Below are 57,116 nucleotides of genomic sequence, written 5' to 3'. Positions count from 1 at the left end.
GATGGCAGGCACTGCGCCGGCGTTTTTACAACAGCCGGCCTTACTGGCCAGCCAGCGCCACGACCGGGTCGAGTCCCGACGCCTTGCGCGCCGGCATGAAGCCAAACACCAGGCCCGTCACCACGGCGCAGGCAAATGCGCCGGCGATCGCGCTCAGGGAAAAAATCACCGGCACGTCCCATACCAGCAGCAAGCCGGCCACCGTCACGCCGACCACGATGCCAGCCACGCCGCCCACCACCGACACCAGCACGGCTTCGGTGAGGAACTGGCGCAGGATATCGCGCCGACGCGCGCCCGTCGCCATGCGGATGCCGATTTCGCGCGTGCGCTCGCGCACCGTCATCAGCATCACGTTCATGACGCCGATGCCGCCCACCACCAGCGAGACGGCGGCTATCAGGCTGAGCATCATGGTCATGTTGTCCTGCGTCTTGGCTTCGGCGGCGATCGAGGCGGCCGCGTTGCTGATGCCGTAGTCGCGGATGCGGTGGCGCTCGAACATGGTGGCGTCGACCGCCGCCTCCACCTCCGTCACGCGCTTGACGTCAGCCACCGCCATGACGGTGTACGTGGGCTCGCGCTGGCCGAAGACGCGGATGCCGGCCGTGGAAAACGGCAGCAGCAGCACGTCGTCTTCATCCTTCTCGCCCGTCAGCGCACCCTTCGCGCTCATCACCCCGATCACCTGGAAAGGCACATTGCCGATCAGGATATTCTGCCCCACGGGATTGGCCACGTCGGGCATCAGTTTTTCCGCCAGGTGCGCGCCCAGCACGGCCACGGTGGCCATCTCGCGCTCGTCTTCCTCGGTAAAGAAGCCGCCCTTGGCCACGGGCCAGGTCTGGATCTGCGGCAGGGCCGGCCCCGTGCCGCGCACATAGGTCTGCACGTCGAGGTTACCGTGGCGTATCACCTTGTTGCCCGTGACATTCGGCAGCACGTGGGTGATGCCCGGCACGTCCTTGAGCGCATCGAGGTCGGCCAGGGTGATGCTGCGTCCCGGAATGCGCGAGCTTTCGCCGCGCGACGCCATGTACAGCAAGTTTGAACCGAAGGCGCCCAATTGGGCCATCACCTGCTGGCGTGTGCCCAGGCCGATGGCCAGCATGACGATGACCGAGGCGACGCCGATGACGATGCCGAGCAAGGTCAAGCCTGTGCGGAAGCGGTTGATCCACAGCACACGCCATGCCGCGCGCGCCGCGTCGAGCAATTCCGTGCCCAGCGAGGCCCCCGTGTCATGCGCGACGCGCGACATGTCCAGCGGCGGCAAGGCCGTCGACGTGGCGGGAATGGCGATGGCGCCCGAGTCTTCGACGATTTCGCCATCACTGATCTCGATCACGCGGCGCGCCTGGGCCGCCACCTTGCGGTCATGCGTGATGAGGATGATGGTGTGGCCCGCGTCGGCCAGTTCGCCCAGCAGGGCCATGACTTCGGCGCCGCTGCTGCTATCTAACGCCCCCGTCGGTTCATCGGCGAGGATGATGCGCCCGCCATTCATCAGCGCGCGCGCGATCGACACGCGCTGCTGCTGCCCGCCCGACAACTGGTTCGGCCGGTGATCGAGCCGTTCTCCCAGTCCCAGGCGCTTGAGCAGCGCTGCGGAACGCGCATGGCGGGCGGCGGCCGGCATGCCCGCGTACAGGGCCGGCACTTCCACGTTTTCGCGCGCCGATTCCGTGGCGATCAGGTGATAACCCTGGAAGACGAAGCCGAACGCTTCGCGCCGCAGCCACGCCAGTTCATCGGGGTTCAGGCTGGCCACGTCCTGGCCGGCGAAGCGGTACGTGCCGTCGCTGGGACGGTCCAGGCATCCCAGCAAATGCATCAGGGTCGACTTGCCGGAACCGGACGCGCCGACGATGGCGACGAATTCGCCGGCGCCAATCGACAAGGTCAGGCCGCGCAGTACTTCCACGGCCGGCGCGCCGTCATGGCCGCCGTAGCGCTTGCGGATGCCGGCAAGTTCAATCAAAGGAACCGGCTGGCCAGCTTCTACGGCTTGCCCCAGCGACGCGGCCTCGCTCATCGCGCTCACAGCTGGAACCTGCTGCTGCCGCTGCCGGCCGGCTGTTCGCCCGTGACCAGCAATTCACCTTCGCGCAAGCCTTGCAGCACTTCCGCGCTGAGGCGGTTGCGCACGCCGACGGTGACGGCGCGCGTATCGACCTTGCCGTCCACATCCATCACGCGGGCCGTGAACTGCCCCGGCTTGGCGCCTTCTTCCGTCGATGGTTTCAGGGCCGGCAAGGGCACGGCCAGCACATTGTTCGCCGCCGCCGTGACGAATACCACTTGCGCCGTCATCTGCGGCATCAGTTCGCCATCGGCGTTATCGACGTCGAACAGTACTGTATACAAGATCACCTTGCTGGTCGACGGCGCCAGGGCCGTGCCGGCGGCGGAACCGCCTGGCACCGGCGGGGCCGGCAGCACTTGGCGCACCTTGCCGCTCCAGCGCCGCTGGTCGCCGCCCAGGGTGGTGAAATACACGGGCATGTCCGGGCGCACGCGGCGCACGTCCGCTTCCGACACTTCCGTCCACACCGTCATGGCCGACAGGTCGGCGATGCGCAGGATGTTCGGCGTCTGGTACGTGGCGTTCAGGGTTTGCCCCTCTTTTGCATCCAGGCCCACCACCTTGCCGGCCATGGGCGCGTAGATGCGCGTGTAACCGAGGCGCGCCTCGTCCGCCTTCAGGCTGGCCTGGGTCTGGGCTATCTGCGCCTTCAGGTGGTCGATCTTGGCGCCGGCCGAGGCCAGCGTGGCTTCGGCCGTTTCCAGGTCGGCCAAGGGCGTGGAGTCGAACTTGGCCATCTGCTTCTGGCGGCCATGCTGCTGGCCCGCCAGGCGGTGCTGCGCCTGCTGGTCGGCCAGCTGCGCGCGCAAGCCCGCCAGCGCGGCGCGGCCCGCGTCGACCGTGGCTTGCTGCACGCTGGGGTCGATCTCGGCCAGCAGCTGGCCTTTTTCCACGGCGCTGCCCGGCTGCACGTGCAAACGCGTGATCTGGCCCGACACTTGCGCGCCCACGTCGACATAGGTTTGCGGCTGCAGGGTGCCGATGGCCGTGACGCTGGCCTCAATGTTGCCCCGCTTGACGGGCGCCGTGTCGAACACGGTTTTCGGGCCGCGCGTGGCCCACAGTGCGCCGGCGCCGAACAGCGCCAGCAAGACCACGCCGCCCAGGATGCGGGCGCGGCGGGTAGGCAGGCGGGCCGCCATCAGGCAGCCGCTTTCAATACATTCAACACATCAATCGGTGTCGCCAGGCGTGAAAAGTGCATCAGTCTATCCTTGAAAATGGCGGTGAACATCACCGCAGGAACGTCACAAGACCTGCCAGCGCGGCGACGGCTGCCAGCAGGGAACTACGAAACAGCAAGCGGGGGGCATACGGCAACAGCAGGGCCACCAGCAGCGCGCCCGCCCCGATGAATCCCAGCCAGGCGACGACGCCGACGGTGGCGCTCCAGCCGGCCACGCAGGGCCAGATGGCCAGCGCCAGCAGGACGGTGCCGGCCAGTTGCAGCGCGCGCCGCACGTTTGGCGCCGCGTCCCGGCCCCAGACCTGGCCATGGTGGCGGTCCATCGCCAGCGACAGGCTGGCCATGCCCGCATACGACAGGCCCAGCGCGCACAGGATGGTATTGATCATGACTGTCCTTCCGTAGTGACGTGCAGGCTGGCCGTGGGCGCGGCGTTTTCCCTGGCCGCGGCCTTTTTAAGCGGTTTTTCCTTGCGCTTGTGGACTTTCCATGCGCCCCAGGCGGCCAGCAGGCCGAAGGCCATGCTGCCCAGCTCCACGCCGGCGCTTTCCCAGTCGCCGCGCGCGATTTGCGCCGCCAGGTTATCGCCCGTGCTCAGTACATTGAGCACCGGCAGCAGCAGGCACAGGGCGGCCAGCAAGCCCAGTTGCTCGATCCACGCGCGCTTTTCCGCACGCAGGCAGGCGTGCACCAGCATCACAAACCACACGCCGAAGAAGGCCCGCAATTCCCAGCCGGCGCGGTGCTCGATGCCGACGGGGATCAAACGGTTCGCCCACAGGAAACCCACGCAGGCGATGGACAGGCCGGCGATCGCCGCCACGTTCAGGCAGGCGATGACGCGGTACACGCGCTGTGTGTAGGCGCCGAACTCGCCGCCGGACTTCTGGCGACGCTTGACCATGAACAGGATGGCGCCCGTGCCCATCATGGCCGTGCCGGCCAGGCCGCAGAAGAAGTACAGCCAGCGCATCGGCGTGCCGCCAAAGCCCACCATGTGCAGGTTCGACATGACGGCGCGCGTCAGGCCCGCGCCGCCCGTATCCGACTCGCCCGGCAGGCGCAAGGCGACCTGCTCGCCCGTGGCCAGCGCATAGCAGGCCCGGCCCGTGTTGGCGCTGAGGCGTTCCATCGTGTCCGTATCTTCATTCCAGCCGTACATGCACACGCGCATGGACGCATCGTTCGGGTTGTCCAGCACCACGGCGCGGATTTCCTGGCCGATGGCCTGTTCGGCGCGCAGCGCGAACGATTCCAGCGCGGGAATGGCCAGCGGCTGGCCCGTTTTCACGGGTTTACCCACATCGTTCCAGTCGGCCAAAAAGGCTTTCTTGGCATTGTCCATGCCGTATTGCGCCACCACGGGGGCCGGCACATAGTCATCGCTGAAGAAGGCCAGGCCCGTGTAGGCGATCATGAACTGGAACGGCAAGGTCAGCACGGCCACCGCGTTGTGCGCGTCGAGCCACGAGCGCTGGCCCTTGGCCGGGCGAAAGGTGAAGAAATCCTTGAAGATGCGCTTGTGCGTGATGACGCCGCTCACCAGCGCCACCAGCATGATCATGGTGGTGATGGCGACGATCCATACGCCGATGCGCCCCGCGTGCAGCTCGTAGTGGAAATCGACGAAATGGTGGCCGCCGATGGTCGCGCGCGCATTTTCCTCGCGCGCATGTTCGATGACGGCGCCCGTCAGCGGATCGAGGTCCGCCGAGCCGTAGCCGCCGGCGGGCTGGAACCAGTAGGTGGACAAGCCGTGGCCGGGACGCTGCACGGGCCAGATTTCCCACATGTCCGCCTTCGGATGTTCCTTGGCCATGAAGTCGAGCGCCAGTTCCAGGCGGTGCCCACGGTCCGTGACCTTCGGCAGCGGCGGATCGTTCGCATGCGCCGCCTCTTCGAGCGCGTGTTCGGGCGTCATCCAGTGGCCGATCGGGTCGTCGAAGACGGCCAGGGTGCCGGTCAGGAAAATGGCGAACAGCAGCCAGGAAATCCACAGGCCGCTCCACGTATGCAGCCAGGCCATGGCCTGGCGCAAGCCGCCCTGCTGCGGCGTTTTCACCACTTTATCTACCTTGACGGCGTTCATGCGGCACCTCGCGACAGCAGCAGGCCAAGGCCGCCGCAGACGATGGCCGGCAGCAGCATGCCCAGCCAGGCGCGGCGCAGATCCTGCACGGCAAAGACCCAGATCACGGCGCAGGTGTAGACGACGAAGGCGCTCAGGGTGGCCGTCAGCACGGCTTCGGCGCGCGACAGCGGCAGCACGGCGGCCAGCAGCACGGCCACGCCGGACGTCAGTGCATAGCCGCCAAAGATGGCGGCCAGCACGCGCGAGAACAACATCATGTGGGCCGATTTCATCATCGCGGCGCTCCCTGCGGCATACGCTGGCGCGCGCCATCGCGGGCCAGATTCAACTGCACTTCCATAAGCCATGCATCCTTCATCAAGATAGATCATTCAAAAGCGATTATTTACAGTGTGTAGTTCAAGGTCAGCATCAGGTTGCGCGGCGTGCCCACCAGGTTGCCTACCACATCGGAGTAGATGCTCTGGTAGTAGCGCTTGTCGAGCGCATTGTTCACGTTCAGGCGCAGCTCGGCGCGGCTGTCGATCCGCCACGCCGCGTTCAGACCCACGATCGCGTAGCGGCCCTGGCGCAGATGGTAGGTGCCTTCCTTCGACTCGGTCGCGCCCTGCCCGTACACCGAAGCGCCGATGCGCCAGCCCTGCGCCGCGCCGGACAGGCGGTAGCTGGTGGCCAGCTTGAGCTGCTGGCGCGGATAGCGGCTGTTGAAATCCTTGCCGATATTGGCCGGATCGCTGTCGCGCGTAAATTGCGCCTTCACATAGGTAAAGCCGGCCGACAGCTGCCAGTCGGGCGTCAGCGCGCCCGCCACGTCCAGCTCCACGCCTTCGCTGCGCACTTCGCCCGACGCGCGCTGGCAATAGCCCCACGTGCTGCCGGGGCAGGGATCCGGGCCGGCCAGGTCGTCCACACCGCGGTTTTGCTGGCGGATCTGGAACACGGCCGCGCTGGCATTGAGGGCGCCGCCGAAGTATTCGCCTTTTACGCCCGCTTCATAGTTGGTGCCGCTGACCGGCTTCAATGGCTGCGCATTGGCGTCGGTGGCCGCTTGCGGCTGGAAGATTTCGGTCCAGCTGGCGTACACGGAATGCTGCTTATCGAGGTCATACACGACGCCGGCGTACGGTGTGAATTCGCGCGCCACCGAGTAGCCGGCATCGTCCTTGTACCAGCTCACGCGCCCGCCCAGCACCAGCGACAGCGGCTCGGCCAGGCGCATGCGCGTGCCCGCATACACGCCGCTTTGCTCGGTAATGCTGGCCGTGCCCCACTGCGCGTAATTGATGACGGGGCGCGCCACGCCGCCCGCATCCCAGTGGTAGGGGTCGATCACCGGCGCGCTCGCTTGCCGGGTGTACGCCGCCCAGCCGCCATAGCTGTTTTTCGACGAACGGCGGTGGCTGGCGCCGACCGTCAGCTCGTGCTCGCGGCCAAACAGGCTGTAGCTGCCGCTGGCATAGGCGTCGTAGCTGGTATTGGCCAGTTCGGCGCGGTAGCTTTGCGAATTGAAGCGCAGGGTGTCGCCGCGACGGTTGATGCCGGAAAACGTCGTGTCGATCTCGGGCGTCTTGCGCGTGGCGGCCAGCTTGGCCTTCCAGCCATTGCCGAAGCGGTGTTCAAGTTCCGCGAAGATGGTTTTATCCGTCTGGCGCCAGCCATCGAAGTCGGTGCCCAGGTAAGTCGAGCGGGGCAAATTCAAGAAGCTGCCGTCGGCGGCCGTCACCACGCCCGTCGCGACGCCGTCGTTATCCGTCTTGCGGTAATGCGCGCCCACGGTCAAGGTGGTGTCGGGGCGCAGATCCGCCTCGATGATGCCGTACAGCTGGTGATTGCGGCCATGCAGCACGTCGACAAAATCCTTCTTGTCCTGCACCGTCGCGACGATGCGCCCGCGCAGGGTCTTCGCTTCGTTGAGCGCGTTGGCCGCATCGGCTTCCAGGCGGTAGTTGCTCCAGCTACCCACGCTGGCCGAGAATGACGCTCGCGGCATGGCCGTCGGGCGCTTGCGCACCATGTTGATGGCCGCGCTGGGCGTGCCGCTGCCCGTCATCAAGCCCGTGGCGCCGCGCACCACCTCGATGCGGTCGTAGATGGCCAGATCGTCATTGTCGCCATTGAAGGTGCCGTTCGCGCCCAGGCTGGTAGGCAAGCCGTCGAACAGGATGTTCTCGACGGGGAAACCGCGCGCGCTGAAACTGCCCGAATCACCCGTAAAGTTGCCCTTTTGCATGACCAATCCCGTGATCGACTGTACCGCATCGTCCAGGGTCGTGATGCCCAGGTCATCGATCTGCTGGCGCGTCAGCACGCTGACCGACTGCGGCGTCTCGCGCAGCGACAGGTTCAGCTTGGTGGCCGTATTGCTCACGCCTGTCGTGTAGGAGCCGCTGCCTTCTGTTGTCGCATCGCGCCCTGCCGTGACGGACACGCCGAGCATGGTCTGTTCGGCAGCAGGGATGGCAGGCGTGGCCTGCTGCGCCAGCGCCGGCAGGCTGGCGGCCAGGCACAGGGCGGCAGCCGCTTGCGCCAGCGGACGCAATGCGCAGTGATGAGATGGCAAACTGACAAAATTCAAAGCGTGAAACATGCAAGTTCCTGATAGTAGTGGCGTCATCAGACGGTGAAAAACAGGCGCCCTACTCTGTAGGTGCCGCGAAAACGAAAAACGGGCAGTCCGGCTGCAAGTATTTTTTGTGGGGTGCTACGGCGCCGGTTCGACGCTGACCCAATACCGCGTGCGGCTCCGCACCTGCACTGGTAAGGAATTGGGCAGCATGTTCAGGATGCGCTGGGTGTCGGCCAGCGGGAACACGCCCGACAGGCGCAGCTGGGCCACTGCCGGTGCGCAATCGATCACGCCGGGGCGGTAGCGGGCCAGGTCGGCCAGGAAATCGCCGAGGGTCACGTCGTCGACGATCAGTTGCCCACGCGACCAGGCGTGCGCATACGCATCGATGGCGTGCGGCGCGTCAGGCGCCTGGCGGGAAAACGCCACGCCGTGGCCAGCCGCCAGCAGCAAGGGCGCGCCGCTGCCATCGCGGGGCAGGATTTCAACGGCGCTTTCCAACACGTCCACGGTGCTGTAGTCATCCTGCTGGCGCACGGCAAAGCGCGTGCCCAGCGCGCGCACCAGGCCTTCGCGCGTGGCCACCACCAAAGGCGCGCCGCTGCCGGCACCATGGCCGCTGGTGACGAGGATCTCGCCAGCCAGCAGCTCGATCAGGCGGCGGCTGGCATCGAAACGCACGTTCACGGCCGACCCCGTATTCAGGCTGAGCACACTGCCATCGTCCAGCACCACCTCGCGCCGCTCGCCCGTGGCCGTGCGGTAGTCGGCGCGCAGGGCGCGCACGCCATCCCAGGCATCCGTCTGCGCGGCCAGCATGCCGCCGCCGGCGGCCACGCCCAGCCACGCCAGCAACTGGCGCCGCTTGCCGTTGACGGCTTGCTGCTGCGTGCCGGCCAGCGCCTGCGCGGCCGCACCGCGGTGCAAGCCGTTGAAGCGCTGCGATACGGCTTCGATATGCCGCCAGGCCCGTTCATGTTCAGGGTCGGCCTCGCGCCAGCGCTGCCATGCGGCGTGCTGCGCCGCGTCCATCTCGCCCGACATCAGCATGGTCAGCCACTCGGCCGCCTGCTGCTGCACATCCTCGCGGATGGCCGCCGGGGCCGCAGCATTCCCCACCGTGCTCATGCCGGCAGCGAGAAAAACACCTGGCGATTGGCGCGCGTCAGGTATTGCTTGACCGAGCTGGCCGACACGTTCAGGCGCGCGGCGATCTCGGCATAGCTGAGGCCCTCCAGTTGCGCCAGCAGGAACGCCGTGCGCACGGGCGCCGGCAAGCCGTCGAGGGCCTGGTCGATTTCCTGCAAGGCTTCCAGCGCCAGCAACCGTTCCTCGGGCGCGGGCGCCAGCTCGGGCGGCAAACAGGCCAACGCCTCCAGATACGCATCTTCCAGCACTTGCCGGCGGTGGCGGTGCGCCACCAGGCGGCGCGCGATGGTGGCCAGGAAAGGCCGCGCTTCGCGGATCTGCGGCGCGGCATCGGCCGTCAGCACGCTGATGAAGGTATCTTGCGCCAGGTCCGCCGCGTCGCCTGCATTGCCCAGCTTATGCCGCAGCCAGCCCTGCAGCCAGCCGTGATGGCTGCTGTAGAGCGCGTGCAGGTCTTGTTGCTGTGCAAAATCGGCGGCCGACATGGCATCCCTTTCCGCCCGGGCGTGCGGCGCCCGAGAATGTAAATAAGAATTATTCTCATTCTAACCGCGTTCCTGCCATTCATGCAATCGCGGCATTGCCAGAAATACCAACTAATTCAAAAGCAGGCCAACCGCCAGGCGGCGCAGCGCGGGACCGCCAGCCACCCGCGATAAGGTAAAATGGCGCCCATCGTCCGGCTTTCGCCGCCCACTCCCAAGCTTTTCATTGCAGGTTCATCATGCTAGATAATCTCACCCAACGGCTTGCCAAAGTCGTCAAGACCATGCGCGGCGAGGCGCGCCTGACCGAAGCGAACACCGCCGACATGCTGCGCGAAGTGCGCCTGGCGCTGCTCGAAGCCGACGTCGCCCTGCCCGCCGTGCGCGAATTCATCGCCAAAGTCAAAGAAAAAGCCATGGGCGAGGATGTCATTTCCTCGCTCACGCCAGGCCAGGCCCTGGTGGGCGTGGTGCAGCGCGAGCTGGCCGCCCTGATGGGCGCCGACCTGGGACCGGAAGCGTCGCAGATCAGCTTTGCGCAGCAGCCGCCCGCCATCATCCTGATGGCCGGTTTGCAGGGTGTGGGTAAAACCACCACCGTCGGCAAGCTGGCGAAGTATCTGAAGGAAGAAAAGAAGAAGAAAGTGCTGACCGTCTCGGCCGACGTGTATCGCCCAGCCGCGATCGCCCAGCTGCAATCGGTCACCGCCCAGGTAGGCGCCGACTTCTTCCCGTCCACCAGCACGGACAAGCCGGTCGATATCGCGCTGGCCGCGCTGGACTGGGCGAAAAAGCATTACCACGACGTGCTGATCATCGATACGGCGGGCCGTCTCGGTATCGACGAAGAGATGATGCGCGAAATCGCCGCCGTCCACGGCGCCGTGAAACCGATCGAAACCCTGTTTGTCGTCGACGCCATGCTGGGCCAGGACGCCATCAACACGGCCAAGGCCTTCAATGATGCGCTGCCGCTGACCGGTATCGTGCTGACCAAGCTTGACGGCGATGCGCGCGGCGGTGCGGCCCTGTCCGTGCGCCACATCACGGGCAAACCGATCAAGTTTGCCGGCGTCTCGGAAAAACTCGACGGCCTGGAAGCGTTCGACCCGACCCGCATGGCCAACCGCATCCTGGGCATGGGCGACATCCTCGCCCTGGTCGAAGAGGCGCGCAAGGGCGTCGACAGCAAGGCGGCGGCCGACCTGGCGCAGAAGATCAAGGTCGGCGGCAAGTTCGACATGAACGACTTCAAGGCGCAACTGGGCCAGATGAAGAAAATGGGCGGCATGGCCAACCTGATGGACAAGCTGCCGGCCCAGTTCCAGCAGGCCGCAGGCGGCAAGAACATGGATCAAGCCGACAAGCAGGTGCGCCGCATGTGCGGCATCATCGATTCGATGACGCCGCAGGAACGCGCCAAGCCTGAACTGATCAAGGCCACGCGCAAGCGCCGCATCGCCGCCGGCGCCGGCGTGCAGGTGCAGGAAGTGAACCGCATGCTGACGCAATTCGAGCAAATGCAGACGATGATGAAGAAATTGTCGGGCGGCGGCATGATGAAGATGATGCGCAGTATGAAAGGCATGATGCCGGGAATGAGGTAAGGAGTCAGAATCCCCGCTCACGGGGATTCTGATCGCCTTCGAGATGCCGCGGCATCTTCGTTTGAAACCCTAAAAACACCGTTCTAAATAATGCCGGATTGCATTTTCATGTGTCCGGCATCACTCTTCCCTCCCCCGGCAGCGCCCCTTCCCGCATAGCCAGCAACCATGCCATTTACGGGCAAAAACGCCGTTCTGCGCTCCCAAGCGGTGCGCCCGGGCGACAGCATTGCCATTTCCCTGCTTTTTCCTCGTGAAAACGTGAAAAACACTTGCATACAAGGTAAATCCACACCAATATTAGCCGTGCGATTAATTGCGCAATTTCCCATGTGTTTGTTAAGGAGGCTCGAAGATGGCAACAGCCAAAAAAACCCCAGTAGCAGCGCCAGCCAAAGCAGCAGCAGCCAAGCCTGCAGCCGCCAAGAAAGCAGCACCCGCAGCCAAAGCAGCAGCTAAACCAGCAGCGGCGAAGAAAGCGGCAGCACCGGCAACACCACGCAAGCCAAACGCAGCATTCATGAAAGCAATGACGCCATCGAAAGAGCTGGCCGCCGTTGTTGGCGCAGCACCACTGCCGCGCACGGAAGTGACCAAAAAGGTATGGGATTACATCAAAAAACTCGATCTGCAAGATCCGGCCAACCGCCGCATGATCAATGCGGACGACAAGCTGAAAGCAGTTTTCGGCGGCAAAGCCCAAGTCTCCATGTTTGAAATGACGAAACTGATCTCCGATCATTTGAAATAATCAGATACGCACAGGGCGTCTACGCCGTGTGAGTGCCCCGCCGCATCCGCGAGCGGGGCATTTTTTTTGGGGTCAGACCCTGTCGGGTCTGACCCCGGCCGTTGCGGGGTTTAAAAAACATGCAACCCGGCAAATACTGGGGTCGGACGGGGACGCCGAGTCCCGCAGGGTCCGACCCCAACCCATCACCCGGCCGGCTTGAATTCCCACTGCTTCCACGCCGCCCGCACGGCATTCGGATACTCGGCCCTGCCCCGGCTGCCGTTATACCGCCCCAGCGCCAGGTACAAATCACCCTTTTCCATATCCAGGTACATGCGCAAGATCGCGCAGCCGTAGCGCAGATTCGTCTGCATGTGAAACAGCTTGCTGCGGTCATGGTCGCCGATGACGCCCGTCCAGAATGGCATCACCTGCATGTAGCCACGCGCGCCGGCCAGCGAGACGGCGTATTTGCGGTAGGCCGACTCGACCTGGATCAGGCCCAGCACGAGGGCCGGTTCCAGGCCCGCGCGGCGCGCTTCATACCATACCGTTTCCAGAAATTCCGTGCGCAGCTGGGCGTCCGGCAGCTTGCGCTGCAGGCGCGACGACATCTGCGCCAGCCATTGCTGGTAGCGCTGCAAGTCGGCGGGCGTGGCAAATTTGGGTTGCGGCGGGCGTTCGTCGCGGATCGCGTGCGACAGGGCCAGACGGACGGAGTCGGCCAGCGCCTCCTCCTTCTGGTTGCCGGCCTGCGCCGGAGAGACGCAGGCCAGGCAGGCGGCCAGCGCGAGCGCGCCAGCCGTCTTGCTTACAGATAAACGCTTCACTGCGCCATTTTGCCCTGGATGAAGGCGACGATCTCGTCCGGCGCCACGCCGGAAGCTTCCGTATCGCGGCGGCCCTGGTATTCCAGCTTGCCTTCTTTCAGGCCGCGCTCGCCGATGACGATGCGGTGCGGCACGCCAATCAGTTCCCAGTCAGCAAACATGGCGCCAGGGCGCAAGCCGCGGTCGTCGACGATGACGTCCACGCCAGCGCCTTGCAGGGCCGCGTACAGCTTCTCCGTCTCTTCCTTGACCAGTTCGCTGCGGTCCATGCCCATCGGGCACAGCACGACCTCGAATGGCGCGATCGACGCGGGCCAGATGATGCCCTTGTCGTCGAAGTTCTGTTCGATGGCGGCGCCCAGGATGCGCGTCACGCCGATGCCGTAGCAACCCATCTGCAGCGGCGCAGGCTTGCCGTTTTCGTCGAGGAAGGTGGCTTTCATGCTTTCCGAGTACGCCGTACCCAGCTGGAACACGTGGCCCACTTCGATACCGCGCTCGATGGCGAGTGCGCCCTGGCCGTCCGGCGAAGCGTCACCGGCGACGACATTGCGCAAATCAGCCACGATGGCAGGCTCGGCCACGTCACGGCCCCAGTTGGCGCCCGCGTAGTGGAAACCGGCCTCATTCGCGCCGCAGACGAAGTCGCTCATGTGGGCGACCGTGCGGTCCGCCACCACGGTGACGGGGGCTTGCGTGCCGATCGGGCCCAGGTAGCCGGGAATCGTGCCGTAGACTTCCAGGATTTCCGCTTCCGTCGAGAAACGATGACCGGCCAGGCCGGCAACCTTGCCCACCTTGATGTCGTTCAATTCATGGTCGCCGCGCAGCAGCAGCATGAAGTGCTGTTTCGTGACTTTCTCGTCCTTGCCCGTCGTTTCCACCGTCAGGGCGATGGTTTTCACGGTGCGCGACAGTTCCAGGCCCAGCAAGGCGGCCACGGTTTCGCACTTGACGGTGTCCGGCGTGGCCGTTTTCGTCAGTGCCTGGGCGGCGGCTGGGCGCTCACCGGCTGGCGGCAGCGCTTCGGCCGCTTCCATGTTGGCGGCGTAATCGGAGGTCGGGCAGTACACGAGCGCGTCTTCACCCGTGTGGGCGATGACGTGAAATTCATGCGAACCGGAACCGCCGATGGCGCCGTTGTCGGCTGCCACGGCGCGGAATTTCAGGCCGAAGCGCGTGAAGATGCGCGTGTAGGCGTCAAACATGACCTTGTACGACGCTTGCATGCCGGCCAGGTCGCGGTCGAACGAGTAGGCGTCCTTCATCGTGAATTCGCGGCCGCGCATCAGGCCGAAGCGTGGGCGGCGCTCGTCGCGGAACTTGGTCTGGATATGATAAAAATTCAACGGCAGCTGGCGGTAGGACTTGATTTCCGTGCGCACGACGTCGGTGATGACTTCTTCCGACGTCGGCTGGATCGCGTATTCGCGGCCGTGGCGGTCTTTCACGCGCATCAGTTCGTCGCCCATCTTGGTCCAGCGGCCCGTCTCTTGCCACAGTTCGGCTGGCTGCACGAGCGGCATCAGCAGTTCGATACCGGCGGCTTTGTTCATCTCGTCACGGATGATGGCTTCCACCTTGCGGATCACGCGCAAGCCCATCGGCATGTAGGTATAGATGCCGGAACCGAGGCGTTTGATCATGCCTGCACGCATCATCAATTGGTGGCTGACGATTTCCGCGTCAGAAGGTGCATCTTTAAGTGTGGAAATAAAAAAACGGGAGGCGCGCATAACGGTGAATTCTTTTTAAAAAGAGAGGGTTATAATCAACCTAATTTTAAAGGATTAGCTGGCTGATGCGTCCATACTTTACACAAATGCGCTCAATTGGTGCGATTCCGGCGCTTTTCGCACCCCGAAAAGGTCACCGGCTTGCGAAGTTGTGGGTAATTATGTAAAAAAAGACGCACTGTCGCAGAAAGTTTGAGGTGCATTATGCTCGACCGTGAAGGGTTTCGGCCCAACGTCGGCATCATCCTGCTAAACGCCCAGAACGAGGTGTGGTGGGGCAAGCGGGTGCGCGAGCACTCATGGCAGTTTCCGCAAGGCGGTATCAAATATGGCGAAACACCGGAACAAGCCATGTTTCGCGAACTTGAAGAGGAAATCGGACTCAGACAGGAACACGTCAAAATTGTCGGCCGCACCCGCGACTGGCTGCGCTATGAAGTGCCAGACCACTTCATCAAGCGCGAGATTCGCGGCCATTACCGTGGCCAGAAGCAGATTTGGTTTCTGCTGAGAATGTGCGCGCGCGATAACGACGTCAATCTGCGCCTGACCGACCATCCCGAGTTCGACGCCTGGCGCTGGCATGAGTACTGGGTCCCGCTCGATGTCGTCATTGAATTTAAGCGCGATGTTTACCAGCGCGCCTTGCAGGAGCTGTCCCGCTTCCTGACCTGGCCCGTGCATGGCAACGCACAGCAAGCGCACCGCCACACGTCGCGCTACCTGCGCCAGCCCCATGCGCCACGGGCGCAGGATGGTACGGCACTGGCCAAGCCTTGCGACGGCATCGCCGCCGAAGGGTGTACGCCGGAGCTGATTCTGCCAGGCAAGGAGTAGTCCGCCGCACCATGAACGCACTCTCCCACGCAAAAGGGGCAGCCTGACCAGGCTGCCCCTTTTTTCATGCCGGCAGGAAACTTCCCTTCCGGTCAGGCTGACTTAGTTTGCCGCAGGCGCCGGTGCCACATCCAAGGTGATCGCTTTCAAGCCGAGGATATTGCTGCTGTAGTGGCGGATCTTGTTGGCCAGGGCTGGATCGTTGTTCAGCTTTTGGCCATACGACGGCACCATTTCCACCATCTTCGCTTGCCACTCCGGCGTGGCCAGACGGCTCTTGAATGCCGTTTGCAGCACCTTGATCATGATCGGCGGCGCGGTCGAAGCGCCTGGCGATGCGCCCAGCAGGGCAACGATGCTGCCATCGGCGGCGCCGACGACTTCCGTACCGAACTGCAGCAAGCCGCCTTTGACAGGGTCATCCTTGACGATCTGCACGCGCTGGCCGGCGTTTTGCAAGGTCCAGTCTTCCATCTTGGCGTTCGGCAAGTACTCGCGCAGGGTGTTCAAACGGTCTTCCGGCGAGTTCATGACCTGTTCCACCAGGTATTTCGTCAGCGGAATATTGTCGTAGCCGGCTTGCAGCATCGGTTTCACATTGCCCGTGCCGATCGAGGCAGGCAAGTCGATCCAGGAACCGTTTTTCAGGAACTTGGTCGAGAAGGTGGCAAACGGGCCAAACAGCAGGGCTTTCTTGCCGTCGATGATGCGCGTATCGAGATGCGGCACAGACATCGGCGGCGAACCGACGGACGCCTTGCCGTAGACCTTGGCCGCATGCGCCGCCACCAGTTCCGGATTCGTGGTCACCAGCCATTGGCCGCCGACCGGCACGCCGCCGTAGCCCTTGGCTTCAGGAATGCCCGATTTTTCCAGCAGCGGCAGCGAACCGCCGCCGGCGCCGATGAAGACGAACTTGGCGCGCATGGTCTTTTCCTTGCCGGCGGCCAGGTCTTTCACCGTGACGTTCCACACGCCATCGGCGCCGCGCTGGATGTCTTCCACCTGATGGCGCAGGTGCAAGACCATGCCGTGGCTGTCCGTCAGGTATTTCACGAGACCGCGCGTGAGGTTGCCGAAATTGACGTCGGTACCGATTTCCATGCGCGTCGCGGCCACTTTCTGGCCCTTGTCGCGGCCTTGCATGACGAGCGGCGCCCATTGTTCGATCTGCGCCTGGTCTTCCGAGAACAGCATGCCCTTGAACAGGTTTTCCTTTTGCAGCGCGGCATAGCGCTTCTTCAAAAAGGCAATATTGTCGTCGCCCCACACAAAGGCCATGTGCGGCACATTGTTGATGAAGGTTTGCGGCGCACCCAGATGCTTGTTGGCGACCTGATAGGCCCAGAATTGCTTGGAAATTTCGAATTGCTCGTTGATGGCAACGGCTTTCTTGGTCTCGATGCTGCCATCGGCCGCTTCCGGCGTGTAGTTCAGTTCGGCAAACGCCGAGTGGCCCGTGCCCGCGTTATTCATCGCGTCCGAACTTTCGGCGGCCACGGAATCGAGGCGCTCGACCATTTCCATCGTCAGCGACGGGTCGAGTTCCTTGAGCATGCTGCCCAGGGTGGCGCTCATGGTGCCGGCGCCGATCAGCAGCACGTCGACCGGTTTTTCGGACGAGGCCGGAGGGGTCTTGTTACATGCCGCCAGGATCAGGCACGACATCAAAAGTAATAGCGATTTACGCATGGGTAACTCCGTTATGAATACTGAGGGGTGGCTCTTCCAGGCCACCGGGCGGCAAGTGCCAGATCATCGGAAATGGCTATCCCTCCAGCAAAAAAACGGCCGGATCAAAGGATAACGATGGTGATGAAGCAAGCATGCTGCCGCCGCGCCGCAAGTTGCGGCAGCGATCGGGTGGCGATGGTGCGGACAAGGAAAACACGGCGCCGCTGCTGTGATGGCCCTCGCGCGGGGCCAAGCTCACAACACGGCGAATGTCCATAGCAAATATCAAGAACAGCGATTTTATCACCGTTATTTGCCCTTGCCGGGCCCTCAGGATCGTGGATAACACTTACTGTGGAGTATTAATTTAACGGTAACCAGGCGTTAAAATCCAGTTGATGCAGCAATGCACGGCGCAATACGGAGCAAGATACGGATGGCGGGCCCGTATCCATCGTGGTGTGATAACGCTTTGACCACACCGGAGCTTGACCATGTCTTTTCGTATCCGCGGCCTGTTGCCCACCCCTTTCCTGGCCTGTTTCGGCCTGCCCGACGCCGAACTGGCCGCGCTGGGCATGATCCGCCACGTGGTCGACAGCCAGCCCGGTTATCCGGACCGCATCGAACTGCGCGACGCGGCGATCGGCGACACGGTGCTGCTGCTGAACCATGTTTGCCAGGATGCGGACACGCCCTACCGGGCCTCGCACGCCATCTTTATCCGTGAGGGAGCCACGCAAACCTATGACGCCGTCGACCAGGTGCCGGAATCGATGCGCATTCGGCTGCTGTCGCTGCGCGGCTATACGGAAGATGGGATGATGGTCGACGCCGATGTGGTGGAAGGCACGGCCATCGAAACCGTGATCGCGCGGCTGTTTGAGAACCCGGCTGTCAGCTATATCCACGTGCACAATGCCAAGCGTGGTTGTTATGCGGGCAGGATCGACCGGGCCTGAGAACTTATCACGGCTACGCGGTACAATATCGCCTGCCCTTTTCAGCCCCGTGCCAAAACGATGTTCAATCCTTCTTCCGACGATGTGCGCCGCTTCTTTTGCGACACCTTGCGCAAGCACCGCGCCCATGACATCCTCACGCCGATGGAAGCCATCGCACTCGACTGGATCCTCGAACATCCCGAGTATGAAAGCGAGCTCTCCGACGTCGAAGCGGCGCTGGCGCGCGATTACTCCGTCGAAGGGGGACAAGCCAATCCTTTCCTGCACCTGTCCATGCATCTGTCGATCACGGAGCAAGTGCAGGTGGACCAGCCGCGCGGTATCCGCCCGGCCGTCCAGCAGCTGACCCAGCGCCTCGATTCGGCCCATGCGGCCCAGCACGAAGTGATGGAATGCCTGGGCCAGATGATCTGGGCTTCGCAGCGCTCGGGTTTGCCGCCGGACACGGAAGCGTATATCGACTGCGTCCGCAGGCGCTAACCGGGCCGCACCGCCTGCGGCTGCAGTACAGGTGCTTTCGGCGCCTTGCCCAGCAACCCCAGCACCACCTGCAGCGCCATGGCCACCGCGCCGACGATGAAGACCACGTCGCCGAAGGTGCGTATCCAGCGCAGGTTCTGCAACAGCGGCTGCTGCATGAATGCCTCGCTGCGCGCATACCACAGGCCTTCCGTCACGCTGGCGTGGAACTGGATGATGCCTATCGGCAGCAAGCTGGTAAAGATCATCAGCACCAGTCCCGCATTCAAGCCCCAGAACGCCGTCTTCATCAAGGCAGGGCTGAAGCGGTAGTCGGGCCGCAGATAGCGCAGCACCAGCAAGGTAAAGCCCAGCGCCAGGAAACCGTACACGCCGAACAGCGCCGCATGCGCATGCACGGGGGTCGTGTTCAGGCCCTGGATATAGTACAAGGCCACGGGCGGGTTGATCATGAAGCCCAGCACGCCCGCGCCCAGCATGTTCCAGAAGGCGACGGCGACAAAGCACATCATGGGCCAGCGCAACTGCTCCATCCACGGCGCGCGCTCCTTCAAGCGCCAGTTTTCCCACGCTTCATGCCCCAGCACGATCAGCGGCACCACTTCCAGCGCGCTGAAGCTCGCGCCGATGGCCATCACGGGCGTGGTGGTGCCGGCGAAGTACAGGTGGTGGAAGGTGCCGGGTATCCCGCCCAGCATGAACAGCGAGGCCGACGCCAGGCTGGCCGTCGTGGCCATGCGCACCGACACCAGGCCCAGAGTCGAGAAGATGAAGGCCAGCGCCGTCGTGGCGAACACTTCGAAGAAGCCTTCCACCCACAGGTGCACCACCCACCAGCGCCAGTACTCCATCACGGACAAATGCGTGCGCTCGCCGTAGAACAGGCCGGCGCCGTAGAACAGGCCGATGGCGCCGACGGATGCGGTCAGCAGCGCCAGCAGGTTCTTGTCACCGCCCGGCTTGCGCAGGGCCGGCACGACGCCGCGCAGCATCAGCACGAGCCACAGCAGGATGCCGATATATTTACCGATCTGCCACAAGCGTCCCAGGTCCACATACTCATAACCCTGGTGGCCCAGCCAGAAATTCCACTCGGGCGGCATCACTTGCGCAATGGCCAGGTAGTTGCCGATGAACGAACCGACGACGACCGCGACGAGGGCCCAGAACAGCACGTCGACACCGAGGCGCTGCCACTTGGGGTCTTTGCCGCCATTGATCAGGGGCGCGAGGAACAGGCCGGCGGCCAGGAAGCCCGTGGCGATCCAGAACAGCGCGGCCTGGATATGCCAGGTACGCGTGAGCGCATACGGGAACCAGCGCGACACGTCGACGCCGTAGAACTGCTGCCCTTCCACCGTGTAGTGCGCCGTAAAGCCGCCGATGAAGACCTGGAAGGTAAACAGCGCCACCACCAGGAACAGATATTTCCCCAGTCCCCGCTGCGAAGGCGTCAGGGCGAACGTGGTGAGCGGATCGCGCGGACCGGCGGCCGGCAGCGCTTCATCGTGGTCGCGCAAGAAGGCCCAGCCCCAGACGAGGAAGCCCACGCCGGCCAGCAGCACCACCACGCTGGCAACGGACCAGACGAGGTTTTCGCCGCTGGGCTGGTTGCCGATCAGCGGTTCATGCGGCCAGTTGTTCGTATAGGTCACTTTCTGGCCCGGACGTTCGGTGGCGGCGGCCCACGCTGTCCAGAAGAAGAACTGCGTCATCTGCGCGCGCCGCTCGGCGCTGGGCAGGGTGTTTTCCTTCATGGCGAAATGCTCGCGGCTTTTTTGCAGCGCCGGCGCGTCGGAGAACAGCTGGTCGTAGTAGTGCGCCGTGTTGGCGATGGCTTGCACGCGGCGCGGCGACAGGCGCAGCACTTGCGCATCATCGGTGCGGTTGCCGCGGTATTCGAGCTTGAGCGCTTCGCGCAGCGCCGCCTGCGCGGGGCCGTCGAGCGCCGCATACGCCTTGCCATGCTGCTCTTGCGCGGCCAGTTCCAGCCAGGCCGTCAGTTCGCGGTGCAGCCAGTCGGCCGTCCAGTCGGGCGCCTGGTAGGCGCCGTGGCCCCAGATGGAACCGAGCTGCATGCCGCCGACCGATTGCCAGGCCGTCTGGCCATCGAGGATGCCCTCGCGGTCGAACAGCTGCCGGCCATCCTGCGCCAGCACTTGCGCGGGGATGGGCGGCGCCTGCCGGTAGACTTCCGTGCCGTAGTAGCCGAGCAGCGAAAACGTCACGATCAGCACACCGATCAGGGTGAACCAGAGTTTTTTGTAGGGACCCATGGGTCTTTCCTTTGTCAGTGCACCACGGCCGGCGCAAAGCGCTCGAACAGGATATTGTTTTCAGTGTGAATATGCGCCATCAGGTCTTCGCGGAAGGTGCGCAAGCCCGTGTACAGCGCGCGCCAGGTGGTGCAGGCGCCGCCAGGTGCGGTGATGTCGTTCGTCATCGCCTCCATCGCGCGCAAGGCCACGCCGTGGTCGTCGTGCTCCATGCGCATCACGTTGATCGGTGCGCCGGCCCGGGGGCCCTGGCCGCGCACGATCATGGGGAACAGCACGTCTTCTTCCTTGCGCATATGGCTTTCCAGCTCCTGCGCCATGGCCGACAGGTGTTCGGCCAGCCCGTGCGGACAGTCGGCGCGGTCGCCATGCACCTGCTCGACCTTGCGTGCCAGGCGTATCAGCTCGGGCAGCTGCTCGCGGTGCACGGCGTGGTAGCGCGCCAGGATGTGCTCCACCAGTTCGGTGGCCGAGGCCTCCTGCCAGTCACGCTCGCCGCTGGCGTCAGCCCGTCCTGCCAGCACTTGCAGTTCCTTGACGATGGGCGCCGTGTCCACGCCGGCCGCTTCGGCCGCCGCGCGCAGGGTCTTGTTGCCGCCGCAGCAGAAATCCAGGCGGTGGGCATCGAACAGGCGCGTGGCGCCGGGGATGCGGCGGGCCAGCTGGCCCAGGGATAGCTCGATCATGTCCATAATGGTTCCTTGAGGATGAATGGGGTTTATTGATGGGCACCAGCGTGGTAGACGCCAGGCACAGGTTCGCCAGTCACTTCCAGCACGCCCACGGCGCCCTTGCCGGCGCGCGACAGCGCATGGTCGACCAGCAGATAGCTGCCCGGATGCTGTACCTTGAGTTCGACGATGGTCGCGCCGCCCGGCGCCACGAGCGTCGTTTGCACGTCGTGTTTCGGGCTGCTGATCGAGCCTTCGCTGTACACCTTGTCGAAGATCTCGCCGATGATGTGGAACGATGAAATCTTGTTCGGGCCGCCGACGCCGAAATAGATGCGCACCGTTTCGCCGACCTTCGCCTGCAGTTTGTGCGTCTTGCTCAGGGCGCCCACTTCGCCATTGAAGACGTAGTAGTCGGGCAGTTCATTCGCCATTTTTTCCAGGTTCGCTTCCTGGTGCACGGGCGCGCCGTGCGGACGGCCCGTGTACATCTCGCCCTGCATCACGTAGTACTCGCGGTCGACTTTCGACAAGCCGCCTTCCGGTTCGACCAGGATCATGCCGTACATGCCGGCCGCGATATGCTGCGGCACCAGCGGCGTGGCGCAGTGGTACACGAACAGGCCCGGATTGAGCGCCTTGAAGGTGACGGTTTTTTCCTGCCCCGGCGCCACCTGCGTATGCTGTCCGCCGCCATGGCCGCCCGTCACGGCGTGCAGGTCGATCGAGTGGATCATCTTGCTGTCCTTGGCGTTGAACAGGGTCAGTTCCACCGTGTCGCCCACCTTCGCGCGCAGCATGGGGCCGGGCACCTGGCGGTTGAAGGTCCAGTAGGTAAAACTGGTGCCGTCATCGAGCTTGCCCGGCAGTTCCACCGTCTCCATCCGGTATTTCAGGGTTTGCGGCGCGCGCGCGCCGATGGCGGATGGCACAGAGGCCGGATTGGCCGCCACGTTGACGGCAGATGGGTCGGGGCCGCGCATCGGCGACGGGGCGGGCGTGTACAGGGCCAGCGCCGCGGCCTGGCTCGATTCGCTGGCAGCCTTCGGTGCCGCCGTCTCGGCCAGCGACGTGCCGCTTACTTCCAGCTTGCCTTCCATGCCGATCTGGCGGTGGCCGGGAATCGAGCAGTAATAGGTGAACGTGCCGGCGCGCGTGACCTTGAAGCGCACGGTGGTGCTGCCGCTGTTGGCGCTGAACTTGGCGGATGCCACGTTCAGTTCCGGGATCAGCAGATCGTGCTCGGCGCCTTCACCGCTTTTCAGCACCAGTTCCACCGTGTCGCCCACCTTGGCCGCCAGCACGGGGTTGACCTGGCCCTTGGCGTCGATGAACACCATCTTGCCATCGACGATATTGGTTTGCAGTTCATAGCGCTTGAGCGTTGCAGCTACAGGTTTGGCGGCGGTGGCGGCAGCGCTGGCCGGGAGGCTCGCCTGGGCTTGCACGGACAGGGGCATGGCCAGTACGCAGACGGCGGCGGCGATGGCGCGGAGGGAGGGAGTCGTTTTCATCAAGCTTTCCTTGGTCTTGTATGCCGGTTCGGCACCCTTACCTAGGCAATCCGTGTGCCAGGAAAAACTTGTTTTAAATCAACGATTTGAAAAATGCAGGGTCGGTATGACCCTCTTTGGACGTGGTCCGTTGTACCCTGCATGGTACTTATGACCACCACCGCCATCCACCTGCTGTTACTGACCGACCTGGTCGCCGACCTGCCCGTGGCCGTGCGCCTGCAGCGCCTCGTCGGCAGCCTGCGCGCGCACTTCGGCTGCGAGGCCGTGGCCTTGCTCAAACTCGATGGCGAGCATTTACGCCCCGTGGCGATGGCCGGCCTGGCCAGCGACGCGCTGGGACGCCGCTTTGCCGTCGCCGACCATCCGCGCCTGGCCGCCATCCTGCAGCGGCGCGGCGTGCTGTGCTTCCATCACGACAGCTCGCTGCCCGATCCCTACGATGGCCTGATCGCCGAGCGTGCCGGCGAACCGCTGCCCGTGCACGACTGCATGGGCATGGCGCTGGACCTGGAAGGCGAACGCTGGGGCGTGATCACGCTCGACGCGCTGCAGGTGGGCACCTTCGATACGCAGGCGCAGCGCGACTTGGGCGAGCTGGCCTGCGCCATCGAGGCGGCCGTGCGCGTGACGCGCCTGGAGACGGAAATCCGCGCCCTGCGCCTGTCGGGCGGCGCCATGCTGGCCGATGCGCAGGCGCCGCGCGAGGAACATGACTTCGTCGGCCAGAGCAGCGCCATCACGCACTTGCTGCACGAATTGCAGGTGGTGGCCGATTCCGAACTGCCCGTGCTGCTGCTGGGAGAAACGGGCGTGGGCAAGGAGCTGTGCGCGCACCGCCTGCACCGGCTGTCGCGCCGCGCGGGCAAGCCCCTGATCCACGTCAATTGCGCGGCCTTGCCCGAGTCCCTGGCCGAAAGCGAATTGTTCGGCCATGTGCGCGGTGCGTTTTCCGGCGCCGTCAGCGACCGGCCCGGGCGCTTCGAGGCGGCCGAAGGGGGTACCCTGTTTCTCGATGAAGTGGGGGAATTGCCATTGTCCATCCAGGCCAAGCTGCTGCGTACCTTGCAAAATGGCGAAATCCAGCGCCTGGGCGCGGACCGGCCGCGCCGGGTCAACGTGCGCGTGATCGCCGCCACCAACCGCAGCCTGCGCGAACATGTGCGCGACGGCTCGTTCCGCGCCGACCTGTATCACCGTTTATCCGTGTATCCCGTGCCGATTCCGCCGCTGCGCGAGCGGGGCAATGACGTGCTGCTGCTGGCCGGAGGCTTCCTGGAACTGAACCGCGCGCGCCTGGGCTTGCGCAGCCTGCGCCTGTCCGCCGCGGCGGAAAACGCCTTGTGCCATTACCGCTGGCCTGGCAACGTGCGGGAACTCGAACATGTGATCAGCCGGGCAGCCCTGAAAGCCGTGATCCGCGGCGCGGACCGCAAGGATATCGTGACACTGGAAACGGATATGCTCGACCTCGATGCGCTGGAAGCGCCGGCCGGCACGGACGCGCTGCCGCTGGCGCCAGCCGCGTGCGGCACGCCGCCGGCGCCGCTGCTATCGATGCATCAGATCGTGGAAGCGAGCCAGCGCCAGGCCATCCGGCAAGCGCTGATCCTGCATCAGGATAACTGGGCCGCCGCCGCGCGCCAGCTGGGACTCGACGCCAGCAATCTGCATAAGCTGGCGCGCCGGGTGGGGCTGAAAGCCTGAGCCGGCGATACCGCTCAGCGGTGAGTCACCAGGCTGCTCGGCAAGCTGTGCAAGTAGGCGGCCAGGTCCTTGATGTCCTGGTTGCTCAGCGGTTTTACCTGGCCCGTCATGATGGCGTTGTTGCGGCCGTTGGGCTTGTCGCCCCGTTTATACGCGGTCAGGGCGTGTTCCAGGTAGTCCTTGTGCTGGCCCGCCAGTTTCGGGTACGACGGGTCGATGGGTGAGCCGTAATCCTTGCCGTGGCAGGTGGCGCAGCTGTATTTTTCGGCCAGGGCTTTACCTGTATTGATATTGCCTGCGGCGCTGGCGGAAAACGAGACGGTGGCGCAAACGAGGGCGGCGAGTAATTTTTTCATCGGGCTGGTCCTCAGTTCGTCTTGGCTTGTTGCGCATAATACGCGGCGACATCGGCGATATCCTGGTCCGACAGGCTGCTGGCGATGCCCTTCATGCTGGGGTGCTTGCGGTCGCCCTTCTTGTAGGCTTGCAACGCATTCTCGATATATTTTGCCGGCTGGCCGCCGATCATCGGCACCTGGAATACTTCAGGGAAGGTTGCCTTGTAACCGGGAATGCCGTGGCAGCCGATACACATTTCCACCTTGGCAGGGGCTGCCTTGGCGTTTCCTACAATGTCAGCCGCTGTGACGGCATTTGCTATGCCGGCAAGCACGAGAAGTGCAAATATTTTTTTCATAGTGGCAATGTGAACAAAGGTAATCGGAGAAACGCCAGAGCTGGTTTTTATTGATTTTATGTATTGACAATTAAGGTTGCCAATTAATCTGCTGCTTGCCGATTCTAGCCAAGATATTCTTGCAAGTCCACCTATAAAACCCGCATTGTAGGCAGGCAGGCACAGGCCGCCCGCGTGACGCTGGGCCACAGTTCTGTTTATACTCACCATTTCCCCACTTTGGCAGACCGCTCATGCAAGCACAGCACACCCAGCAAGGCCAACGCTTCGAAGGTTCCGACAGCTATGTCGCCACCGCCGACCTGAAACTGGCCGTGAATGCGGCGCTGACCCTGCAACGCCCGCTGCTGATCAAGGGCGAGCCGGGCACGGGCAAGACCATGCTGGCCGAGGAAGTGGCCGCCGCGCTGAACATGCCGCTGATGCAATGGCATATCAAATCGACCACCAAGGCGCAGCAGGGCCTGTACGAATACGACGCCGTCTCGCGCCTGCGCGATTCGCAGCTGGGCGACGAGCGCGTGCGCGACATCCAGAACTACATCGTCAAGGGCGTGCTGTGGCAGGCCTTCACGGCGCCTGAACCGGTGGTGCTACTGATCGATGAAATCGACAAGGCCGACATCGAATTCCCCAACGACCTGCTGCGCGAACTGGACCGCATGGAATTCTATGTGTATGAAACGCGCGAAATGGTCACGGCGCGCCACCGTCCGCTCGTCATCATCACCTCGAACAACGAGAAGGAGTTGCCGGACGCCTTTTTGCGCCGCTGCTTCTTCCATTACATCAAATTCCCGGACAAGGACACGATGGAGCAAATCGTCGCCGTCCACTACCCGCACCTGAAACAGGAATTGCTGGCGCAGGCGCTGCAAACCTTCTATGAAGTGCGCGACGTGCCGGGCCTGAAGAAAAAACCGTCGACGTCGGAATTCCTCGACTGGCTCAAACTCCTGCTGGCCGAGGACATCCCGGCCGAAGCCTTGCGCAGCAAGGACAACAAGGCCGTCGTGCCGCCGCTGCACGGCGCGCTGCTGAAAAACGAGCAGGACGTGCACCTGTTCGAGCGCCTGATGTTCATGTCGCGCACCAACCGTTAAGGAGCGCCGGTGAACGACATCAGCCCCGACAAAGTCTTCGTCCCCCTGGAACTGCACGGCATCCGCCTCGAAGCGCTGGCGCCGCACCATGCGGCCGGCCTGCGCGCGGCGGCCATGGATGGCGAACTGTGGAACTTGCGCGTCACCTCCGTGCCGGAGCCGGACCAGGTGGACCAGTACATTTTCAAGGGCATCGAGATGCGCCCTTCGCGCTTCGCCTTTGCCGTCATCGATGCGGCCAGTGGCGAGGTGCTGGGCACCACCAGCTACCACGACGTGGTGCCAGAGGTAAAACGCCTGGAAATCGGCTACACCTGGTATGCGAAGCGCTGCCAGCGCAGCCACGTCAACACCACCTGCAAATTGCTGCTCCTGACGCACGCCTTCGACACGCTCGGCTGCGCGCTGGTGGGCCTGCGCACCGACAATTTCAACCATGCCTCGCAGGCGGCCATCGAACGCCTGGGCGCGAAAAAGGACGGCGTGCTGCGCCACCATGCGTTGCGCCGCGACGGCACCGTGCGCGACACGGTCATGTACAGCATCACGCGCGGCGAGTGGCCGGAGATTGCCGCCCATTTGCGCTACAAGCTGGCGCAGCGCCCCATCGCCGCGCTGCCCCGCGCGGGGGAACCCGCGCCATGCTGATCGATTTCTTCTTCACGCTCAAGGATGCGAAGATTCCCGTCTCGATCAAGGAATTTTTGACCTTGCTTGAGGCGCTGCAAAAGAACGTCATCGACGCGTCGATGGATGACTTTTACTATCTGGCGCGCCTGACCCTGGTCAAGGATGAAGCCCATTTCGACAAGTTCGACCGCGCGTTTGCGCAGTACTTCAAGGGCGTCAATGCGGCCTTCGACACGAACGCGGCGATACCGCTTGACTGGCTGCTGAAACGCATGCAGCGCGAGCTGTCCGAAGAACAGAAGGCGCAGCTGGAAAAATTCGGCTACGACAAGCTGATGGACCGCCTCAATGAACTGCTGAAGGAGCAGAAGGAGCGCCACGAAGGCGGCAGCAAGTGGATCGGCACGGGCGGCACTTCACCGTTCGGCAATGGCGGCACGAACCCTGAAGGCATCCGCATCGGCGGCAAGGGCGGCAACCGCACGGCCGTGAAAGTGTGGGAAGCGCGCAGCTACAAGGATTACGACGGCGAGCGCGAACTGGGCACGCGCAACATCAAGGTGGCCTTGCGCCGCCTGCGCAAGTTCGCGCGCGAAGGCGCGGAAGACGAACTGGCGCTGGACGCCACCATCGCCGCCACGGCGAACAACGCGGGCTACCTCGACATCAGGATGCGGCCCGAGCGCAAGAACCGCATCAAGGTGCTGATGCTGTTGGATGTGGGCGGCAGCATGGACGACCATATCGAGCGCACCGAGGAACTGTTCTCGGCGGCGAAGACGGAATTCAAGAACATGGAGTTCTTTTACTTCCATAACTGCGTCTACGATTACCTGTGGAAGAACAACCGGCGCCGCAACGCCGAACGTTTTCCCACCTGGGACGTGCTGCGCAAATACCCGCCCGACACCAAGCTGATCTTCGTCGGCGACGCCACCATGAGCCCCTATGAAATCCTGCAGCCGGGCGGCAGCGTCGAATACAACAACGAGGAAGCGGGATCGACGTGGCTGGCGCGCTTTACCCAGGCGTTCCCGAAATTCATCTGGCTCAATCCCGAATCGGAGGGTTTGTGGCAATACCGCCAGTCGATCGGCGTAATGCGGCAGTTGATGAACAACCGCATGTTCCCCCTGTCGATCGACGGGCTGGAACGGGGCATGCGCCTGCTCAGTAAATAAAAACGCATAACAAAAAGTCCATGGCGGCAGGGGGCCGCCATGCCGTACACTGCGACACGGCACTACCGTGCGGAGCATCTCCGCCGCGGGCGGGTACCATACGCTGATACCAGCCCTGCCCAACCTGCTGCATCCTGTGCGCGGCCGCCATGGCCGCGACACTGTTCGATTGCGCACATCGTGCGCGCCTTCTGCTCCGGTAGAATCGGCGCATCGCTCTGCGCAAACCATGCACCACCGCTGCACCACGACATTGCCGCGCCAGCCCCCGTGCTGCCGGCCGGTGCCAGCGCCATTTTCAAAGGAATGAGCATGCAAAGTCTGATCTCGATCGCCGCCGACCTGTCCTGGCCGTTCGCCATCACCCTGGCCTGGGTGGTGGGCGAATTTGGCCACCGCTGGACTGGCCTGCCGCGCATCAGTTTTTACGGCGTGATCGGTTTCGTCCTCGCCCAGACGCAGGTGGGCATCCTGCCGCAGACGGACGCCGGCCCCATGCTGGTGCTGGCCGACGTGGCCTTCGGCCTGATCCTGTTCGAGGTCGGCTACCGCATCAACCTGCGCTGGCTGAAGAACAACCCGTGGATCGCCGTCACGGGCCTGGTCGAATCCTTGCTGACCTTTGCCGTCGTCTACTTCATCGGCATCGAATTCGGCAGCACCTCGATGACGGCGCTGCTGCTGGCATCGCTCGCCATGTCCACCTCGCCGGCCACCATCATGCGCGTCATCAACGAGGAACGCAGTTCGGGCCAGGTCACGGAACGCATCGTCCACCTCACGGCCTTGAATTGCGTACTGGCCGTCTTCACGTTCAACATCATCGTCGGCTTCTGGATGTTCCAGAGCTCCACCGACCTGATCGAGGCGAGCAGCAGCAGCGCCGCCGTGCTGGCCGCCTCGGTGGCCGCCGGCACCGTCTTCGGCATCGTCGTGCCGGCCATGCTGCGCCGCCTGGGCAACATGGCGCAGGACGCCACCGTGGCGTTCGCGCTGTCGGTGATGCTGCTCGTCGCCCTGACCTACACCACCAGCCTGTCGCCGCTGCTGGCCACGCTCACCTTCGGCCTGGTGGCGCGCCACCGCCGTGTCGCCTTCAGCCAGGCGCAGCGCAATTTCGGCGCCATGGGCGAGCTGCTGACGGTGCTGCTGTTCGTATATGCCGCCTCGACCCTGGAATGGGCCAGCGTGACGGCCGGCGCGGGCCTGGCCCTGGCCGTCGTCGGCGGACGCTTGCTGACGAAGGTCGTTGGCGTGGCCGCGTTTTCGCACGTGAGCGGCATTTCCTGGCGCAAGGGCGTGCTGACGGGCGTGGCGCTGACGCCCGTCTCCGTCTTCATCATCCTGCTGCTGGAACACGCGCGCCAGCATGGCGTGAACTTCGGCGACGAATTGAACGCCCTGGCCGCCATTACCCTGGGCCTGGAACTGGTCGGCCCCGTACTGGTGCAGCGCGTGCTGATGCTGGCCAAAGAAACCCATGAAATCAAGGAGCGCTAAATGCCGCTGGAACCCTTTGGCCAATCGGCCGCGCTGACCTTCGGCGTCGAACTCGAACTGCAACTGGTGAACCTGTCGGACTATGACTTGACGGCCGCCAGCCCCGACCTGCTGCATCTGCTGAACAAAAAACCGTTCCCTGGCAACGTCACGCCGGAAATCACCGAGAGCATGATCGAGATTAACTCGAGCGTGCACACGCATCACGGTCCCCTGCTGGAACAGTTGCAGGAAATCCGCGACACCCTGGTCACGGCCGGCGACAAACTCAATATCGGCATCGCGGGCGGCGGCACGCACCCGTTCCAGCAATGGTCGTCGCAAAAGATATTTTCCAAGCCCCGCTTCCAGGAGATTTCGGAACTGTACGGCTACCTGGCCAAGCAGTTCACCATCTTCGGCCAGCACGTGCACATCGGCTGCGCCTCGGGCGACGACGCCATGTTCCTGCTGCATTCGCTGAACCGCTACATCCCCCACTTCATCGCCCTGTCGGCGTCTTCTCCCTACGTGCAGGGACGCGACACCCTGTTCGATTCGGCCCGCCTGAACTCCGTGTTCGCGTTTCCCATGAGCGGACGCGCGCCGTTCACCCTCAGCTGGGACCAGTTCTCCAACGAGTATTTCGCCAAGATGGAGAACACGGGCATCATCAAGAGCATGAAGGATTTTTACTGGGATATCCGTCCCAAGCCTGAATTCGGCACCATCGAACTGCGCGTGTGCGACACGCCGCTGACGGTGGAACGGGCCGCCGCGCTGGCCGCCTATCTGCAGGCGCTATGCCGCTACCTGCTCGAACGACGCGAAACCCCGCCGGTGGAAGACGATTACCTCGTGTATAACTACAACCGCTTCCAGGCTTGCCGCTTCGGCCTCGATGGCGCCATCACGCATCCGAAAACCTACGAAACGATGTCCCTGCGCGAAGACATCATGACCACCCTGCGCAAGATGGAACCGCACGCCGAGGCGCTGGGCAGCACGCCAGCCCTGAAACACCTGTCGGACGTGGCCAAGCAGTGGAGCGATGCGCAATACCTGCGCAAGCAGCGCAATGTGCAGGGCAGCGCGGAGGGGATGGTTGATTCGGCGATCAGATGCTTCCGGGGCGAACCGATGAATTACTGAGGATGCACAAGTGTAATCCGACTGGCGCCGCCAACAATGTTGTCGGATTACGGTCCTTCGGGCCTAATCCGACCTACCCGCTTTTACCCCGACAACGCATGATACTGATGTTGATCAGCCTGGGACCGTAGGTCGGATTAGCGGCATAGCCGCGTAATCCGACAACATTGCGAGCGCGGGATAAAAAATACATGACGGGCCTGGGTCGGTTCCAGACGGGCTTTTACGGCGAACCGCGCAATGTCATGCTGACCGTGCGCACGAAGTTTTAATCAGCTTCCATACAGCGCCAGCGCCCAGGCTGGCGGGCGCAAGTCCAGGGCCAGCGACAGGTAAGCGGGATCGAAGCGCGCCGCCAGCAGGTACACATTGGCGGCGCCCTTCGGCTCCCAATTCCCCGTAAAGCCCTTTTCGCCGGCCGCCACGCGCTTGCGGTCGAAGGGCACGGCGCTTTTGGCGAATTCCTCGTGCGTCTTTTTTCCCTGCGCATATGGCGCCAGCCAGGCCAGCGCCTCGGCAAGGCGCCGCGCTTCCGGCGCGCCATACCAGTCGTCGCCATGCGCCTGCGCCATCAAAGCCGTGGTCAGCAGCGGCTCCAGGCTGTAGGTGGTGTAATGCAGGGCGTCGCGCTGCTCGAAGTCGAAGGGCACGCCGCCGGCGCCGATATTGCGCGGCACGTGCGCCAGGAAGCGCTCCTTCGCGCGCGCGATCAGCAAGGCGTCGCCCGTGACATACGCGGCGGCCGTGCCGATCTTGATGCGGTGGCTATGCCAGTTGTTGCGCGCCGTGGACGGGCCGCCCACCTTGATGGGATCACTCAGATACCCTTGTGCCAGGGTGCAGCAAAACGCCTGTACCTGCTCGCGCTCGACGCCGTTCAAGCGCTCCTGTACCAGGTCAAAGCCCATCAGCAGGCTGGCCAGCTCCGTCTCGTCGACGGGGCTGAACGAGGGTGCATAGCCGCCGCTCCAGGCCAGCAGCAGCTGGCGCGCCGCCTCGAAATGCGCCATCTCGCCCGACAGCCGCCAGGCCAGCGCCTGCAAGCGCGCCTGGCGCCAGTCTTCCTGCGCCTGCTGACTGGTCTCGCGCCCGCCCTCTCCCTTCAGCAAGCCGCCCGTGCGCACTTCGGCCATCAGATGCACGGGCCGCGCCGCATCCTTGCGCGCCGCCTTGAGCACTTGTTCCGCAATGGCCGGCGCCACCCGCGCCTTGAGCGTGCGGGCACGTGCAGCAGACGTCAGCGCAAACGCCAGCGGCCCCTCATGCGGGCGCGGCGCCGCGCGCAAGCCCGCCAGGGGCAGCGCCAGCAGGCCGGCCAGCAGCGTGCGCCGGCGGATCAGATGCGTACTCAAAACCGCGTCTCCCGCGCCGCGCGCAAGAAATTATCGAGGATGGGCGTGCAATCGAGCAGCTCGACGCCGCCCGCCGAATGGAATTCCGGATGCCACTGCAAGCCCATGACGAAACGCGCCCGCTGATAGCGGATGGCTTCGACGATATTGTCCCCTTGCGAATACGCTTCCACGGTGACGTCGCGCCCCAGGTCCTTGACCGACTGGTGGTGGATGGAATTGACGAGCGCCTCGCCCGCCTTCGGGAACATGCCCGCCAGCGACGAGCCTTTCGGGAAGACGATGGTGTGACGGTGACGGTCATACAGGTCGTTGACGTGCGAGGTGGCGCCTTCCACGTCCGAGGCGATGTCCTGGTACAGGGTGCCGCCAAAGCCCACGTTGATCAGTTGACAGCCGCGGCATATACCCAGCACGGGTTTGCCCGCGTCGACGAATTCGTGCAGCAGTTCCAGTTCGTACAGGTCGCGCGCGCGGTCACCGTTCCATTCGGGCCGCGTGGCGGCCTCGGAATACGTCTGCGGCGAGACGTCGGCGCCGCCCTGCAGCACCAGGCCATCGAGGTGGCGCGCGTAGTGGCGCAGGGTGATGTTACTCGGGTGTAGCTGGCCGCTGGTATTGACGGTCGGGATCATGAACACCAGCACGTCGCGCGACATGACCCACTGCGCGATCGACTCTTCCAGGTATTGCAGGTTCTTGCTGCGCAGGCCAATGGCGCCAGGCTCGGGGTGGAAAATGCGCGCCGAGATGCCGATGCGCAGGGTGCGCCGCATGAAATCGCGGCTGGCCTTGTCGCGCATGGAACGGTAGCGCGACGAGATAACCCGCCAGGCCAGCGCCAGCGGCGTGTCGTTATCCTTCAGGTAGCGGGGGGCGGCGTCGCGCGCGCGGTGCTCGTCATCGGGCGCCCGGCGGCCCACCCGGTCGGGCCGCGCCGGTGCTGGCTCTGGTGGCGCTGGATCGGTGGACGGGGGCTGCTGGGGATCTTTTTCGTCTGACATGGCGGGGCTGACTGAAAGCGGAGAACGGTTTCAATATAAACCCCTGCCTCCGAAAGCACGATTCAATTTTGTAACAAAAGCATACCTGCGGGGCATCCACGCAACACGCCGGCGGCAAACGCATACGATCCGTTTACGCCGGCGGCCCCGCTTTTTAGAGAATCTTTACGCCCCCGCTGCTAATCTTGAACGTACCTCAACCACCGCTGCAAAGCCACCATGGAACCCCATTCACGCCTGTCCGCACATCACGCACTGCCCCACCGCCACACCCGTCTGCCCACCTTCCTCATGCACATCACGGTCGATAAAGCCTGTCTGGCCGAGCTGCGCCAGCTGGTCGTCAGGACGTGCGGCGGCATGCTGTCGTTCATGCGCGTCGAGGCGGTCGACCATGCCGAACGCATGAAAGTGTGGCTGTGCGTGACGGAACCTGCCCTGCGCCTGACCATGGACGCCGTCATGCGCCTGCTGCCAGCGGCGGAATTTGGCCGCATCAGCCAGGGGAAATCGCTATGAACCAGTATGCCTGCGACCACGCGATGTCGTCGATGCGCATCACCGCGCACTTCCAGGGCATCTGGGTGCCGATGGTCACGCCCTTCCATGATGGCGATGGCGACATCGACTTCGGCGCGGCCCAGCAGCTCGCGTGCGAGCTGGCCGCCAGCGGCATCGATGGCCTGGTGGTGTGCGGCACCACGGGCGAAGCGGCCATGCTGAGCGCCGCCGAACAGACCATGTTGTTAGATAGCGTGCTCGAAGCCGTCGACCCCCGCTTCCCCGTCGTGATGGGGATAGGCGGCAGCGATACGCGCAGCGTCGTCTCCGCCGTGCAGCGCTACAACGACCACCCGCTGGCCGGCCTGCTGGTCTCCGCTCCCGCCTATGTGCGCCCTTCGCAGGACGGCATCGCGCGCCACTTCCAGGCCATCGCCGCCGCCACCGACCAATCCATCGTGCTGTACAACGTGCCGGCCCGCACGGGCGTCAATATCGAACCGCAGACGGCGGCGCTGCTGGCGCGCGACTCGCACTTCGTCGCCATCAAGGAAGCGGGCGGCAAGCTGCAGCAGCTGGGCGAACTGCTACTCGACACGCGCCTGGACGTCTTGTGCGGCGACGATGCGCTGCTGCTGGCCAGCCTGTCCATGGGCGGCCACGGCGCCATGTCGGCCGCCGCCCAGGTGCGTCCCGACCTGTATGCGCAGCTGTACCACCTGGTCAAACAGGGCCGCCACGGCGCCGCCGGCGCCCTGTTCAAGACCATGCTGCCCGTCATCCGCCTGCTGTTTGCCGAACCGAATCCCGCTCCCGTCAAGGCGGCGCTGGCCATGCAGGGCAAGCTGCGCAACGCCTTGCGCCTGCCGATGACACCGATGTCGGCCGCCGGCCAGGCCGCCCTGGCCGCGACGCTCGAACCCCTGCTGGCACTGCCCGCATGGACAGCCAGCGACAGGGATGCGCCGCGCGAAGGCTGTCTGCTGCAGCTGGTCTCCCCTGCCAACATCATGCCAGCCGTGCGCCAAGATGATCATCGCCATCACGGATGAACGCGGGGGAATGGAGAAATCCATCCTGGCCGGGCGGCTGGCCGCTTCGCGCGCGCTGGCCGGACGCAAAGTATTGCTGCTCGATGCCGATCCGCGCCTGGGCGCCATGGCGCAGGCCAGGAATATGCACGACGGCGCCATGCACGGCAGCCTGACGCGGCCGCGCCTGATGGCGCGCGCCATCAGCGCCAAGGGCTTGCAACCGGAGCTCGAACACCTGGTGCACTGCTACCATGACATCGTCATCGACAGCGAGGGCCGCGACTCCATGGGCAGCCGTTCGGCCCTGATCGCCGCGCGCGTACTGGTGGTGCCGCTCGACGGTGTCGTCGACGCCACTGCGCAATCAGGGCTGGCGCGCCGCATCGCGCACGCGCGCAGCGTCAACCCCGAGCAGCGCGTCCTGCTGGCAACGGACACCCAGGCGGCACCCGCCCATGCCCTGGCCACGCAGATTCCGGCCGCCCGCGTGGTCAGCCTGGGACAGCTGTATTGCGCCGTTTTCAACCTGCGCTCTTAAACGCTAAAAAGGCGGCGCATGCGCCGCCTCTCCTCTCCGTCAACTCAATCCATTAAAACGTCTTGCTGACCGTCAGCTGCAGCGCCGTCTTGCCCATGAATTTGCCATTCACGGGCGACGCATAGGCCGACTTGCCCGCGTTCGTGCCGATCACGGCCAGCGCGCCTGTCACGACGCCGAAATCGCGCGTGACGCCCACTTTCCAGTCCGTATAGCTCGATGCATCATTGTTTTTCACCTTCTGGTGGCCCGCGTGCAGGTTGCCGGTCCAGCCGTTCGTCAGGTCGATCGTCGCGCCGATATCGAGGTAGCCGCTGTTCTTGCTATTGACGATGCCGAACAGGTTCGAGACGGCATGCGAATACTTGATATAAGCGGGGCCATACGACAGCTGGCCGTAGACTTCCTGCGTATCCGCGTTGGCCAGGCCGATATTCTTCAAGCCGTTGTCCGCATACACATACGCCAGCACGCCGACGTCATAGCCAACGTCGCTGGTCAACTGGCCGCGCTTGCCCGCATACAGGTCCACTTCCACGTCGCCGCTGCCGCCCGCATCCTTGGTCCACTTGATGGTGGAAGCCCAGGCGCCCGCGTACAGGCCCGTCGGGTTGTTGACGTAGTCGGCGCCGCCCTGCAGCGCCGGTTTCAAGCGCGTTTGCGAGATCCCGCGGTAGCGGTAGTCGGATACGCCGGCCACGTTGAAGCTGACGTCATTATCGGGCTTGGCCTCGTCCGCGTGGGCCAGGCTGCCCGTAAAAGCAGTGGCGACGGCAAGTGCAAGTAGCATTTTGTTCATGGTTGTTCTTCTTCATGGGTGGTATGGGCCTTTGCCAACATGGCGCAGCTGGCCCGCCGCTGCAAAAAATCGCTGCAAAAATTTTAAGTAAAGCGTCCCCCTGGCGCGCGCAGCGCCTGTTTCAAACGGGGGAAAAGAATCGGTTTAGAGCGGCAGCAGCAAGCGGTAGCCGACGGCCGTTTCCGTCAGCAAGTACTGCGGCTGGGCCGGATCGGCTTCCAGCTTCTGGCGCAGATGGCCCATGTAGATGCGCAGGTAGTGGCCGTTTTCGCTGTTCGACGGCCCCCACACTTCGCGCAGCAGCTGCGGATTGGTGACCACCCTGCCCGCGTTTTTCACGAGCACGGACAACAAACGAAATTCCGTCGGCGTCATGTGCACCAGCTGCTTGTTGCGCGTGACCAGCCGGTCCTTCAGATCGACGCGCACGTCGCCGAACTGCACCACGCCATCATCGCTGGCGGTGGGCTGGCGCTGGCGGCGCAGGGTGGCGCGCACGCGGGCCAGCAATTCGCCCACGCCAAACGGCTTGGTCAGATAGTCGTCGGCGCCCGCGTCGAGCGCGCGGATCTTGTCCTGCTCGTCGACCCGCGCCGACAGCACGATGATGGGCACGGCCGACCATTTGCGGATGTCGGCGATGAAGTCGATGCCGTCGCCATCGGGCAAGCCCAGGTCCAGCACGATCAGGTCGGGCCGGCGCGTGCCCGCATCGATCAGGCCCCGCTGCATGGTGGCGGACTCGAAAATCTGCCAGCCCTCGTCTTCCAGCGCGGCGCGCACGAAGCGGCGGATTTGCGGTTCATCCTCGACCAGCAAGGCGGTGGCGGAAGGTTCGTTCATGTTGGTTTTCCTGTTTCATGATCATTGGCGTCGTCGGGCTCGAGCTCCGGCGGCGCCGGGGGCGTGCCCAGCGGCAGGCTGAAGACGATGGCGGCGCCCTGTCCCGGCGCGTGCGGCGGTGCATGGATGGTGCCGCCGTGGGCTTCGACGATGGCGCGGCAGATGGCCAGCCCCAGTCCGACGCCCGGCTTGTTCGATTCGCGCTCGCCGCGCGTGAATTTTTCAAAGATGGCTTCTTCACGGCCGGGCGGCAAGCCCGGGCCGTTGTCAGACACCGTCACCTGCAAAAACTGGCCGTGCACCCCGGCCGCGACCGTGATGGTGCTGCCGGGCGGCGTGTACTTGGCCGCGTTTTCCAGCAGGTTGCACAGCACACGCTCGACCAGCACGGCGTCATAGCGCACCAGCGGCAAGTCCGGCGCCAGCTGCGTCAGCACGGCATGCTGCTGCAATTGCGGACCGCTGGCGCGCAGCGCGCTGCCCACCACTTCTTCCAGCGCCTGCCATTGCAGGTTCAGGCGCACCTGGCCGCTCTCGATGCGCGCCATGTCCAGCAAGTTCGCCACCAGGGCGCTCATACGCACGGTTTCGGACTGCAGCGAGCGCGCCATATCCAGCTGCGCGGGCGACAGCGCAGGCCGGGACAAGGCCAGCGATTCGGCCAGGCCCACCAGCGACGTCAAGGGCGTGCGCAAGTCGTGCGACAGGGCCGCCAGCAGCGAATTGCGCAGCCGTTCGGACTCCATCTGCAGCAGCGCGCCCTGGGCCACGTCGATGTAATGCACGCGTTCGAGGGCGATGGCCGCCAGGGCGGCAAAGGTATCGAGGTGCTGGCGCTGTTCCGGCACCAGCAGCCAGCGCCCCCGCTGCGCGCCCTCGAGCGGCAGCAGCGCCAGCACGCCGCGCGTGCGCATCGGCGCGATCAGCGGCAGGTAGAAAATGGGCGACGCCGGCAAGGTGTCGGTGCCCGTCCCAGCCGCCTGCGCATGGTCGAAGGCCCACTGCGCGATGCCGATATCGAGCGCCTCGCCGCCGTTCGGGGCCTGCAAGCTGCCCTCGTCGTCGGGCAGCAGCAAGGTGGCGCGCGCGCGGAAAGCCCGTTCGATGGCGCTTTTCGTGATGTCGAAAATCTGTTCCGTCTGCAGCACGCCGGACAGCTCGCGCGAAAATTCGTACAGGGCGCGGGCGCGTGCTTCGCGGTGCGAAGCCACGCGCGCCTGGAAGCGCAGGCCAGCCGTCAGGTGGCCCGTGATCAGGCCCACGGCCAGCATCACGCCAAACGTGATCACGTACTGGAAATCGCCCACGGCAAACGAAAAGCGCGGTGGCACGAAGACGAAATCAAAACAGGCCACGCCCACCAGGCTGGCCAGCGCCGCCGGCCCGCGCCCCAGGCGCACGGCCACCAGCACCACCGTCAGCAAGGACAGCATGGCGATATTGGCCAGGTCAAGATAAGGCTGCAAGGGGAGCAAGGCGAGGGCCGTGGCCAGGCTGGCGCCGGCGGCCAATATGTAACGCCAATGGCGCGAGGACCGGCGCGGCGCTTCCGCATCCTCGCCTGCCGCGCGCCGGGGCGCCGCATCGGCTGGCGGCAAGCCCACCTCGATCAAATCGATATCGGGCGCCAGGCTGGCCATGCGCGCGGCCGGGGGCGCCTGCCACAGGCGCGCCAGCACATTGAAGTTGGCATGGCCACGGCCCACGATGACTTTCGAGATATTCGCATTGCGCGCATAGTCGACCACGGCGCCGGCGATGTCGGCCGACGGCACAATGGCCGTGCGCGCACCCAGGTCCTGCGCCAGTTTCAAGGTTTTCAGGATGCGCTCGCGCTGGCCCGCCGGCAGACGCTGCAAACGCGGCGTTTCCACGTACAGCGCATGCCATTCCGCATTCAGCTGGCTGGCCAGGCGCGCCGTGCTGCGGATCACATGCTCGCCACCCGCATGCGGCCCCACGCAGGCCAGCAGCGCGGCGCCCGTCTTCCATACAGGGTTAATCGATTTTTCGACGCGGTAGGCTTGCACGTCGTCCTGCACCCGGTCCGCCGTGCGGCGCAAGGCCAGTTCGCGCAGCGCGATCAAATTCCCCTTGCGGAAAAAATGCTGCGACGCCCGCTCGGCCTGCTGCGGCTGATACACCTTGCCCTGCTTCAGGCGGCGCAGCAGTTCATCGGCGGGGATATCGACCAGCACCACTTCATCGGCGCGGTCGAACACCGTATCGGGCAAGGTTTCGGCCACGCGCACGCCGGTAATCCCCCCCACCACGTCGTTGAGGCTTTCCAGGTGCTGCACGTTGACGGTCGACAGCACGTCGATGCCGGCCGCCAGCAATTCCTCGACATCCTGCCAGCGCTTCGGATGGCGCGAACCGGCCACGTTCGAATGGGCCAGTTCATCCATCAGTATCAGCGGCGGCGCGCGCCGCAAGGCTTCGTCAAGATCGAATTCGTACAGGGTCTTGCCCCGGTACTCGATGGCCTTCAGGGGCAGCACGGGCAGCCCGTCAAGCTGGGCCGCCGTATCCTGGCGCCCATGCGTCTCCACCACGCCCACCAGCAAATCCTGGCCATCGGCCAGCAATTTGCGGGCGGCGGCCAGCATCGCATAGGTCTTGCCGACGCCGGCCGAAGCGCCAAAATAGATGCGCAGCCGGCCGCGCGCGGCTTTCTTTTCCTGCGCCTGCACTTGCGCCAGCAGGGCATCAGGGTCGGGGCGTTGGCTGTCGTTGGGGAGCATGTTGTATTTTAATCTTCTTGGGCTTTGTAGGTCGGATTAGCGCGCAAGCGCGTAATCCGACAACATCGTTGGCCTGGACAGTGGTGGTGTCGGCTTACGCTGCGCTAAGCCGACCTACGCCGACCCAGGCCGACGTTTGCTGACCTGCGCGCCGTTGCCAGCTTACTTTGCCATGGCATCGAGCGCCAGATTCAGTTCCAGCACATTCACGCGTGGTTCGCCGAAAAAGCCGATATACGCGGTTTTCTGCACCTTGGCGATGGCGTTTTCCACCTGCGCCAGCGGCACGGCGCGCACGCGGGCCACGCGCGGCGCCTGGTACAGGGCTGCCGCCAGGCTGATTTCCGGGTCCAGGCCGCTGCTCGACGCCGTCACCAGGTCGACGGGGATGGCGCGCGTATTGCCTGGGTCAGCCTCCTTCAGGGCGGCGATGCGCGCCTTGACGGCGTCCACCAGGGCCGGATTGGTCGGCCCTTGGTTCGAGCCGCCCGAGCCGGCGCCGTTATTGGCCATCGGCGCGGTGGCCGATGGACGGCCCCAGAAATATTTGGGCGAGGTGAAGGACTGGCCGATCAGGGTCGAGCCGACGGGTTTTCCGCCACGCTCGACGATGCTGCCGTTGACTTCATCGCTGAAAGCCAGCTGCCCGATGCCGGCCGTGGCAAACGGATAGACCACGCCGCAGATCACGGTCAGCGCGGCAAACAGGACCAGGGCGGGACGTACGATAGTGCTCATGATGGTTCCTTTAGACTAAATTGAGTGCGGACAGCAGCATGTCGATCAGCTTGATCCCGATGAAGGGCAGGATGATGCCGCCCAGGCCGTAGATCAGCAGATTGCGGCGCAACAGGCTGGCCGCGCCGATGGCCCGGTATTGCACGCCTTTGAGCGCCAGCGGAATGAGCACGACGATGATCAGGGCATTGAAGATCACGGCCGACATGATGGCCGACGCGGGGCTGGCCAGGTGCATGATGTCGAGCGCCTTCAGTTGCGGATACGTGCCCACGAAGGCGGCCGGGATGATGGCAAAGTACTTGGCGATGTCGTTCGAAATCGAGAACGTCGTCAGCGAGCCGCGCGTCATCAGCATCTGCTTGCCGATTTCAACGATTTCCAGCAGCTTGGTCGGGTTCGAATCCAGGTCGACCATATTGCCCGCCTCCTTTGCCGCCTGCGTGCCCGAGTTCATGGCCACGGCCACGTCGGCCTGCGCCAGCGCCGGGGCGTCGTTGGTGCCGTCGCCCGTCATCGCCACCAGGCGGCCTTCGGCCTGGTAGCTGCGGATCAGTTTCAGTTTGTCTTCCGGCGTCGCTTCGGCGAGGAAATCGTCCACGCCCGCCTCGGCGGCAATGGCCGCTGCCGTCAGCTTGTTGTCGCCCGTGATCATGACGGTCTTGATGCCCATGCGGCGCAGTTCCGCGAAGCGCTCCTTGATGCCGCCCTTGACGATATCCTTCAGCTCCACGGCGCCCATCACGCGGCCATCGTCGACCACCACCAGCGGCGTGCTGCCGCGGCGCGCGATGTCGTCGACGGCGCGCCCCACCTCGGCCGGATACGGCTGGCCCAGCGATTCCACATACTTTTTCATGGAATCGGCCGCGCCCTTGCGCAGCTGGCGTACCTGCTGCTCGCCAGGGATATCCACGCCGCTCATGCGCGTTTGCGCCGTGAAGGGCACGAAGGTGGCGTGCAGGCTGGCCATCTCGCGTTCGCGGATGTTGAACTTTTGCTTGGCCAGCACGACGATGCTGCGCCCTTCCGGCGTTTCATCGGCAAGCGAGGCCAGCTGCGCCGCATCGGCCAGCTGCTGCTCCGTCACGCCGGGGGCCGGCACGAAGCTCGACGCCTGGCGGTTGCCCAGGGTGATGGTGCCCGTTTTATCGAGCAGCAGCACGTCCACGTCGCCGGCCGCTTCCACGGCGCGGCCCGAGGTGGCGATCACATTGGCCTGCATCATGCGGCTCATGCCGGCCACGCCGATGGCGGACAACAGACCGCCGATGGTGGTCGGAATCAGGCACACGAGCAGCGCGATCAGCACGGTGATCGTCACCGGCGTGCCACTGCCGGCCGCCGCCACGGAAAACAGCGAATACGGCAGCAAGGTCACGGTGACGATCAGGAACACGATCGACAGGGCCACCAGTAAAATCGTCAGGGCGATTTCATTTGGCGTCTTCTGGCGCTTGGCGCCTTCGACCATGGCGATCATGCGGTCGATGAACGCTTCACCGGGGTTGACGGAAACGCGCACCAGCAGCCAGTCCGACAGCACGCGGGTGCCGCCCGTGACGGCGGAAAAGTCGCCACCCGATTCGCGGATGACGGGCGCCGATTCGCCCGTGATGGCGCTTTCGTCGACGGAAGCCACGCCGGCCGTCACTTCGCCATCGGCGGGAATCACGTCACCCGCCTCGACCAGCACCGTCATGCCCTTGCGCAGGTCGGTGGCCGGCGTGGGCAGCCAGGAAGTGCCGTATTTCGGCGTCTGCATTTTCTTTGCCATCACCGTTTGCTTGAGGGCGCGCAGCGAAGCCGCCTGGGCCTTGCTGCGGCCTTCGGCCAGCGCTTCGGCGAAATTCGCGAACAGCACGGTAAACCACAGCCACACGGCGACGGCGAGGATGAAGCCGAACGGCGCTTCGCCCTGGCCACCGCTGATCCCGGCCTGGGTCGCCAGCAGGCTCGTGATGATGCTGCCCACGTAGACGACGAACATCACGGGGCTGCGCCACTGCGTGCGGGGGTCGAGTTTTTTGAACGCATCGATGACGGCGGGGCCGATCAGTGCGGAATCGAACAAAGTCAGGCTTGTGCGTGACATGGTAGCCTCTTATTTGATGAAAAGTTGCAGGTGTTCGACGATCGGGCCCAGGGCCAGCGCGGGAACGTAATTCAATACGCCAACCAGCACGACGACGCCGATCAGCAAGCCGATGAACATGGGGCCGTGCGTGGGCATGGTGCCGGCATTGGCCGACAGGCGCTGTTTGGCCGCCAGCGAACCGGCCACCGCCAGCACGGGCACGATCACGCCGAAGCGGCCGAACCACATGGCGATCGCCAGCATCACGTTGTAGAACGGCGTGTTGGCGGACAGGCCGGCAAACGCGCTGCCGTTGTTGTTGGCGGCCGACGTGAAGGCGTAGAGGATTTCCGAGAAGCCGTGCGCGCCCGGATTGGCCACGCCGACCGTGCCCGGTTCGACCATCACGGCGATCGCCGTGCCCGTCAAGACCAGGGCTGGCGTAATCAGGATGGCCAGCGAGACCATCTTCATTTCATACGCCTGGATTTTCTTGCCCAGGTATTCAGGCGTGCGGCCTATCATCAGGCCGGCGATGAAGACGGCCAGGATAGCGAACATCAGCATGCCGTACAGACCCGTGCCCACGCCGCCGAAGACCACTTCGCCGAACTGCATCAGCAGCAGCGGCACCATGCCGCCCAGGGGCATGTAGGAGTCGTGCATGGAATTGACGGCGCCGCACGATGCCGCCGTCGTCACCGCCGCAAACAGGGTCGAGGAGCTGATGCCGAAGCGCGTTTCCTTGCCTTCCATATTGCCGCCCGATTGCAGGCTGCTGGCCTGCTGATCCACGCCCAGCGCTTGCAAGGCGGGATTGGCTTGCTGCTCGGCGCTCATCACGCCGGCCGTCATGACGACAAAGATCAGGCTCATGGCGGCCAGCACGGCCCAGCCCTGGCGCAGGTCGCCCACCATGCGGCCGAAGGTGAAGCACAGGCCGGCGGGAATGATGAAGATGGCCAGCATCTGCAGGAAGTTCGACAGCACGGTCGGATTTTCATACGGGTGCGAGGAATTGGCATTAAAGAAGCCGCCGCCATTCGTGCCCAACAGCTTGATCGATTCCTGCGACGCGACGGGGCCCATGGCGATCGTCTGCGTGGTCGCCACTTGCGCTTCCATCACGGGTTTGCCGGCGGTATCGAGCACGGGCTGGCCGTCGGCCGTCATTTTCGGCGTTTCATACGCCACGTGGTCGAGCAGGGTTACTTCCTTGTAGGCGGAAAAATTCTGGATCATGCCTTCGCCCATGAAGACGACGGACAGGGCCAGGGACAGCGGCAGCAGGATGTACAGGGTCGAGCGCACCAGGTCGACCCAGAAATTGCCGATCGATTTGCCCGAACGCGAAGCGAAGCCGCGCACCAGCGCGAAGATCACGGCGATGCCGGTGGCCGCCGAGAAGAAGTTCTGGCACGCCATGCCCAGCATCTGGGTCAGATAGCTCATGGTCTGTTCGCCGCCATAGCCCTGCCAGTTGGTATTGGCGACGAAGCTGACGGTGGTATTGAACGAGGAATCGGGGCTGACGGCGCCCAGGCCCTGTGGATTCAACGGTAAAAAGCCCTGCAGGCGCTGCAGGCCGTAGACGAAGACGGCGCCCACGGTATTGAAGACGATCAGGGCGATGGCATAGCTTTTCCAGCCCATGGCCTTGTCGGCGGGCAGGCCGGACCAGCGGTACAGCAGGTTTTCCAGCTTTTGCAGCCAGCCCAGGCCGCGCACGGGCGCATCGCCGGCCACCTTGGCCATGTACAGGCCCAGCGGATAGCCGGCGGCCAGCAGCACGGCCAGGAAAGCTACCAATAACAGTATCGATTGCGTCGTCATCACAGTTCCTCCGCCTTCAGCAGCGCTACCAGCAGGTACACGAGCAGGCCAGCCGAGACGACGGCGCCCAGCACATAAAACGCGTTCATTTGACGCTCCCTAATTTGTCGCAGGCGACGGCAAAGCCGGCCGCCACGACGAAAAACACGGCAATCAAGCCGAGATACACGAGATCCATTCCCACCCTCACACAGGTTTGTTTTGATAGTGAGCAGATTAGCCAAAAGGGTCTAAAAAATTCGTAAAGACTGGGGAGGTGCATGTAAACAAGATGTAAAAACGGGAGCTTTACCGCATAAAATCCATCACAATTGGCGCAAAACCACGCGCGCGGCGCACTGTTGTTGCCTTGGAGTAGCGCTATTGCTCACGGGACAAGATAGAATGCGCGAGCGTCCGCACAAGGACGCCAAGCCTGCCGCACTGCCCTCCCCCAGTGACGCTGGACGGGATATACTGTATATTCATACAGTTATCGCCGCCGCTGTCATTGCGCCCGCAGTGCCCTGGCCTGGCGTTCCAACCACTGTCTTTACTTAGCTTGAACACGTATGGCCACTAAAAAACCAGCATCCGACTACAGCGAATCATCCATCCGTGTCCTGAAAGGACTGGAACCCGTCAAGCAGCGCCCGGGGATGTACACCCGCACTGAAAATCCGCTGCACATCATTCAGGAAGTGATCGACAATGCCTCCGACGAGGCGCTGGGCGGTCATTGCACGCATATCGCCGTCACGCAAAACACGGACGGCAGCATCACCGTCGAAGACAATGGCCGCGGCATTCCCGTCGGCCTGCACCCGGAAGAAGGCGTGCCGACGGTGGAAATCGTGTTTACACGGCTGCACGCGGGCGGCAAGTTCGACAAGGGTTCGGGCGGCGCCTACGCGTTCTCGGGCGGTCTGCACGGCGTCGGCGTGTCCGTCACCAATGCGCTGTCGACGCGCCTGGAAATCACCGTCTGGCGCAAGGAAAGCGACGGCAACGGCCTGCACCACATGGTGTTTGCGAATGGCGACGTGATCGAGCCCTTGACTTCCCGCCCCGCCCCGCGCGACGGCAAAAAATCGGGTACGCGCGTCACCGCCTGGCCCGATGCGAAATACTTTGATTCGCCGAACATCTCGCAAACGGAGCTGCAACGCCTGCTGCGCTCGAAAGCCGTGCTGCTGCCGGGCGTGACCGTCACACTCACCAACGCGAAAACGGGCGACACGCAAACATGGCAGTACGCGGAAGGCTTGCGCGGCTACCTGACCGAAACGCTGGCGCAGGTATCGAATGGCGAAACCCTGATTCCCCTGTTCGAAGGCGCGCAATACGCTGGCCCGGATTCGGAAGGCTTTGCCGAAGGCGAAGGCGCGGCCTGGGTGGTGGCATGGACGGAAGAAGGCGCCATCGTGCGCGAATCGTATGTCAACCTGATCCCCACCTCGAATGGCGGCACGCACGAATCGGGCTTGCGCGACGGCCTGTTCGGCGCCGTGAAAAACTTCGTCGAAATGCATTCGCTGCTGCCCAAAGGCGTCAAATTGCTGCCGGAAGACGTGTTCGCGCGCGCTTCGTTCGTGCTGTCGGCCAAGGTGCTGGACCCGCAATTCCAGGGCCAGATCAAGGAGCGTCTGAATTCGCGCGACGCCGTGCGCCTCGTCTCGACCTTCACCAAGCCGCCGCTGGAACTGTGGCTGAACCAGCACGTCGACTACGGCAAGAAGCTGGCCGATCTCGTGATCAAACAGGCGCAGTCGCGCCAGCGCTCGCTGCAAAAAGTGGAAAAGAAAAAATCCTCAGGCGTCGCCGTCCTTCCCGGCAAGCTGACCGACTGCGAATCGTCGGACATCGCGCGCAATGAACTGTTCCTCGTCGAGGGCGACTCGGCGGGCGGTTCGGCCAAGATGGGCCGCGACAAGGAATTCCAGGCGATCCTGCCCCTGCGCGGCAAGGTCTTGAATTCGTGGGAAACGGACCGCGACCGCCTGTTCGCCAATAACGAAATCCACGATATTGCGGTCGCCATCGGCGTCGATCCGCACAGCGTGGGCGACTCGCCCGACCTGTCCGGCCTGCGCTACGGCAAGATCTGCATCCTGTCCGACGCGGACGTGGACGGCTCGCACATCCAGGTACTGCTGCTGACCTTATTCTTCAAGCACTTCCCCGTCCTGATCAACAAGGGCCACATCTGCATCGCCCGCCCGCCGTTGTACCGCGTGGACGCGCCAGCGCGCGGCAAGAAGCCGATGCAGAAAATCTACGCGCTCGACGACGGCGAACTGGTCGCCATCGAAGACAAGCTGCGCAAGGAAGGCGTGAAACAGGGCGCCTGGTCGATCTCGCGCTTCAAGGGCCTGGGAGAAATGAACGCCGAGCAGCTGTGGGAAACGACGATGAACCCGGACACGCGCCGCCTGCTGCCCGTGACCTTGGGTGAAGTCGACCACATGGCCTCGGCCTCGCGCTTCAATATGTTGATGGGCAAGGGCGAAGCGGCCGGGCGCCGCGCCTGGATCGAGGAACACGGCAATGAGGCGGAGGCAGATATCTGATGATCATCGGCATCGACCTGGGCACCACCAACAGCCTGGTCGCCATCTGGCGCGACGGCAAGGCTTCCATCATCCCGAATGCGCTCGGCGAGCACCTGACGCCGTCGTGCGTGAGCATCGATGACGACGGCACCGTGCTGGTGGGCCGCGCCGCGCGCGAGCGCCTGCAGACGCACCCGCAACTGACGGCGGCCGTCTTCAAGCGCTACATGGGCAGTGAAAAGAAGATCACCCTCGGCACGCAGCAATTCCGTCCGGAAGAACTGTCGTCGATGGTGCTGCGCGCGCTGAAGGAAGATGCCGAAGCCTTCCTCGGCCACAAGGTCGAGGAAGCCATCATCACCGTGCCCGCGTATTTCAGCGATGCGCAGCGCAAGGCCACGCGCATCGCCGGCCAGCTGGCGGGCTTGCGCGTGGAGCGCCTGCTCAACGAGCCGACGGCCGCCGCGCTGGCCTACGGCATCCGCGACAAGGAACAGGAAAGCAAATTTCTCGTCTTCGACCTGGGCGGCGGCACCTTCGACGTGTCGATCCTCGAACTGTTCGAAGGCGTGATGGAAGTGCGGGCCTCGGCCGGCGACAATTTTCTGGGCGGCGAAGACTTCGTCACCGTGCTGGTCGACGCTTTCATGGAAGGCAGCGGCTTGCGCGACGCCGTCGGCAGCCGCCTGCTCGACCCGCGCCAGCAACAACTGCTGCGCGATGAAGCCGAGCGCGTCAAGCGCCTGCTGTCGGACCAGCCGTCCGCGCGCATGGCCACGCGCTACCAGGACAAGGAATACAGCTGGGAGATCGGCGAAGACAAACTGGCGCAGCTGTGCGAGCCCCTGCTGGCCCGCTTGCGCCTGCCCGTGGAACGGGCGCTGCGCGACGCCACCATCCGCGCCGCGGAACTGAATGAAGTGGTGCTGGCCGGCGGCGCCACGCGCATGCCGCTGGTGCGCAAACTCGTCTCGCGCATGTTCGGCCGCTTCCCTGCCATCCACCTGGACCCGGACGAAGCCGTGGCGCTGGGCGCCGCCGTGCAGGCTGGCCTCAAGATGCGCGACGCGGCCCTGGACGAAGTGGTCATGACGGACGTGGCGCCGTACTCGCTGGGCATTTCCATTTCGCGCCAGGTCGGCGCGAACCAGTATGAAGGCGGGCATTACCTGCCCATCATCGAGCGCAACTCCGTGGTGCCCGTCTCGCGCACGGAAAACATCACCACCATCCACGACAACCAGAAGGAAATCAACGTGGCGATCTTCCAGGGCGAGTCGCGCCTGGTGGCCGACAACGTTTTCCTTGGCAAGATCAGCTTCCCGATCCCCGCGAAAAAGGCGGGCGAGATCGGCATCGACGTGCGCTTCACCTACGACGTCAGCGGCGTGCTGGAAGCGGAAGTGACGGTGCTGGCCACGCAGGAACGCCACAAGATGATCATCAGCGACAACGCGGGCGTGATGACGCCGGAACAGATCGAGCAGCGTTTTGCGGAACTGGCCGACCTGAAGATCCACCCGCGCGAGCAGATGGAAAACCGTACCCTGGTCACGCGCGCCGACCGCCTGTACGAACAGTCGCTGGGCGACGTGCGCCAGTACCTGGCGGCGCACACGGCCAATTTCCAGGCCGCGCTGGAAACGCAGGACCCGAACACCATCCGCAAGGCGCGCCAGGCGCTCGACGAGGTATTGCGCCAGGTCGAGAGCGAGAGCTTCCTGTAGATGGACGGCGGCATGGACAACGGACAGCGCAGCCTGTGGGCAATCCTGGGCACGGAGCCGACGGGCGACGAGCGCGCCCTCAAGCGCGCGTATGCGAAGCGCCTGAAGGTGACGCGTCCCGAAGACGATCCTGCCGCTTTCCAGGAGCTGCGCGAAGCGTATGAGTACGCGCTGCGCCATGCGCACCTGTTTGCCGAGGAGTTCCCGGAAGCGCAAGCGGCAGTGGCAGCGGTAGAAACGCCGGTCATGGAAACAGCCGAACTGTGGGGCGTCATCGACGAACCCGCGCGGGAAGCGCAGGAGCCGCACGAACCGCCTGCGGAACTGTGGGGCGTCATTGCCCAGGAACCCGCACCGCCATCCGAATTATGGGGCGTGGTCGCCATCGATCCGGCGCAGGAAGCGGCCAGCCTGTGGCAGGCATTCCTCGAGCATTCGCGGCACGCCGATGCCAGCGAGGTACTGGCCGGCATCCTGCAGGACGACGCCATGCTCAACCTCGACGTGCGCGAGGAATTCGACCTGTGTGCCCTGCGCTACTGCGCCAGCGCCGGCTATGACCTGGCGCTACGTGAGGCCCTGTTCGAACAGTTGGGCTGGGACCGCGATTTTTCCTACCTGGCGCGCAGCCATGGGGACCTGGTGCGCGCTGCCGTGCAGCGCTACCGGGCCGACCGTTCGTTCGCCCATTTCAGCGACAACCGCGACAGCTACCCGGGCCTCGATTGCATCATGTCGCAGCAATCGCCAAGCGCCTATGCGCGCCAGCTGTTCGACCAAAAATTCACGCTGCAGCTGCGCGAGCTGCTGCACGCGATACGCTGGCAGCACGCCGAGATGCTGGCCTGGAAGCTCGATACGGACCTGTTCGAGCAATGGGAACACGCCGTCCATGCCAAGCGCTACTTCAAGCAGACGGCGCTGGCCTCGGGCGGCCTCGGTTTCGTGCTGCACTTCATGCTCGCGGGCGTGCTCGATGCTGCCGGCTTCAAGCTCGCTGACACGGCCGCATATGCCAGCCTGCTGGGCTTCCAGGCGCTGGCCTTTTCCCTGCTGGCCATGCATGCCTTGCGCTGGCCAACGCCGCTGTTCGCGCGCCTGGAAGCGCTGCAAGAAGCGCTGCAGGACCGCCTGCCCATGCTGTGGCAGCGGCCCGGCTTGCGGCAACTGGGCTGGATCGCACCCTACCTCGTGCTGGCACTGCTGCTGTTCCTGCCCGAGCGCAGCGACAGCATGCGCCTCGTCACCGCGGCCGGCTTGTGCGCGTCGGCCCTGCTCGCGTATGCGATGAACCGCCAGCTGCTGCATGGCATGCTGCTGCTCCTGTGTCTGGGCCTGTCGCTGTTCGCGGCCATGTTCATGAGCGGCAGGGGCCCGTCGGCGCTGGCCATCGGCGAGGCCATGCCATTGATATTTTGCCTGGCGGCGCTGGCCCTGCGCTGCGCCACCGGCCTGTATGGCGATGGCGGCTTCCCCGAGGCGCTCTTGCCCCGCCTGCGCGCGGCATGGCTGATCGGCTGCGCGGGCTTGCTGTCGCTACTGTATGTGCAGCAGCTGCCGGCCGCCTTGGTCGGCGCCGCGCTGTATGCCTGGTCGTGCGCCGGCTTGCTGTTTTCCCCCACCGATTTCAAATGGAAGACGATCTGGCCGGTGGTGCTGGTGCCGTCACTCGCCAGTGTCGTGCTGGCCGGCCACGCCCCGGCCATCCGCGCCATGCCGATGCTGCATCACAGCGTCGAGCTGGCTCTGGCTGTGCTGTATTTCACCCTGCGCTATATGTATCTGACGTACGGCAAGTCCTTTTCCAAATCACGGCTGTCATAATCAGCCCCACGAATTCAACCGCAACCACTTAACACCGAAACAAGCGCCATGTCCACACAAACCAATTTATTTGACGATGCCCAGCCTGAGCCGATCGAGCCGGATGAACCGGTATTCGACGGCGAAGCGCTGACCCTGTCCACCTTTGCCGAGCGCGCCTATCTCGATTACGCCATCTCCGTCGTCAAGGGCCGCGCCCTGCCCGACGTGTGCGACGGCCAGAAGCCGGTGCAGCGCCGCATCCTGTATGCGATGAATGAGCTGGGCCTGAACTCCACGGCGAAGCCGCGCAAATCGGCGGCCGTGGTCGGCGACGTGCTCGGTAAATTGCATCCGCACGGCGACCAGTCCGTGTACGACGCGCTGGTGCGCATGGCGCAGGATTTTTCCTTGCGCTACCCGCTGATCGACGGCCAGGGCAACTTCGGCTCGCGCGACGGCGACGGCGCGGCGGCCATGCGTTACACGGAAGCGCGTCTGACGCCGATCGCCAAGCTGCTGATGGATGAAATCGGCATGGGCACGGTGGACTTCCAGCCCAACTACGACGGTTCGACGGAAGAACCGAAGCTGCTGCCGGCGCGCCTGCCGATGGTGCTGCTGAACGGCGCCTCCGGCATCGCCGTGGGCCTGGCGACGGAAATCCCGTCGCACAACCTGGCCGAAGTGGCCAAGGCGGCTGTCGCCATGATCCGCGATCCGAAAATGACGCACGCCGAACTGATGGCCATCATTCCCGGCCCCGACTTCCCCGGCGGCGGCCAGATCATCACGCCGCCGTCGCAAATCCAGGACATGTACGCGGGCGGCCGTGGCAGCATGAAGGTGCGCGCGCGCTGGAAAATCGAAGAGCTGGCGCGCGGCCAGTGGCAAGCCGTCGTGACGGAACTGCCGCCCGGTACCTCGTCGCAAAAGGTGCTGGAAGAAATCGAAGAGCTGACGAATCCGAAGATCAAGCTGGGCAAGAAGGCGCTGTCGCCGGACCAGGTGGCCCTGAAGGCGCTGATCCTCAATTCGCTCGACACCATCCGCGACGAATCGGGCCGCGCCGCCCCCGTGCGCCTCGTGTTCGAGCCGAAATCGAAGAACCAGGACCAGACGGAATTCATGCTGATGCTGCTGGCGCACACGTCGCTGGAATCGTCGACCTCGATCAACCTGGTGATGATCGGTGGCGATGGCCGTCCGCGCCAAAAAGGGCTGGGCGACATCCTGCGCGAGTGGATCGATTTCCGCTTCGAAACCGTCACGCGCCGCACCGGCTACAAACTGGGCAAGGTCAAGGACCGCATCCATATCCTGGAAGGGCGCGAAGCGATCCTGCTCAATATCGACAAGGTGATCCAGATCATCCGCAATTCGGATGAGCCGAAGGCGGCCCTGATCGAAGCGTTCAAACTGTCCGAACGCCAGGCCGACGACATCCTGGAAATCCGCTTGCGTCAGCTGGCGCGCCTGGAAACGATCAAGATCCAGCAGGAGCTGGCCGAGCTGCGCAAGGAAGAAAAGTCCTTGCAAGACCTGCTCGACAACCCGGGCTCGATGAAGCGCGCCGTCATCCGCGAAATCGAAACGGACGCCAAGCAGTTCGGCGACGCGCGCCGCACCCTGATCGAGGAAGCGCAGAAAGCCGTGGCGGAACAAAAGGTGGTCGATGAACCGGTCACCGTCATCATTTCGGAAAAAGGCTGGGTGCGCGCGCGCACCGGCATCGGCCATGATGCGGCGCAGTTCACGTTCAAGGCGGGCGACAGCCTGCATGGCGCCTTCGAGTGCCGCACGGTCGACACCCTGCTGGGCTTTGGCAACAACGGCAAGATTTACTCGGTTCCCGTCTCCGCGCTGCCCAATGCACGCGGCGACGGTGTGCCGATCACGACCTTGTGCGACCTGAGCGGCGGCACGCCCGGCAACGCCGTGCGCATCCTGCACTACTTTGCGGGCAATGGCGCCACCAATTTGCTGCTGGCGTCGAGCGCAGGCTACGGCTTCATCGCCAAGGCGGGCGACATGACGAGCCGTCTGAAAGGCGGCAAGGCCTTCATCACCCTGGACGACGGCGACCTGCCGCTCGAACCGAAAATCATCCCCGAGGCGGCCAGTGCCCTGGCCTGCCTGACGGAAGGCGCGCGCCTGCTGGTGTTCGGCCTCGATGAAATGAAAACCCTGTCCAAGGGCGGCACCGGCGTCAAGCTGATCGACCTCGATGCGAAAGACAAGCTGCTGGCCGTGCAGCCGATCACGCAGCGCGGCGTGGTGGTCTCGGGCATCGGCCGGGCCTCGAAACCGCAGGATGCGTCGCTGGGCGCCACGGCCCTGGCCGAGCATTTCGGCAAGCGCGCGAAAAAGGGCAAGGCGCTGGCGGCCAAGCTGAAACCGGTGTCGATGGCGGCCATCGGCTGACCGGCATCGCGCCACACGAAAAGACAGGTTCGCCTGTCTTTTTTTTCGCCTGGCGCATCTAGCGGCGGCAGGGATAAATAATTTTACAAATACATCCCCCGATCCCGTTACTCCTGCAGGCATGCCACCGGCATGCCGCCAACTGACAGGAGAACAAGGATGACAAACAAGGTTTCAGGCAGGCTGCCATGCAGCGTCTGACCCCGGCCGAGCGGCTGGTGGCGGCCATGGCGGCCGAAGGATTGCCGTATAAAAGCATCGCCAGGGAACTGGGCAAGTCGCCAGCCACCGTGCGCAACCAGCTGCATGCGATTTACCAGAAACTGGGCGTGGGCAACCGCACGGCGCTCGCGCACAAGCTGCGCGGCCAGCCTTAGCGCCGCGCCAGGCGCAGCACGTCGGGTGTCGCTTCGACGATGTCGATCACGTCCTGCGCGCCTGCGCCATCACCGAGCGCATAGCGGCCCATGCCCAGGGGCACCAGCCGGGTCACGGGGCCGGCGCGGGGCCGGTCGTCGGGGCCGGGCGCCATGGACGTCAAGGTTGCCGCCCCTTGCGCCATGGCGCCGGCCGGCGTGCCGAATTCCAGCACCTTGCGTCCCTTGCGGCTGGGAGGGAACGCGAACGTGGCCGTGGGCCGGTACACCTCGATACCGTCCGCATCCTCCTCGAACGAGTGCGTCCAGCTGCCGCTGGGCAGTGCCGTTGTCATGCCGTGCATGGCGATTCCTCCCTCATAAACACGATACCACGCCGCCCAGGCTTTCATAACCGCTCACGGACGGCGACCAGGCCGCGCCGTTCCACGCCTTGTGGAACAGGGCGCCGTTCGTGCCCGTGACAAACACGTCGAGGCGGTTCGGCGCCCAGGCCGTGGCGCGCGGCCGCGAGGTGCACACGCCGCCCAGGTTGTCAAAACCCGTCACGGAGGGCGACCAGGCGGATCCATTCCAGGCCTTGTGGTACAGGGCGCTGTCCGTGCCGATGACGAACAGGTCGAGCCGGTTCGGCCCCCACGACACGGCTTCCACCTCGCCCACGCAAACGCCGCCCAGGCGCTCGAAACCATCGTTGGAAGGCCCCCATTTCGCGCCATCCCACCATTTGTGATACAGGGCGCCGTCGGTACCCGTGACGAAAACGTCGAGGCGGTTCGGTCCCCACGCCACGGCTTTCGGCGACGAGGTGCAGATGCCGCCCAGCCGCTCATAGCCCGTCAGCGACGGTCCCCAGGCCGTGCCGTTCCACCACTTGTGGTACAGGGCCCGGTCCGTGCCGACGACGAACACGTCCAGGCGGTTCGGCCCCCACGCCACGGCTTCCGGCTGGCCCAGGCAAACGCCGCCCATGGCTTCGTAGCCCGTCAGCGACGGTCCCCAGGCGGACCCGTTCCACCACTTGTGATACAGGCCGCGGTCCGTGCCGACGACAAACACGTCGAGGCGGTTCGGTCCCCAGGCCACGGCGCGCGGGTCGCCCACGCACAAGCCGCCCATCGCTTCATAGCCGGTCAGCGACGGCCCCCAGGCAGTGCCGTTCCACCATTTGTGGAACAAGCCGCTGTCGGTGCCCGTGACGAATACGTCGAGCCGGTTCGGCGCCCACGACACCACCTGCGGCGCACTGGTGCAAATGCCGCCCTGCCCTTCATAGCCGGTGACGGACGGCGCCCAGGCGGTGCCATTCCAGGCCTTGTGATACAGCGCGCGATCCGTGCCCACCACGAAGACGTCGAGGCGGTTCGCGCCCCAGGCGACGACGGGAGAAGAGCTCTGGCGCGGCGTGGCGCCTGCGCCCGTCCCTCCCGTGCCGATGCTGGCGCGCGGGCCATCGAGGCAAGCCTGCATGCGCGCCACCTGGCCGGCCGTGAACATGAACATGGCGGGATCGTCGACGTAATCCATGTAATTCATGAACATGTCGCCATTCGGCCCGTTATTGCACGACACCTGGGGAAACGAGGGCTGGCCCGTGTTCGGCCCGCCCTGGTTCGGCGTGTCGGCCACGTTGTCCGTGCCCGAGCAACCGGTGCCGTCGTCGCCCCAGATATGGTTCAGATTCAGCCAGTGGCCAATTTCATGCGTGGCCGTGCGCCCCAGGTGGAACGGCGGCGCCGCCGTGCCCGTCGTGCCAAAGGCCGATTGCAGGATCACCACGCCGTCGGTCGCAGCCTGGCCGCCGGGAAACTGCGCATAGCCGAGTAAGCCGCCGCCAAGCTGGCAGACCCAGATATTCAGGTAGCTGTCGGCCGGCCAGGCATCCATGCCGCCCGTCGCCTGCGACTTGACGGCATCGTCCGCGCCAAACGAGGCCACCGTCGTCTGGCGCCGCTCGATGCCGCTGGTGGCCGCGCCATGCGGATCGTTCGTGGCCAGCGCGAACTCCACGCGCGCGTCGGCCGTCAGCGGCAGGAATGGCGCTGGCGTACTGTTCACATCTGGGTTGACGCGCCGGAAATCGCGGTTCAGCACATCGATCTGGCTGGCGATCTGCGCATCCGAAATATTCTGCGCGGCCGTATTCCACACCACGTGCACGACCACCGGGATGTGCGTCACGCCGGCACGCCCCGCAATGCTGGCGTCGCCCTCGTACAACCCGGCCAGGTTTTCGATATCGGCGCGCACGTTCGCATACGACGGGTCTTCTGTCAGCAGGCGCCGATGCACATCCATCGTGGCGCAGGTGCGCGTCTGCGGCGTGCCGCCGCCCTGCCCCCCATCACCGCCATTGCCTCCGCTATCGCCACCATCGCCGCCCATGCCGCCACCGCCGACCTGCATGCAGCTGGCGCCTGCCATGCCCTGCGGCGCCTGCTGCATGCCGCCGCCCGGCATGGCGTAGGCATCCGCGGCGGACGCCCCCTGGGTGAGCGCCGCCTGGTCGGCATATGACACGCCCAGGCGCAGCCCCGGCATGGCGTCGCCGCCCGCCGCATCGGCGCCAGCCTGCATGTCGCCCTCGACCGGCATGGACTGCGTGGCGGACATGGCTGGCGCGCCTTCCGCCGACCCGGTGGCCGGTGATTTTTTCGTTTTAGCGGTGCTCATGATGTCTCCTTCGTCTGTTTGCCAGTTCACTATGGCACGGCGAAAAGCGGAGCATTTGCGCCAGATCAAGACTGGCAAGCGCAAGCAAGGAAAAGTGCTGGACGAAAAAAAAAGACAGCCGAAGCTGTCTTTTGGGCTTGCAGGCCGTGGCCCGCAAACAGGGAATTACTTGGCGGCGGCGGCCTTGACTTCAGCGTCTGCCTTGGCCTTGACTTCTTCCGTCTTGGTGGCGGCGATGGCTTTATCGGCGTTCGCTTCCACTTTTTCCTTGGCGACCTTGGCGTCCGCTTTCACGGCGGTTTTGCCCGCTTTCGCATCGGCCTTGGCGGCGGCCTTGTCAGCCTTGGCTTGCGCCTTCATCTTGTCTTCCGGATCGGCATCGACCACTTTGTCGTGGGCCTTGGCCTTGGTTTTGTTCGCCTTGTGCTGGGCATCGGCTTTCTTTTCGTCAGCCTTCATTTCAGCCTTGGCGACGTTGGCGTCAGCCTTGGCATCGACTTTGGCTTCCTTGTTGGCAGCCTTGTTGATGTCATGCTGCGCAGACGCCTGAGCGCTGGCAACGGCTGGGGTAACTGGCGTTTGCGCGATGGCAGCGGTGGCAAACAGGGTGGCGATCAGGGCGGCGAGTAATTTGTTCATGATGAGACCTTTCAATATGGTTTAATTTTATTCTTACTAAAGGCGGGCAAAATGTTCAAAATTTGCCAGGCATCGCGCTGTTTCTTGATGTAGCGCAATGGCATGACTTCATAGTAAAGATAACGGGCAAACCACACAGTGCGTTAGCGCACTCAACGGAAAATATGTGCAAATCAGCAAATTTCCCATTGGGTGCGATGCAGGTCTCAGTTCCTCATGCGCCCACGGCCAAGGCCGCATGGCGGGCAGCCACCCACTCCTCATTCGCCGGCTCCACGCCCACCACGATGCGGCTGGCATCGGTGGAAATACGGCTGGCGTTGCGCGCATTGGCCTGCGCATCGAGCACGGGGCCGATGAACCCCAGTTCGGCGCAGATGCGCTGGCGCAGCTCGGCGCTGTGCTCGCCGATACCGGCCGTAAACACCAGCATGTCCAGGCCACCCAGCACGGCGGTCAGGGCGCCGATCTCGCGCACGATGCGGCGGATATACAAGGCCAGCGCGGCGCGGATGCGCTCGCCCGTGGCATCTTGCCGGTCCTGCTGCGCCAGCAGCACCGGCGGATCGGCCGACACGCCCGACACGCCCAGCAAGCCCGATTCGTGGTACAGCACATGCGCCACTTTTTCCAGCGACAGTTT

General features: G+C 64.2%; 48 protein-coding genes (1 of these 48 only partly in view). 19 read left to right on the top strand and 29 right to left on the bottom strand.

Annotated elements, in window-relative coordinates; genetic code table 11:
- Window positions 1-40: 40 nt before the first annotated feature.
- The 8 genes from HWE17_RS00475 to HWE17_RS00440 form a co-directional block, all read right to left on the bottom strand.
- A complete protein-coding gene (locus HWE17_RS00475) occupies window positions 41-2,035 on the bottom strand; it encodes a MacB family efflux pump subunit (protein WP_176387385.1) in 1,995 nt (664 codons plus the stop codon).
- A gap of 5 nt (window positions 2,036-2,040) precedes the next feature.
- Window positions 2,041-3,228 (bottom strand): efflux RND transporter periplasmic adaptor subunit, encoded by a 1,188-nt coding sequence (locus HWE17_RS00470; protein ID WP_051959104.1) that lies wholly within the window; start codon window positions 3,226-3,228, stop codon window positions 2,041-2,043.
- A gap of 91 nt (window positions 3,229-3,319) precedes the next feature.
- Window positions 3,320-3,661 carry a DUF3325 domain-containing protein gene (locus tag HWE17_RS00465; protein WP_035822157.1) on the bottom strand — a complete coding sequence of 114 codons (342 nt, stop codon included), beginning with the start codon at window positions 3,659-3,661 and terminating at the stop codon, window positions 3,320-3,322.
- Window positions 3,658-5,361 carry a PepSY domain-containing protein gene (locus tag HWE17_RS00460; RefSeq protein ID WP_176387384.1) on the bottom strand — a complete coding sequence of 568 codons (1,704 nt, stop codon included), beginning with the start codon at window positions 5,359-5,361 and terminating at the stop codon, window positions 3,658-3,660. Before HWE17_RS00460 ends, HWE17_RS00465 begins: the two co-directional genes overlap by 4 nt.
- On the bottom strand, window positions 5,358-5,639 hold the full coding sequence (locus tag HWE17_RS00455; protein ID WP_176387383.1) for a hypothetical protein: 282 nt from the start codon (window positions 5,637-5,639) through the stop codon (window positions 5,358-5,360). The genes HWE17_RS00460 and HWE17_RS00455 overlap by 4 nt, the downstream gene beginning before the upstream one ends.
- Window positions 5,640-5,749: 110 nt before the next feature.
- The gene (locus tag HWE17_RS00450; RefSeq protein ID WP_176387382.1) at window positions 5,750-7,951 is read right to left on the bottom strand and encodes a TonB-dependent siderophore receptor; all 2,202 of its coding nucleotides are present in this window, start codon (window positions 7,949-7,951) and stop codon (window positions 5,750-5,752) included.
- 114 nt (window positions 7,952-8,065) lie between these two features.
- Window positions 8,066-9,058, bottom strand: coding sequence for a FecR domain-containing protein (locus HWE17_RS00445; protein WP_176387381.1), 993 nt, complete (start codon window positions 9,056-9,058; stop codon window positions 8,066-8,068).
- A complete protein-coding gene (locus HWE17_RS00440; RefSeq protein WP_035822162.1) occupies window positions 9,055-9,564 on the bottom strand; it encodes a sigma-70 family RNA polymerase sigma factor in 510 nt (169 codons plus the stop codon). Before HWE17_RS00440 ends, HWE17_RS00445 begins: the two co-directional genes overlap by 4 nt.
- A 239-nt stretch (window positions 9,565-9,803) precedes the next feature.
- Here HWE17_RS00440 and ffh point away from each other — a divergent pair, with 239 nt between their 5' ends.
- The gene (gene ffh / locus HWE17_RS00435) at window positions 9,804-11,171 is read left to right on the top strand and encodes a signal recognition particle protein (protein WP_034746567.1); all 1,368 of its coding nucleotides are present in this window, start codon (window positions 9,804-9,806) and stop codon (window positions 11,169-11,171) included.
- Window positions 11,172-11,526: 355 nt separating this feature from the next.
- Window positions 11,527-11,922 carry an SWIB/MDM2 domain-containing protein gene (locus tag HWE17_RS00430; RefSeq protein WP_071653383.1) on the top strand — a complete coding sequence of 132 codons (396 nt, stop codon included), beginning with the start codon at window positions 11,527-11,529 and terminating at the stop codon, window positions 11,920-11,922.
- Window positions 11,923-12,107: 185 nt separating this feature from the next.
- Here the strand turns inward: HWE17_RS00430 and HWE17_RS00425 are convergent, their stop codons facing one another.
- Entirely contained in the window at window positions 12,108-12,734 is a 627-nt protein-coding gene (locus HWE17_RS00425) for a lytic transglycosylase domain-containing protein (protein WP_176387380.1), read from the bottom strand.
- Complete coding sequence (locus HWE17_RS00420; RefSeq protein ID WP_176387379.1) at window positions 12,731-14,470, bottom strand: proline--tRNA ligase; 1,740 nt, start codon at window positions 14,468-14,470, stop codon at window positions 12,731-12,733. Before HWE17_RS00420 ends, HWE17_RS00425 begins: the two co-directional genes overlap by 4 nt.
- Before the next feature lie 204 nt (window positions 14,471-14,674).
- Here HWE17_RS00420 and HWE17_RS00415 point away from each other — a divergent pair, with 204 nt between their 5' ends.
- Window positions 14,675-15,307 (top strand): RNA pyrophosphohydrolase, encoded by a 633-nt coding sequence (locus HWE17_RS00415; RefSeq protein WP_034780273.1) that lies wholly within the window; start codon window positions 14,675-14,677, stop codon window positions 15,305-15,307.
- A 102-nt stretch (window positions 15,308-15,409) separates the two neighbouring features.
- Here the strand turns inward: HWE17_RS00415 and mqo are convergent, their stop codons facing one another.
- The gene (mqo, locus tag HWE17_RS00410) at window positions 15,410-16,999 is read right to left on the bottom strand and encodes a malate dehydrogenase (quinone) (protein ID WP_255206065.1); all 1,590 of its coding nucleotides are present in this window, start codon (window positions 16,997-16,999) and stop codon (window positions 15,410-15,412) included.
- Between the two features lie 476 nt (window positions 17,000-17,475).
- Here mqo and HWE17_RS00405 point away from each other — a divergent pair, with 476 nt between their 5' ends.
- Both HWE17_RS00405 and HWE17_RS00400 read left to right on the top strand, forming a co-directional pair.
- On the top strand, window positions 17,476-17,943 hold the full coding sequence (locus HWE17_RS00405; protein WP_176387378.1) for a DUF1203 domain-containing protein: 468 nt from the start codon (window positions 17,476-17,478) through the stop codon (window positions 17,941-17,943).
- 60 nt (window positions 17,944-18,003) lie between these two features.
- Window positions 18,004-18,426, top strand: coding sequence for a DUF1841 family protein (locus tag HWE17_RS00400; RefSeq protein WP_099401619.1), 423 nt, complete (start codon window positions 18,004-18,006; stop codon window positions 18,424-18,426).
- On the opposite strand, the gene HWE17_RS00395 is transcribed toward HWE17_RS00400, so the two are convergent.
- The 3 genes from HWE17_RS00395 to nirK are packed head-to-tail and all read right to left on the bottom strand — an operon-like array spanning window position 18,423 to window position 22,887.
- The gene (locus HWE17_RS00395; protein ID WP_176387377.1) at window positions 18,423-20,702 is read right to left on the bottom strand and encodes a nitric-oxide reductase large subunit; all 2,280 of its coding nucleotides are present in this window, start codon (window positions 20,700-20,702) and stop codon (window positions 18,423-18,425) included. The genes HWE17_RS00400 and HWE17_RS00395 overlap by 4 nt on opposite strands.
- A gap of 14 nt (window positions 20,703-20,716) precedes the next feature.
- Window positions 20,717-21,394, bottom strand: coding sequence for an iron-sulfur cluster repair protein YtfE (ytfE, locus tag HWE17_RS00390; RefSeq protein ID WP_176387376.1), 678 nt, complete (start codon window positions 21,392-21,394; stop codon window positions 20,717-20,719).
- A 26-nt stretch (window positions 21,395-21,420) separates the two neighbouring features.
- Window positions 21,421-22,887, bottom strand: a complete 1,467-nt coding sequence (gene nirK, locus HWE17_RS00385; protein ID WP_176387375.1) for a copper-containing nitrite reductase — start codon at window positions 22,885-22,887, stop codon at window positions 21,421-21,423.
- 150 nt (window positions 22,888-23,037) lie between these two features.
- On the opposite strand from nirK, the gene norR reads away from it, so the two are divergent.
- A complete protein-coding gene (gene norR, locus HWE17_RS00380; protein ID WP_176387374.1) occupies window positions 23,038-24,594 on the top strand; it encodes a nitric oxide reductase transcriptional regulator NorR in 1,557 nt (518 codons plus the stop codon).
- Between the two features lie 14 nt (window positions 24,595-24,608).
- Here norR and HWE17_RS00375 read toward each other — a convergent pair whose 3' ends face one another.
- Entirely contained in the window at window positions 24,609-24,950 is a 342-nt protein-coding gene (locus HWE17_RS00375) for a cytochrome c (protein WP_099401624.1), read from the bottom strand.
- Window positions 24,951-24,961: 11 nt separating this feature from the next.
- Window positions 24,962-25,291: a cytochrome c gene (locus HWE17_RS00370; protein ID WP_034746524.1), complete on the bottom strand. Its 330-nt coding sequence runs from the start codon at window positions 25,289-25,291 to the stop codon at window positions 24,962-24,964.
- Window positions 25,292-25,524: 233 nt separating this feature from the next.
- Between HWE17_RS00370 and HWE17_RS00365 the strand changes: the two genes are divergently transcribed.
- The 5 genes from HWE17_RS00365 (at window position 25,525) to HWE17_RS00345 (ending at window position 30,836) form a co-directional block, all read left to right on the top strand.
- Window positions 25,525-26,394, top strand: coding sequence for a MoxR family ATPase (locus HWE17_RS00365; RefSeq protein WP_034746522.1), 870 nt, complete (start codon window positions 25,525-25,527; stop codon window positions 26,392-26,394).
- Window positions 26,395-26,403: 9 nt separating this feature from the next.
- Window positions 26,404-27,042 carry a GNAT family N-acetyltransferase gene (locus HWE17_RS00360; protein WP_176387373.1) on the top strand — a complete coding sequence of 213 codons (639 nt, stop codon included), beginning with the start codon at window positions 26,404-26,406 and terminating at the stop codon, window positions 27,040-27,042.
- Window positions 27,036-28,205: a VWA domain-containing protein gene (locus HWE17_RS00355; protein ID WP_070256030.1), complete on the top strand. Its 1,170-nt coding sequence runs from the start codon at window positions 27,036-27,038 to the stop codon at window positions 28,203-28,205. The genes HWE17_RS00360 and HWE17_RS00355 overlap by 7 nt, the downstream gene beginning before the upstream one ends.
- A 312-nt stretch (window positions 28,206-28,517) precedes the next feature.
- Window positions 28,518-29,705 carry a cation:proton antiporter gene (locus tag HWE17_RS00350; RefSeq protein WP_035828222.1) on the top strand — a complete coding sequence of 396 codons (1,188 nt, stop codon included), beginning with the start codon at window positions 28,518-28,520 and terminating at the stop codon, window positions 29,703-29,705.
- Entirely contained in the window at window positions 29,706-30,836 is a 1,131-nt protein-coding gene (locus HWE17_RS00345; protein ID WP_176387372.1) for a YbdK family carboxylate-amine ligase, read from the top strand. It abuts the gene before it with no gap.
- A 272-nt stretch (window positions 30,837-31,108) separates the two neighbouring features.
- On the opposite strand, the gene HWE17_RS00340 is transcribed toward HWE17_RS00345, so the two are convergent.
- The gene (locus HWE17_RS00340) at window positions 31,109-32,188 is read right to left on the bottom strand and encodes an alginate lyase family protein (protein ID WP_176387371.1); all 1,080 of its coding nucleotides are present in this window, start codon (window positions 32,186-32,188) and stop codon (window positions 31,109-31,111) included.
- Window positions 32,185-33,192 (bottom strand): gamma-glutamyl-gamma-aminobutyrate hydrolase family protein, encoded by a 1,008-nt coding sequence (locus HWE17_RS00335; protein ID WP_176387370.1) that lies wholly within the window; start codon window positions 33,190-33,192, stop codon window positions 32,185-32,187. Before HWE17_RS00335 ends, HWE17_RS00340 begins: the two co-directional genes overlap by 4 nt.
- Before the next feature lie 219 nt (window positions 33,193-33,411).
- On the opposite strand from HWE17_RS00335, the gene HWE17_RS00330 reads away from it, so the two are divergent.
- Genes HWE17_RS00330 through HWE17_RS00320 form a run of 3 tightly spaced genes read left to right on the top strand, consistent with a single transcriptional unit; the run spans window position 33,412 to window position 35,265 of the window.
- Window positions 33,412-33,711: a hypothetical protein gene (locus HWE17_RS00330; RefSeq protein ID WP_255206064.1), complete on the top strand. Its 300-nt coding sequence runs from the start codon at window positions 33,412-33,414 to the stop codon at window positions 33,709-33,711.
- Window positions 33,708-34,745 (top strand): 4-hydroxy-tetrahydrodipicolinate synthase, encoded by a 1,038-nt coding sequence (gene dapA / locus HWE17_RS00325; RefSeq protein ID WP_176387369.1) that lies wholly within the window; start codon window positions 33,708-33,710, stop codon window positions 34,743-34,745. Before HWE17_RS00330 ends, dapA begins: the two co-directional genes overlap by 4 nt.
- A 10-nt stretch (window positions 34,746-34,755) precedes the next feature.
- Window positions 34,756-35,265: a cobyrinic acid ac-diamide synthase gene (locus HWE17_RS00320; protein ID WP_255206063.1), complete on the top strand. Its 510-nt coding sequence runs from the start codon at window positions 34,756-34,758 to the stop codon at window positions 35,263-35,265.
- A 52-nt stretch (window positions 35,266-35,317) separates the two neighbouring features.
- On the opposite strand, the gene HWE17_RS00315 is transcribed toward HWE17_RS00320, so the two are convergent.
- The 7 genes from HWE17_RS00315 to kdpF form a co-directional block, all read right to left on the bottom strand.
- Window positions 35,318-36,064, bottom strand: a complete 747-nt coding sequence (locus tag HWE17_RS00315; protein WP_176387367.1) for a TorF family putative porin — start codon at window positions 36,062-36,064, stop codon at window positions 35,318-35,320.
- 144 nt (window positions 36,065-36,208) lie between these two features.
- Window positions 36,209-36,907: a two-component system response regulator KdpE gene (gene kdpE, locus HWE17_RS00310; protein ID WP_176387366.1), complete on the bottom strand. Its 699-nt coding sequence runs from the start codon at window positions 36,905-36,907 to the stop codon at window positions 36,209-36,211.
- Window positions 36,904-39,651 carry a DUF4118 domain-containing protein gene (locus tag HWE17_RS00305; protein WP_176387365.1) on the bottom strand — a complete coding sequence of 916 codons (2,748 nt, stop codon included), beginning with the start codon at window positions 39,649-39,651 and terminating at the stop codon, window positions 36,904-36,906. The genes kdpE and HWE17_RS00305 overlap by 4 nt, the downstream gene beginning before the upstream one ends.
- A 162-nt stretch (window positions 39,652-39,813) precedes the next feature.
- Entirely contained in the window at window positions 39,814-40,389 is a 576-nt protein-coding gene (kdpC, locus tag HWE17_RS00300; protein WP_176387364.1) for a potassium-transporting ATPase subunit KdpC, read from the bottom strand.
- Window positions 40,390-40,399: 10 nt separating this feature from the next.
- A complete protein-coding gene (gene kdpB / locus HWE17_RS00295) occupies window positions 40,400-42,484 on the bottom strand; it encodes a potassium-transporting ATPase subunit KdpB (RefSeq protein WP_176387363.1) in 2,085 nt (694 codons plus the stop codon).
- A gap of 9 nt (window positions 42,485-42,493) precedes the next feature.
- The gene (kdpA, locus tag HWE17_RS00290; RefSeq protein ID WP_176387362.1) at window positions 42,494-44,299 is read right to left on the bottom strand and encodes a potassium-transporting ATPase subunit KdpA; all 1,806 of its coding nucleotides are present in this window, start codon (window positions 44,297-44,299) and stop codon (window positions 42,494-42,496) included.
- Window positions 44,299-44,388: a K(+)-transporting ATPase subunit F gene (kdpF, locus tag HWE17_RS00285; protein ID WP_034746483.1), complete on the bottom strand. Its 90-nt coding sequence runs from the start codon at window positions 44,386-44,388 to the stop codon at window positions 44,299-44,301. Before kdpF ends, kdpA begins: the two co-directional genes overlap by 1 nt.
- Window positions 44,389-44,850: 462 nt before the next feature.
- On the opposite strand from kdpF, the gene HWE17_RS00280 reads away from it, so the two are divergent.
- The 5 genes from HWE17_RS00280 (at window position 44,851) to HWE17_RS00260 (ending at window position 53,161) form a co-directional block, all read left to right on the top strand.
- Window positions 44,851-46,848: a DNA topoisomerase IV subunit B gene (locus HWE17_RS00280; protein WP_035822215.1), complete on the top strand. Its 1,998-nt coding sequence runs from the start codon at window positions 44,851-44,853 to the stop codon at window positions 46,846-46,848.
- A complete protein-coding gene (locus HWE17_RS00275; RefSeq protein ID WP_303624011.1) occupies window positions 46,848-48,557 on the top strand; it encodes a molecular chaperone HscC in 1,710 nt (569 codons plus the stop codon). Before HWE17_RS00280 ends, HWE17_RS00275 begins: the two co-directional genes overlap by 1 nt.
- A gap of 12 nt (window positions 48,558-48,569) precedes the next feature.
- Entirely contained in the window at window positions 48,570-50,381 is a 1,812-nt protein-coding gene (locus HWE17_RS00270; RefSeq protein WP_176387361.1) for a J domain-containing protein, read from the top strand.
- A gap of 48 nt (window positions 50,382-50,429) precedes the next feature.
- Window positions 50,430-52,784, top strand: coding sequence for a DNA topoisomerase IV subunit A (gene parC, locus HWE17_RS00265; protein ID WP_176387360.1), 2,355 nt, complete (start codon window positions 50,430-50,432; stop codon window positions 52,782-52,784).
- 188 nt (window positions 52,785-52,972) lie between these two features.
- The gene (locus tag HWE17_RS00260; RefSeq protein ID WP_035822224.1) at window positions 52,973-53,161 is read left to right on the top strand and encodes a helix-turn-helix transcriptional regulator; all 189 of its coding nucleotides are present in this window, start codon (window positions 52,973-52,975) and stop codon (window positions 53,159-53,161) included.
- Here the strand turns inward: HWE17_RS00260 and HWE17_RS00255 are convergent.
- From HWE17_RS00255 to HWE17_RS00240, 4 genes are all read right to left on the bottom strand, one after another.
- A complete protein-coding gene (locus HWE17_RS00255; protein WP_176387359.1) occupies window positions 53,158-53,505 on the bottom strand; it encodes a hypothetical protein in 348 nt (115 codons plus the stop codon). The genes HWE17_RS00260 and HWE17_RS00255 overlap by 4 nt on opposite strands.
- 13 nt (window positions 53,506-53,518) lie before the next feature.
- On the bottom strand, window positions 53,519-55,834 hold the full coding sequence (locus HWE17_RS00250; protein ID WP_217916666.1) for a M43 family zinc metalloprotease: 2,316 nt from the start codon (window positions 55,832-55,834) through the stop codon (window positions 53,519-53,521).
- Between the two features lie 165 nt (window positions 55,835-55,999).
- Entirely contained in the window at window positions 56,000-56,473 is a 474-nt protein-coding gene (locus tag HWE17_RS00245) for a hypothetical protein (RefSeq protein ID WP_176387358.1), read from the bottom strand.
- Between the two features lie 214 nt (window positions 56,474-56,687).
- A protein-coding gene (locus tag HWE17_RS00240; RefSeq protein ID WP_176387357.1) for an acetate/propionate family kinase crosses the window boundary here: on the bottom strand, window positions 56,688-57,116 show its 3' portion. The gene runs 789 nt beyond the window's last position; 429 of the gene's 1,218 nt are visible here — the last part of the coding sequence; its start codon lies off the right edge, out of view — the gene reads right to left on this strand; its stop codon occupies window positions 56,688-56,690.

Origin of the sequence: Janthinobacterium sp. BJB401, from assembly GCF_013372745.1 — a bacterium.
GTDB lineage: Bacteria > Pseudomonadota > Gammaproteobacteria > Burkholderiales > Burkholderiaceae_D > Janthinobacterium > Janthinobacterium rivuli.
Note: the sequence above shows the minus strand (reverse complement) of the source record. Positions and strands in the feature narration are given on the sequence as shown.

Excerpts from the sequence above, each read along its gene's own strand:
- HWE17_RS00475 (WP_176387385.1), bottom strand. The coding sequence starts at position 2,035 with ATGAGCGAGGCCGCGTCGCTGGGGCAAGCCGTAGAAGCTGGCCAGCCG.
- HWE17_RS00470 (WP_051959104.1), bottom strand. The coding sequence starts at position 3,228 with ATGGCGGCCCGCCTGCCTACCCGCCGCGCCCGCATCCTGGGCGGCGTG.
- HWE17_RS00465 (WP_035822157.1), bottom strand. The coding sequence starts at position 3,661 with ATGATCAATACCATCCTGTGCGCGCTGGGCCTGTCGTATGCGGGCATG.
- HWE17_RS00460 (WP_176387384.1), bottom strand. The coding sequence starts at position 5,361 with ATGAACGCCGTCAAGGTAGATAAAGTGGTGAAAACGCCGCAGCAGGGC.
- HWE17_RS00455 (WP_176387383.1), bottom strand. The coding sequence starts at position 5,639 with ATGATGAAATCGGCCCACATGATGTTGTTCTCGCGCGTGCTGGCCGCC.
- HWE17_RS00450 (WP_176387382.1), bottom strand. The coding sequence starts at position 7,951 with ATGTTTCACGCTTTGAATTTTGTCAGTTTGCCATCTCATCACTGCGCA.
- HWE17_RS00445 (WP_176387381.1), bottom strand. The coding sequence starts at position 9,058 with ATGAGCACGGTGGGGAATGCTGCGGCCCCGGCGGCCATCCGCGAGGAT.
- HWE17_RS00440 (WP_035822162.1), bottom strand. The coding sequence starts at position 9,564 with ATGTCGGCCGCCGATTTTGCACAGCAACAAGACCTGCACGCGCTCTAC.
- ffh (WP_034746567.1), top strand. The coding sequence starts at position 9,804 with ATGCTAGATAATCTCACCCAACGGCTTGCCAAAGTCGTCAAGACCATG.
- HWE17_RS00430 (WP_071653383.1), top strand. The coding sequence starts at position 11,527 with ATGGCAACAGCCAAAAAAACCCCAGTAGCAGCGCCAGCCAAAGCAGCA.
- HWE17_RS00420 (WP_176387379.1), bottom strand. The coding sequence starts at position 14,470 with ATGCGCGCCTCCCGTTTTTTTATTTCCACACTTAAAGATGCACCTTCT.
- HWE17_RS00415 (WP_034780273.1), top strand. The coding sequence starts at position 14,675 with ATGCTCGACCGTGAAGGGTTTCGGCCCAACGTCGGCATCATCCTGCTA.
- mqo (WP_255206065.1), bottom strand. The coding sequence starts at position 16,999 with ATGCGTAAATCGCTATTACTTTTGATGTCGTGCCTGATCCTGGCGGCA.
- HWE17_RS00405 (WP_176387378.1), top strand. The coding sequence starts at position 17,476 with ATGTCTTTTCGTATCCGCGGCCTGTTGCCCACCCCTTTCCTGGCCTGT.
- HWE17_RS00400 (WP_099401619.1), top strand. The coding sequence starts at position 18,004 with ATGTTCAATCCTTCTTCCGACGATGTGCGCCGCTTCTTTTGCGACACC.
- HWE17_RS00395 (WP_176387377.1), bottom strand. The coding sequence starts at position 20,702 with ATGGGTCCCTACAAAAAACTCTGGTTCACCCTGATCGGTGTGCTGATC.
- ytfE (WP_176387376.1), bottom strand. The coding sequence starts at position 21,394 with ATGGACATGATCGAGCTATCCCTGGGCCAGCTGGCCCGCCGCATCCCC.
- nirK (WP_176387375.1), bottom strand. The coding sequence starts at position 22,887 with ATGAAAACGACTCCCTCCCTCCGCGCCATCGCCGCCGCCGTCTGCGTA.
- norR (WP_176387374.1), top strand. The coding sequence starts at position 23,038 with ATGACCACCACCGCCATCCACCTGCTGTTACTGACCGACCTGGTCGCC.
- HWE17_RS00375 (WP_099401624.1), bottom strand. The coding sequence starts at position 24,950 with ATGAAAAAATTACTCGCCGCCCTCGTTTGCGCCACCGTCTCGTTTTCC.
- HWE17_RS00370 (WP_034746524.1), bottom strand. The coding sequence starts at position 25,291 with ATGAAAAAAATATTTGCACTTCTCGTGCTTGCCGGCATAGCAAATGCC.
- HWE17_RS00365 (WP_034746522.1), top strand. The coding sequence starts at position 25,525 with ATGCAAGCACAGCACACCCAGCAAGGCCAACGCTTCGAAGGTTCCGAC.
- HWE17_RS00355 (WP_070256030.1), top strand. The coding sequence starts at position 27,036 with ATGCTGATCGATTTCTTCTTCACGCTCAAGGATGCGAAGATTCCCGTC.
- HWE17_RS00350 (WP_035828222.1), top strand. The coding sequence starts at position 28,518 with ATGCAAAGTCTGATCTCGATCGCCGCCGACCTGTCCTGGCCGTTCGCC.
- HWE17_RS00345 (WP_176387372.1), top strand. The coding sequence starts at position 29,706 with ATGCCGCTGGAACCCTTTGGCCAATCGGCCGCGCTGACCTTCGGCGTC.
- HWE17_RS00335 (WP_176387370.1), bottom strand. The coding sequence starts at position 33,192 with ATGTCAGACGAAAAAGATCCCCAGCAGCCCCCGTCCACCGATCCAGCG.
- HWE17_RS00330 (WP_255206064.1), top strand. The coding sequence starts at position 33,412 with ATGGAACCCCATTCACGCCTGTCCGCACATCACGCACTGCCCCACCGC.
- dapA (WP_176387369.1), top strand. The coding sequence starts at position 33,708 with ATGAACCAGTATGCCTGCGACCACGCGATGTCGTCGATGCGCATCACC.
- HWE17_RS00320 (WP_255206063.1), top strand. The coding sequence starts at position 34,756 with ATGGAGAAATCCATCCTGGCCGGGCGGCTGGCCGCTTCGCGCGCGCTG.
- HWE17_RS00315 (WP_176387367.1), bottom strand. The coding sequence starts at position 36,064 with ATGAACAAAATGCTACTTGCACTTGCCGTCGCCACTGCTTTTACGGGC.
- kdpE (WP_176387366.1), bottom strand. The coding sequence starts at position 36,907 with ATGAACGAACCTTCCGCCACCGCCTTGCTGGTCGAGGATGAACCGCAA.
- HWE17_RS00305 (WP_176387365.1), bottom strand. The coding sequence starts at position 39,651 with ATGCTCCCCAACGACAGCCAACGCCCCGACCCTGATGCCCTGCTGGCG.
- kdpC (WP_176387364.1), bottom strand. The coding sequence starts at position 40,389 with ATGAGCACTATCGTACGTCCCGCCCTGGTCCTGTTTGCCGCGCTGACC.
- kdpB (WP_176387363.1), bottom strand. The coding sequence starts at position 42,484 with ATGTCACGCACAAGCCTGACTTTGTTCGATTCCGCACTGATCGGCCCC.
- kdpA (WP_176387362.1), bottom strand. The coding sequence starts at position 44,299 with ATGACGACGCAATCGATACTGTTATTGGTAGCTTTCCTGGCCGTGCTG.
- kdpF (WP_034746483.1), bottom strand. The coding sequence starts at position 44,388 with ATGAACGCGTTTTATGTGCTGGGCGCCGTCGTCTCGGCTGGCCTGCTC.
- HWE17_RS00280 (WP_035822215.1), top strand. The coding sequence starts at position 44,851 with ATGGCCACTAAAAAACCAGCATCCGACTACAGCGAATCATCCATCCGT.
- HWE17_RS00275 (WP_303624011.1), top strand. The coding sequence starts at position 46,848 with ATGATCATCGGCATCGACCTGGGCACCACCAACAGCCTGGTCGCCATC.
- HWE17_RS00270 (WP_176387361.1), top strand. The coding sequence starts at position 48,570 with ATGGACAACGGACAGCGCAGCCTGTGGGCAATCCTGGGCACGGAGCCG.
- parC (WP_176387360.1), top strand. The coding sequence starts at position 50,430 with ATGTCCACACAAACCAATTTATTTGACGATGCCCAGCCTGAGCCGATC.
- HWE17_RS00260 (WP_035822224.1), top strand. The coding sequence starts at position 52,973 with ATGCAGCGTCTGACCCCGGCCGAGCGGCTGGTGGCGGCCATGGCGGCC.
- HWE17_RS00255 (WP_176387359.1), bottom strand. The coding sequence starts at position 53,505 with ATGCACGGCATGACAACGGCACTGCCCAGCGGCAGCTGGACGCACTCG.
- HWE17_RS00250 (WP_217916666.1), bottom strand. The coding sequence starts at position 55,834 with ATGAGCACCGCTAAAACGAAAAAATCACCGGCCACCGGGTCGGCGGAA.
- HWE17_RS00245 (WP_176387358.1), bottom strand. The coding sequence starts at position 56,473 with ATGAACAAATTACTCGCCGCCCTGATCGCCACCCTGTTTGCCACCGCT.